Here is a 46,119-nt window from a genome sequence, read left to right as displayed (position 1 = left end):
AAAGATTTTCTGTTAATTCGCGTCGCATAAATACACCATTCAAAAAATTAAAATTCTGGCGTCTAAAAATTTTATTGCGCATAGAATAGCTAATACAGGAGCAAATAGATCGGAAATATTGAAGAAGGGACGTTCGTTAATGTTAAGTTGCTAACGTCCCCGTTCTCCAATTTTATTTGAATAAATAGATAGGCTGACCCATTAAAAGGGGAAGTTTTCTATTATATTTCTATCTTTTAAAATTTTCTACCTTTTAAAATTGATCAATTCAACTACTTTACAGATACCTTTTAGCTTATTGATTTGAAAGTGGAAATCTGGTGCCCGGGGCCGGACTCGAACCGGCACGGGTTATTAACCCGAGGGATTTTAAGTCCCTTGCGTCTACCAATTCCACCACCCGGGCTCAGAATGAGCGTGGCAATAAATCTGGTATTTATAAACAGATAACAGATACAGGCTGAGGCCGGACTCGAACCGGCGTACGCGGCTTTGCAGGCCGCTGCATGGCCACTCTGCCACCCAGCCATATCAGTTTACATACCAACATACCAGGGCACGCTGCCCATGTTAGCTTACTCTTAATCTCGACTCAACTACTATTGTTCTGCCAAACTGATGAGGTACTCGGCAATATTGAAACTCTTTGATAAGAGGCGCCCGATTGAAAGGAGTTCAAGCGCTTAGAGTGGCACGTGAATGGTGTTCATTTTCTGTTATCGTACAAAAAGCTTAAAATAATCTATTTAGCTTACTGTTATTTAATTCAGGATGCTTCTCCTTAAGCATATTTGATGATTAGATTAAATTAACTGAATTATCTAATTCTTTTTTAATGCCTCAGCCGCTATTATTTTTTGTTTTTTAGGGTAACCCGCGTTAAAAAATTTAGCTATATTAGGATGGATCTAAGTTTCTTTTTCTCTTCTCAATATTTTTAAATATGCTTTAAATAAGACTACTGTAACATAACTTATCAGTTTTTTTCTAAAAAAATTTTTTGAAAAATGAGCTAATAGCAATTGTCAATTCTTAAATATAATAATGTCCATCAACTAGGTTGAAAATTCTAGAAAGTTTAAATTCTGATAAGCGTCAGTAAATAAACATTTCATTAATATGTCAAAATATGTTTTTATCGGCCGGGAGCCAATTATTTTTATTTTTTTGAAAGCAAGGGGCGCAGAGTTAGAAAATATTTTTTTAATTGATTGATTGTCAAAAGCCTCCTTACGAGTTGCAATGAATTCTAAAAGCTAGAATAGCTAGATATAGAATTTATATTCATAGCTATCAATAATTGTGACATTTGAATTAGGAGCTGATTTTTTATGAATTCTAAATAATAAACCGGAAAGTGAAAGTGAATTTCATGTAGTTCTTTTATTAAAATTGCATATTTTTTTCTAAGAGAGAAGAAATATGTTTGTTAGCCATTTTAAGTAAATTATTGTCTGAAATAAAAGATCACTCTATAGCATAAACACAATCGAGTAAATTGCGTAGTGGACGGTCTTCTTTATTAGAATAGCTCTCTTTGATTAATTTTTGGAAAAAGCTTAATAAATAAAAGACCAGTTTATATCACGGATACAACTATTCTCATCAATCTCAAAATATTTTTGACCAAGGCTATCGTTAGGAGCTGAGTCCGATGCAGAGCGTCACAGTTGAATATTTGTACTTAATCACTCTAGAATAAAAATAAATAATATTTGCATAAGTAATGAGCCGGTAATGTTAACAATTAACGCCTCTATGGCAAATTGTTTACCTATTAAGAAGGTATATCAAGTTCGATACCCAATAACGTGCAACGCCGCCGGCTCCGCATCCTAAAAAAATGAGTAGCATATTTATTCAAAACTTCAATGACAGAATCTTTCTTTTAATTAGAAGAAGTCAAAACTTAAAGGAGTTTTTTATAGGTTTTGCAAATTGATTCAACAACGAACAGCGCTGCGTGTGGTAGGGCATAGAATTTTTATAGCATTTTTCGTTACCTTTTCTAATACTTCAATGAGATCAAAATCAATATTAAGCGGCGGTAGCCAATAGAGCGTATTCCCGATGGGGCGCAGCAATACCCCTTGTTTTATAGCCTCTTGATACACTTCGTAGCCTAAACGGGGGCGACCTGCTTCCGGAATTAAATCAGCAGCAACAATAGCACCAATGCCCCTTACATTTTTTAATTGGCCCGTTTCTTGTGCAACTTGAGTCATCTTTTTTAACATGAACTTGCCTAATTTATGAGCTCGTGCACATATTTTTTCTTCAGAAAAAACTTTTAATGTAGCTAATGCCACAGCGGCGGCTAATGCATTTCCAGAATAAGTATGAGAATGCAAAAAATCTTTTCCTGTTTGATAATCGTCATAGAAAAGCTGATAGATTTCATCTGAGGTTAGCACGACGCTAAAAGGCAAGAAACCAGAGGTTAATCCTTTTGAAAGACAGACAAAATCAGGAATAATTCCGGCATGTTCGCACGCGAGCATTTTCCCCGTGCGGCCTATACCTGTCATGATTTCATCGGCAATAAAATAAATGTGATTATTTTTAGCCCACTGAAACAATCGTGCTAGAAAATCTTGACTATAAATTTTCATACCGCTGGCACCTTGGACAATCGGTTCTACCAAAATAGCGGCTGCTGTTTCTGCGTGGGGTTTGAGCAAACGTTCAACCCCCTCCCAGTGTCCTGAACAGTCGTTCCATTCTGGGGCTTGCGTATTCAGCACGTAAGGAATTGATTCGATAAAATAAGGTTTAAATAGCATCGTCGAATAAGGCGCTCGATAAAGTCCAACGTCACTGACACTTAAAGCACCGACAGTTTCACCATGATAGCTATTTTTTAAAGCAATAAATTTCTTTCGCTTTTTATGGCCTTGAATAATTCTTGAATGTAAACTCATTTTCATTGCAATTTCGACCGCACAAGAGCCATCGCCTGCGTAAAATACTTTATTTAAACCGGGTAAAAGAGCGGCCAATTGTTGGGAGAGCGCTACAATAATTTCGTTAGTGGTATTAGCAAAAATAATATGTTCAAACTTTTCTAATTGCTGTTTTAAAGTTTCTTTTAATTTAGGGTGGTTATGGCCCAATGATTTACACCACCAACTGGAGATCGCGTCAATTATCTTTTGGCCATTGCTGAGTTCAATATAGCTACCATAGGCTCTTTTAATAATAAGTGGCTTAAACTGCTCGTAATCTTTCATTTGGGAGCAGGGGTGCCAAACATGTTGACTGTCTAATCTCTGTATATCGTTTTCTAACATTTGGTTAACCTTTTTGAATTTTTAAGTTGACTCAGTGAAAAGAGTAACATAAACTTTTTTTAGTGCAAATTGGGCGGTTATTTCTATTTAAGGGTTAAAACGCAACCAATTATTACTATAACTGCTAAAGACTAAAAAACTTAAAGCCCGTTATCCCCGCCTGCGCGGGGATAACGAAGTCAAACTTTGATCACGAAGCCTAAAATTGAAATGGCTGTGATTGCTGGGAAATGATATGAGCTCAATTGCTGCGGTTAATCAAGTCGAGTTTTTTATATTCTATTAATTAATTTGGGGAGAAGGACAAGTGAAGGGAAATAATTGGAATCAAGCATCCGTTGCTAAATTATTTGAATTACCTTTTTTTGAATTGCTTTATAAAGCTTATGAAACACACCGATCGCATTTTGATGTGCGGGATATGGAGCTGTGTACGCTTTCCAGTATTAAAACAGGAACGTGCCCTGAAGATTGCGCCTATTGTCCTCAAAGCGGTCATTATAAAACTGATGTTGAAAGGGAAAAATTAATTAAACTTGAAGCTGTCTTAGAGCAAGCTAAAGCAGCAAAGGAAAATGGCGCCCGGCGTTTTTGTATGGGGGCTGCGTGGCGAAGTCCGCCGAAGCACGAATTACCTAAAGTGTTTGAAATGATCAAATCGGTTAAAGCACTGGGGTTAGAAACATGCGTAACCTTGGGAATGTTAGATCAGGAGCAAGCGCTCCAATTAAAAGAAGCCGGTCTTGATTTTTATAATCATAATCTCGACACTTCGCCTGAATTTTATAAAAAAATCATTACCACACGCACGTATCAAGATCGGATCGAAACGTTGAAAAACGTGAGAAATGCAGGCATTAATGTTTGCTGCGGCGGAATTTTAGGAATGGGTGAGTCTCGAGCAGATCGGATTCAACTGTTATTAGAACTTTATCAATTACCAGAGCCGCCCAACAGTATACCAATCAATCAATTAATTCCCATTAAAGGAACTCCATTGGAAAATATAAAAGCGACTGATCCTTTTGAGTTTGTAAAAACGATAGCGACCGCTCGTCTTCTTTTTCCTACTTCGGTAATACGATTATCCGCTGGGCGTGAAGCAATGAGCGATGAGTTGCAAGCTTGGTGTTTTATGGCTGGCGCGAATTCCATTTTTTACGGTGATAAGCTATTAACCGCCAAAAACCCCGGTCAAAATCGCGATCTCAATTTGTTAAAAAAGTTAGGATTAAAAGTACCCGTTTTAACTGAAGAACATGCTTGCTACTGATATTAAAAATAAGCTTCAATGCCATGCTCAATCTGCTCTTTTACGTAAACGAATTGTTGTTGCAGAACGTAAAGAAGCGCGGGTCAATATAAATGGCAGAGATTGTATCAATTTCTGTAGTAACGATTATTTAGGATTAGCGAATGATCCAGCGGTGAAGGCGGCTTTTATTCGCGGCGTTCAACAATATGGGGCGGGTAGCGGTTCTTCGGCTTTGATTTCGGGTTATTTTAAGCCCCAAAAAATGCTAGAAGAAAAATTTGCTGCATTTTTGAATCGAGATTGCGCTATTTTTTTTAATTCAGGATATTTGGCAAATTTAGGGGTGATAACTTCATTGGCTGATCGAAAGCAAATTATTCTTTCTGATAAATTGTGCCATGCCTCGTTATTGGATGCGATACAACTTTCAAGAGTAAAACATTATCGTTATCCACATCAAAATTTCGAGCGACTCAAATTTTTAATATCTTTCAAAAGAGCTCATTTTTTAGTGACGGAAGGTATTTTTAGTATGGAAGGCGATATCACACCGTTGCCGTCAATAATTGATTTGATTTCAGACCAGGATATTTTGCTTATTGTTGATGATGCTCATGGGATTGGCGTTTTAGGTAAAAATGGTGGTGGCATTTGCGAATATTGGAATCTAACTCAAACGGAGCTCCCTTGTTTAATAACTCCTTTGGGAAAAGCGTTTGGTTGTGCTGGTGCTGTTGTTTCGGGTCGTAGTGAGCTTGTCGAGGCGGTATTGCAATTTTCACGAAGCTATCGTAATACTACTGCTTTACCGCCCGCGCTAGCATTAGCGGTTTCGAAATCGCTTGAAATTATTCAAACAGAGACTTGGCGTCGTGAGAGGCTCACCGCACTTTCTCAAACGTTTATCCAGTATTCTAAAAAGAATGGTCTAAAATTAATATCGGATGGCCCGACGCCAATTAAATGCTTACAAATTTGTGATAATCAAAAAACGCAAATTATTCAAGAGAAACTGATTGATTTTGGTTTTTTTGTCTCCTGCATACGACCGCCGAGCGTACCTGCGGGTGGTGCGAGAATTCGGATTTCTCTTAGTTGTTTTCATACCGAAACTCAAATCGTGCAACTGCTTGATCGACTGGCTTCGTTGTTATGTTAAGGGAACCGATTGTTTTTGTTTCTGGCTGGGGGGTTCATGCTTCTTTGTTAAAAGAAAATCCATACCTTGAAAGAAAAATTACTTTAATTGATTTACCCTGGTTGACAGAATTGACGCTTGAATCTGTGGTAAATTGTTTATTGTCTCAAATTCTCGATAAATCAATTATTTTAGGGTGGTCATTGGGTGGATTAATCGGAATTAAATTAGCTTCCCAATTTCCCGGAAAAGTCAAAAAACTTGCTTTAATTTCAAGTTCACCACGCCTTGTCGCTGACGCTAATTGGCCTGGAATTAATAAAAAGGACGCCGAGCAATTTCTTATTTTAGCTAAAGAAAATTTTAATAATTTGTTTGATTATTTTTTATTTTTGGTTAATTATCCAAATAAAGACTCAGCTTTTAAAAATCAATTAATCAAAAATGCCGTTGATTTTAAAAGAGATAAAAATTATTTGAGAAATTATCTTTCAATTTTATTTGAAACAGATCTTCGTGAAGAATATAGCCGTCTTAAAATTCCTTTATTTCATCTATTCGGAGAAAAGGATGCAATTTATAAAGTGGATTCAAAAGCGCTTGCCAGTTTAAATAAACAATCTAAAATTCATTCACTCCCTAAAGCAGGACATCTTCCTTTTCTGACTCATGCCCGGGAGTTTTATGATCGACTAATGCGGTTCGTTAATGATGATTAATTCGTTAAAAAAGCGTATTCAGCGCTCGTTCAATAAAGCGTTTGACACTTACGATGATTATGCTTCGATTCAACGCGAAATTTGCAAGCAATTACTGACACCATTGAAAGAGATGCGTATTCAAACAAAAATTATTGCAGATTTTGCTTGCGGAACTGGTATCAGTACTAAAGCTGTTGCCAATTCTTTTCCTTATCAAAATCTTTATGCAATTGACTTTTGTGAGAAGCTTTTGATGCAAGCCAAAAGTAAGTTAAAAGAATCTAACGTTGAGTTTATATTAGCGGATTTTGAAACTAATGTGTTCTTTTACAATTCCTTAGATCTTATCTTTTGTAATATGGGGTTTCAATGGGCTTTGGATCTAAAACAAACTTTTTTTAGATTATTTTCGCAGTTAAAGGCGCTTGGTGTGCTTGCTTTTTCAGTTCCATTGCTAGGGACCTTCTGTGAATTAAGGAATGACTGCCGAAATCCCTTTTTAACCGTGCAATCAATTGTTCACTTGTTAAAGGATGTGGGTTTTGAACTGCTTGCTACCGATGAAAAAATTTTTACTGATTCATTTGAATCGCTATTAGATGCTATTCGATCGATTAAATCCATTGGTGCGAACTGTTTGCTTTACCCGAAAAGAAACAAAGGCTTGTCACCGATGCTAATAGAAAAGTATAATACCGATACGACACTCACTTATCACATTGGATTTTTTATTGCGAAAAAGATAATACAATGAAGTTCTTTATTACAGGAACCGATACAGGGGTGGGAAAAACATACGTTAGTACTTTGTTGCTACATCAATTTAATAACAAGGGTTTTTCAACTTTTGGGATCAAGCCTATTGCTTCAGGTTGCTGTAGGATCAGCAATAAGCTTTACAATGATGATGCACTTGCGTTGCAAAAAGCTGCATCCATTAAGACGACTTACGAGCACGTTAATCTGATTGCGTTAGAATCCCCCGTCGCGCCACATATCGCCGCGAAATTGAATAATCAAGTTTTATCAAAAAACGATCTAGCAAGAATGATTAATCAAATTTTTAACCTCCCCGCCGACGTGTTTATTGTGGAAGGGGCAGGTGGATGGTTTGTTCCATTAAATGAAAAAGAATTCCTATCAGACCTAGTAAAATTACTTAAAATACCTGTCGTTTTAGTTATCGGCATTAAATTAGGTTGCTTAAATCATGCTTTTTTAACGGTAAAGGCCATGCTGCGGGAAAAAATACCCTTGGTCGGCTGGGTCGCTAATTGCATCGAGCCGGATGTCCTTTTTATGGCCGAAAATATTCAAACATTAAAAAAGAGAATAAAAGCTCCTTGCTTAGGAGTGATTCCTTATGGCGGTGCTGCTACTGGAAAACTTTTTATTCAGCCGTTGTTAAATTATTTTAGCAAAGTCGTGTCACCAGAAGAGAATATCCGTTGAGAACCATCTGAGAGTTGGACGGTTAAATAACCCTGTGAGTTAATTCCCAAGCTTTTGCCTTGGAGCTCTTGTCGGCCGGATTTTAATTGAATTTGCCTAGTAAGTAGATAGTCTTTGGTTTTCCATGAGGGCAAAAATTCGTTAAAACCTTTATTTTCAAAACAATAAATGCAGCTAACCAATTCATTAATTAATGCAGCACAAAGCTGATTCCGGTCTTGGTCCGTGGCAGTTAAATTTTTAATGGAAGTCCAGGGTTGATTGATTTTATCCTGTTCTTTTTCCATGTCTACATTAAGACCAATTCCAATAATTGCTGGACAAAAGCCATGTGTTTCCGCTTCAATTTCAATTAGAATACCGGCTAATTTTTTATCCTCACAAATTATATCATTTGGCCATTTAACGAAAATGGGTTTTGTCAATGGGCAGCTTTTTTCAATGGCATTACAAACGGCTAACCCGCAAACTAGACTTAAAGCGGCGAGCTCGCTGACATCTTTATTGAATGGATATTTCAAGGATAAATAAATATTTTGCCCAAAAGGCGAGTGCCAGGCGCGTTGGAAACGGCCTTTACCTTGAGTTTGCATTTCAGCTAAACAAATGTTTAGTTGTTGAGGGGGGCGGTTCACCCCTTTTAAATATTCGTTGGTAGAATTAATTTGCTCGAATAAATCAATTCGAACCGGTTCTGCTTGAACTCCATTTTTAATTTTTTTTGGGTCTAGCAATAGCAAGGGCTGCTCTAAACGATACCCCTTGCTTTTATCGGCGGTGATGGGAATCTCATATTTTTTGAGTTTTTGGACGGTTTTCCACACCGCCGTTCGGCCGATATTCAGGGCCTGGCCGATGGCGGTTCCGGGATGGAAGCGCCTGTCATTGAGAACTCCTATGATTTGAGCGAGATGATTTTGAGAATTTTTCATGGTTGGGAAACTAGATCTTTGTAAAATAACCCCTATTCCGCTGCGCTTCATACGGGTTACTTCTATTTTTCTACAGCGCTAAATGGTACACTATAAAGTATTTTTAGTATAGTTGACCCCTTATGATAAGACCTCTAGCTCTGTATGTGGGTTTGCGTTATACCCGGGCAAAATGCCGCAACCACTTTATTTCCTTCATCTCCCTGGTATCGATGTTGGGGATCGCGTTGGGGGTGGCCGTGTTAATTACGGTCTTGTCGGTGATGAATGGCTTTGATTATCAGATTCGCACCCATTTCTTTGCCCTTGCGCCCCAAGTAACAGTCATGACAGGGCAAAATATCGAAAAAACCTGGCCTGAATTACAGAAAACCATTGCTTCCAATCCCGAGATAGTCGCCTCAGCGCCGTTTGTCACGAGGATGGCTTTACTAAGTAACGAAGGAAGCGTTAGTGGAGCCACTGTCTTAGGCGTGGTGCCCTCGCAAGAGAGAAAAGTATCCCAACTTGAGGAGAAATTAGTGGGGGGAAGGTTAAGCAGTTTGAATCCCGGGAGATATAACATCATTCTCGGACTCAAACTGGCCGATCAATTGGGGCTTTCCATCGGCGATAAAGTTAGTCTATTCACCCCGCAAACAACGACAACCCCTCTGGGGATTTTCCCTCAATTTCGCCGTTTCACTATTAGTGGCATTTTCAGCACCAAAAGCGGTTTTGACTTTGATGCCGGGATTGCTTATATCAATATGCAAGATGGCTTTAGGTTGTTTTCGCAAGGTACAAGTGGGCTACATGTTAAAATAAAAAATCTTTATCAGGCACAGTTGGTCACTCAGCAGTTGCGAAAACTACTGCCCGGAGAGTTTCTGGTAACAAATTGGACAGAACAATTTGGTTCTTTTTTTAAAGCTATTACCATGGAAAAAACGATTATGTTTGTCATTTTATTATTGATTATCGGCGTGGCTATTTTTAATTTGGTATCTATGTTGGTGATGGTCGTTAATGCCAAGCGTGCAGATATAGCAATTTTACGCACGTTGGGCGCTACTCCTCGTACGATTATGTCTATATTTGTTATCCAAGGCGCTGTTGTGGGAATTATTGGGACGCTGATGGGGGTTATTGCCGGCGTTATTTTGGCGTTAAATGCAACCGCGATTGTCAATGGTATTCAACAAATTTTTCATGTGCAGTTTTTAAAGAGTTCGATTTACTTTGTGAACTTTTTACCGTCGCGTTTACAATGGTTTGACGTTCTTAATGTTTCCCTTATTGCATTCGCCTTAAGTTTGATTGCAACAATTTATCCGGCGTTTATCGCTTTCCGAACCGAGCCGGCGGAGGCATTGAGATATGAATAGTGAGCCAGTCATTCATTGCGAAAAATTAAGTAAAACCTATGTCGAAGCGAAATTGCGTGTGCCGGTATTGCATGAAGTTGAATTTTCCGTAGCTCCCGGCGAACGTATTGCTATCATCGGCGCCTCTGGTGCTGGCAAATCAACTTTTTTACAATTATTGGGTGGGTTGGATAAGCCTTCCAGTGGAAAAATATGGGTGAATGGAAACGATATCAATCAACTCTCTGAACGAGAAAAAGGCTTATTACGTAATCAACATTTGGGGTTTGTGTATCAATTCCATCATTTGTTGCCAGAATTTAACGCATTAGAAAATGTATGTATACCCTTATTAGTGCGTAGCGGGATCAAACCTAAACAGGCAAGACAAAAAGCATCGGCCTACCTTGAAAAGGTTGGCTTAAGTCACCGCCAAAAACATCGCGTTGCTGAGTTATCTGGTGGAGAAAAGCAGCGCATCGCTTTAGCGCGTGCTTTAGTAACTGAGCCATGTTGTGTTTTGGCAGACGAGCCCACTGGTAACCTCGATCAAAAAACAGCAGAACGGGTAGCTGATTTAACCTTACAATTGAATCGTTCGTTAAATATTAGTTTTGTTATTGTGACGCATAATCGTGAATTTGCTGACAAGATGGACCATGTATTGCTATTAGACCAGGGACGACTTCAGCCAGAGTCAGAGAGAAATCATTGAGGCAAACACGTCGTTATTTCATTGACCGGTGTGAAGGGCGGCGAACGCATTATTTTGGTGTACATCAATTTCCTCACTACTTAACCTGACTCTCTAAGCGAATTTAAAGAGTTGGCGCATTCATTAGGGGGTGATGTTTTGACCATAGTGAAAAGAAAAAGAAATCAACCGGAATCTAAATATTTTGTGGGAAGAAGGAAGGCAGAAGGAGTTCAGCAAACGGTGCATGATTTCAATGCAGATTTAGTTTTATTTAACCACGAATTATCTCCTGCCCAAGAGTGTAATTTGGAAAAATTATTTCAATACTGCGTTTTAGATCGAATAGGATTAATTCTCGATATTTTTGCTCAACGTGTGCATACCTTTGAAGGTAAATTACAAGTTGAACCGGCTCAATTAAAACACCTCAGTACCCGGCTGGCACGAGGGTGGGGCCACTTAGAGCGACAACGGGGTGGGATCGGTTTGCGTGGGCCGAGGGAAACTAAGTTAGAAACAGACCGACGTTTAATTGGCGGTCGCATAAAAATGATTATAAAGGGCTGGACAAAGTTGTCCCTCAGTGTCAACAAGGTCAGCGAGCATAAAACGATCCGCTGTTCGAACCGTTTTTTTAGTAGGCTACACGAATGAAAGGAAATTGACTTTATTCAATGCGATCACTGAAGCCAATGTTTATACAGCAGACCAACTTTTTGCAACCCTATACCCTACTTTTCGCCAACTCGAACTGCCGACACCAAGTAAAATTATTTTAGTCGACACACTGGGATTTATTTGTGGCCTTCTTCATGATTTAATTGCAGCATTTCGCGCAACGTTGGATGTGGTCGACGCCCATTCGCCAGATTTGTTAGTTATGCTTGATGAGGTGCAAAAGGTGTTAGAAACGATCTGCGCAGAAGAAGTACCCTAGTTATTTATTTATAATAAAATTGATTTACTTGAATCGAGAAAACCACGAGTGGATTATGATGAAAAAGGAAAATTCCGTCGTGTGTGGCTATCGGCCTTGACTGGAGAAGGAATCGATTTGTTGAATCAAGCAATTGTCGAATTATTGGCGGACGCTATTATGGCTTGTTACGTAACACTCGAAGCAAAAGAAGGTAAATTGCGTTCGACGTTATATAAAATGGGTGTCATTAAAACCGAAAAAATTGATCCTGAAGGTCAGATGCAATTGGTGCTTGAAATTCAATGAAAAGATTATCAACGTCTCTTTGAATATCATGCTCGACCTGTGGCTTGCCGTGAAGAGAGGTCAAGACGCGCGCGACATCCTTCAAGCTCCCGCGGTCAAGCCGCGGGCTAACAAGATTTAAGGTCTTTATTTAAGTGAAGAAGGAGTAGTAAATGAACGTCGTTATTTTAGGAACACAATGGGGTGATGAAGGTAAAGGCAAAATTGTTGATATGCTGACTGCAGATGTGGCTGCAGTCGTGCGTTTTCAAGGGGGACACAATGCAGGTCATACGTTAATTATCGATGGTAAAAAAACTATATTGCGTTTAATTCCTTCCGGGATTTTGAGAGAAGGTGTTTTGTGTTTGATTGGTAATGGGGTTGTTTTGTCTCCCCCTGCGTTAATGGAAGAAATTGAAGAGCTAAACGCAAAAGGAATACCCGTGACAGAGCGGTTGAGAATTAGCTCGGCTTGTAATTTATTATTGCCTTATCATGTGGCGCTGGATAAAGCGCGTGAAGCCAAGTTAGGCAGCAAAGCGATTGGCACGACGGGTCGAGGTATCGGTCCTGCTTATGAAGATAAAGTAGCGCGACGAGGCATTCGCGCGATGGATTTATTGCATCCCGGTCAGTTATTGGAAAAAATTAAAAAAGCTACGGCTTATCATAATATTCAATTAGAACATTATTATCATCAAACGCCACTGAATTATCAGAGTATTTATAATCAATTAATGGAATTTCGTGAAAAAATAAAACCGATGATCGGTGATGTTTCAGCACTTTTGGGTAATCTGCGAAGGCAAAATAAACATATTATTTTTGAAGGGGCGCAGGGTTCGTTGTTGGATATCGATTTGGGTACTTACCCTTATGTGACTTCTTCAAATACCACTGCAGGCAGTGCCGCGACAGGTAGCGGCTTTGGGCTATTGTATTTCGATCGTGTGCTGGGTATTACGAAGGCTTATGTCACTCGCGTTGGCGCAGGGCCATTTCCTACCGAATTAACCAATGAGGAAGGAAAAAAAATGGCGAAGCGTGGCAATGAATTTGGTTCAGTAACGAATCGTCCCCGCCGATGCGGATGGTTTGACGTAATTAGTATGCGTCGAACGATTCAAATAAATAGCTTAACGGGCATTGTATTAACTAAACTTGACGTATTAGATGAATTTGCCAAGATCCACTTATGCACGGCCTATCGTTTTGATGGAAAGGTAGTTAATGAACCGCCTTTTGATCAATCGTTATTAGAATCGTGCGAACCTGTATATGAAGAAATGTCGGGTTGGCAAACAACCACTTACGGCCTAACCGATTACAGCAAAATGCCAAAAGAAGCGCGCAATTATATTTCACGACTCGAAGAACTCTTGGGAGTCCCGATCACTATTATTTCTACTGGCCCCGATCGTAAGCATACAATCATTCGCCAGGCGGTTTTTCATCAAGTCATTACTGCAAAAGAATAGATAGAGGTTCCCGTATTCCACTTCGCTCCATACGGGCTACTTGGCGATAGCCCTCGTTGTATCCTCAGAAGTTTTAGATTTTCATTAATGGTCTCGCGAACAGCCAATGAGAAATAAACAAGCCAACAAAATAACTAGAAAACGTTTTATCAAATTTCCTCCTTAATAAAGGGTTACCACTAGATACACATAATGATCGACAAGCAGGGCAGTAAATAGAAACATCAAATACCAGATACTGTACTGGAATGTCCGTATAGGTATTTCCTTGCGCTGGCTAGTCAACAAACGAATGGCCCAATAAAGAAAGCCTAAATTTAATAGACAGACACTTGAAAAATAAATCCATCCGGATGTCATGATCACAAAAGGTAAAAAACTAATTGCTGTTAATAATAGTGTATAGAGTAGGATATTAATTTTGGTATAAGTGATCCCATGCGTATTTGGCAACATGGGAATATTGACTTTAGCGTAATCATCAATCCGGTGAATAGCTAGCGCCCAAAAATGGGGGGGGGTCCACAGAAAAATGATAAGTAATAAAATTAAAGCGGGTGGATCGATGTGACCAGTTACGGCCACCCATCCTAAAAGTGGCGGTGCGGCGCCTGCTAAACCGCCGATGACAATATTTTGCGGAGTGGTATGTTTTAAATAAAGCGTATAAAAGCCAGCGTAACCGATCAAGGTAATAAAAGTGAGTAAGGCGGTCAGTAGGTTTACAAAACCGATTAAAATAATCATCGATAAAATACAAAGGATGCCTGCGAAAATAAGGGCGTTTTTTCGGTTGATTTTCCCTTGCACAATGGGGCGCCGATAAGTTCGTCGCATTAATTTATCGAGGTGATGTTCGAGCAAGTGATTAATCGCTGCGGCAGAAGAAGCGGCAAGCACAATTCCTAAGTTACCAAATAAAAAAACGCGCCACGATACAATGCCTGGGCTGGCTAAACACATCCCGACAATGGCCGTTAATAACATTAATAAAACAACGCGGGGTTTGCAGAGCTGAAAATAATCCCACCAGGTTGTGCTTGTCTGTGTTGTCGATATGATTTCAGTTCGCGTTCTCATTTCTGCACCTGAGTGACGTTGTTATGTTTTTGGTAAAGTATCACGGTTGCTGGAAACACCATAATGACGAGTATGATAAAAGGAATAACGGTCCAGAAAATTTCAACGCTGATACGTTCATGAAAATTGGTAGGAACGGCGCCTCTGGATTTACGAAATTTATAGAGAATAGAAATCATCGCTCCAAAGGTAAGAATACTCATAGCGACGCAAATATAAAAAACAATCATGTGTAATTCGAATATGCCGCGAGACAGCGATAACATAGTGTCTATCTCCACTGTATGTCGTCATCCCGTAGTAAGTCAGCGGAAAGTATTCACTTCTAGATTCCCACCTTTAGTGGGATGACATATTTTTGAATTCAGAATTAGGTATTTTCTGCGGTGTCATTAAAACATATCTGAGTAATTTTACAAGGTGAAAAAAACGTAAAACCCGTCGCCCTACGCAGGCGGGGACCCAGCGCACTACGTGCGCAGCGCCCTGAAGGCGCGCTAGATTCCCCCTGCGTGAATGACGAAGCCTAAATTGAAATGGCTGTAACTGGTAGAAAATGATATGTCCTTCGGGGAGAGGGTTAGGAAAAGAGGGAGTTATTGTTAAACCTTTCCTTGCTTACGCAGCTTCCAAAGCCGCTTATCAATGCGCCCTCGCTTGAGCGTCGATAACCGATCAAGAAAAATAATACCATTCAAATGATCCAATTCATGCTGGATGCACTTCGCCATAAACCCAGTCGTTTCATATTCCAGCGGCTTCCCATAACGATCCCGCGCCCGCACTTTGATTTTCGCCGCCCGGGTGACCTTTTCAAACGTACCCCCACCGACAGACATACACCCTTCTTCCTCCGTATGCTCCCCACTGCGTTCAATAATCTCAGCGTTCACCAAGCACAAAGGCTGATCTCTATTGGGAGAAAAGTCTATGACTGTAATGTGCTTGGGATTTTCCATGTCCAACTGAGTAGCCGCTAGCGCGGCGCAATTAGTCGCTGTATAATGCGTTTCAAACATCTCATCAATCATTTTCTGTAAGGCATCGTCAAATTTTTCAACGTGTTGGGCAGCGGCTTTTAAGCGGGGATCAGGGTATTGTAAGATCTTGAACATGTAATGTGCTTAAAATTGGAATCTTAATCTGCCGAGGAGAGGACTCGAACCTCCACGGGGTTCCCCACAAGTACCTGAAACTTGCGTGTCTACCAATTCCACCACCTCGGCATGGCGTAGAAACTCTAGCCTTGGGGGTTAGAAATGTCAAATTCTACCCTACCAATTAAATTTTCTTTAAGATTAAAGAGCTAAACTTTAGCATATAGTTACAGTATTGAGGTTTTTATGTGTTATCACTTTGGCTCAGCACTCACTGAAAAAACTTTCGTGTCTATTTTCTCGCCGAACATTGACTTATCACAGTTAGGGTAGCCTCCTGAAGAGTGGTTGGGCCTGCTTAATCCAGATATGCGGACCTGGAACAGAGGAGTGTTTTGATAAGCATATTGGTAAAAGTTCTACTTTTGCTCATAAAGAACGTTTAATCCATAAATTAAAAATTATTTACCACCGTTTAAACGGTCATCCTTATTTCATTAATACTTTTAGACCATTGTTCTATGATGGTCGCGTTGCATTAGTGAGTAAATTTACAGAGGACATTGAGCAATGCACGCTAAGTTTTGATAGTCAAATAAGTGATATTGTGAGGTCTTTCACGAAGCCTTCTTCTTTCCTTGAGTTAATGACTATCGTGAGGGAAGAACTTGTAAAAGAAGTGTCCCTGAAAATGGGGGAATCAGTCGGGGGGCATTCTAATAATCGTGTCTCTGTGATGACAGCTGAGGATCGATATGGCGTAAGGCTTATTAATCGAACGGATGGTTATCGAGACAGGTTATCAGATAAAGTGATTAAGAGGGAGTTAGAAATCAAATCCCAAAAGGAGTTTACTCCTTTCAGATTACTTTTTTTCTGAGCAAAGCATTGCAGGATTTGTTATCAAAACGAGTCTATACGGGAAAGAAAAAATAAAATCAATACTATGCTTCCGTTACGGAGGTTAATAGCTTTTAAAGAAGTTATTGAAAGATCTTTAACATCCTTAAAGGAAGTTGAGGAAAAAGAAGAAAAGAGAGCGGTCTCTGAGACTGAGATTCGATATTTTATTTATGAACAACGATATCCTTATTACATAATCTGTTTACCTCCTGGGGAAGAAAAAGAAACAAAAACAAAAGAAATACAAAGAAAAATTAGACAAGAAGGTATCGTATTTGAGCTCGATAAACAGAATAACCAATAGATTACGCGTTACCTCAAAAAAATGGAAGTAAATGAAATAAAGATTAGAAAAGAATACATCAATCAATTAAATAGTATTCATGATAAAGATAACAATCCAAAAGAAATGGAAATTGATGATATCCAGAATCGGAGGGTTATGAATGACATGATTGAGTCATCGGGGCTTGCTTATGTTTCTGACGCGCATTGCTATTCCATCGATATTAATTGGCGCTTCATTCAAAAACCACTTTTTAATCTTTTAATTGAACAAGACTATTTTAATAAATCTTACCTTGTTCCACGGAATTTGTTTGATTTTTCTTTCATCAGAAGCCTTTTGCTTAAATCCAGCAAGGAACTTATAGACTCCTAATTATGATTAGCTTGATAAATCTAAAAAAATTCTGATCTAGATTACAGGGATTTTTCTACGGTACTTGGAATCGGTGAATCCAATTACATCAGGGACTTTTGGGTGCAACGCGGCTCACTTTTAAATTACTTGTCAGAAATTCGATCTAATTTTTCCGAATATTTTGATAAGTTAATGAAAAAAAATCGCTTTCTTAAAAATTTTATTGATAGGTTGATAGGCCTTATAAAAAATAAAGTTCAAAATGGAATTCTTATCAGGATTGCTGAATTATTTTAATTCCTAGGGCAATTATTAAAATACATTGGTCGGGTAAACCTAGACCGTTTGTATTAATATATCCAGCGATTTAATTAAGTGGATGAGGGATATAATTTACTTATGTTGGCTACACAAAGTGGATCTGAAAATGCGAACAATATCTTCGACTGGGTAATTGAAAGTCAAGAAATTTCCACTCCAGGATAAATTAAAAACTTAGTATTAACGGATCATTACAAGATTTTACAATTGATGCCTGTTAATTTATTGAGGGTTTTAAATAGGATGTGGGGTTTTCTAACTAATCAATTCTTCTTAAGTAAGGTACGCAGTTGGGCAGTAGAAGAAATCCTCACAAGGACTGACTCCAACACGAATATACTTCTTTCCTTACTGGGTTCTTCTTGTAATGAAGAATTCGCTATGGTTATTTTAAAATTTGTGGTTAATCAACGAGAAGTCTTGAGTAATGATGGAATAGAAAAGCTCTTTTTTCAAAAAAGGAGGTTTATTTAAAAGAAATGCCTTAATGATAGCAATGGATCTTAATGGACCAAGCATTATAGAAGTTATTTTAAAAGCAATGATGAAATTGTCTAATCTTTTATTTGTAAGAGGTTAACCAGAAATTCTTGGATGTCTTTTTCGATGTGCTTGTAGCCAGTAGAATTTAAGTTTTAATAATGAGCTTATTAATTATGTATTTTTTCAGCCTGTATTGAATGAGATTTTATTTGAATTAGAAGAAGGGAATGAAATTCTCTTAAAGTACTTTGAAACGGACAATTTAGCGTTACCACCTTCAGAATGCCACAGAGAGGAAGTTCAAAATTAACTCGATCTATATTTAATAAACTCGCTAATTTAGGCCGTAACATTGATAATATTCAATTAATAGATTCAGTGGTATTTAAAAACGCTATTACGGTATTTTTCTATCCACTCTTTCAAAGGAGGGTCGAATCCTCCCTGGCTTTCTTTTGTAGTAGATGTATTATTAGAGACGTATATAAAAAGAATGAAATCCAGCGAAATGAAAGATGTCATTTACTCAAGCGCCTTTTTCTTAATTTAGGACTATTCCATAAAAGAAAAAATAGCAGCTGCTAACCGGCTGAAAGAGGTTAAACAACGAGAGTTGACGAGTGTTGAATTTTTAAAAGTAATAGCAAAAGATTATTCCGTGCTGAAGAACGGAAAGCTGGCTAAAACCTTCGATGCTTGTTGCTTTTTAGTCGTTGGACGAAGAGAAAGCTTTATCTGGAAAGTCAATCTAACGACCAATCAATTTCTACTCGCCCCATCTCGTGCAATAATTGGTTCGCTTTTGAAAAATGTCGACAACCGAGGAAGCCGCGGGCGGTGGAAAGTGGTGAAGGATGGGGGGCTTTTAATATTCGGTGACGCAGATTAGTGATCAATTGAGATTTTTTTTGGGCATAGAAGCCCCAGAGCAAAAATACAATACCCTCGGGATGATCATTTAAACTTTGGATCACTTTATCAGTAAAACGGTGCCACCCAATGTTAGCGTTGGATTGGGGTTTGCCAGCTTCGACGGTCAAAGCGGCGTTGAGCAGCAACACGCCTTGTTTGGCCCATTTTTCTAGGAAACCGTGGGACGGGATTGGAACACCCAGGTCTGCGTGCAGTTCTTTAAAAATATTTTGTAACGAAGGCGGGGCTGGGACGCCTGGGCGAACGGAAAAAGCTAATCCGTGAGCCTGGTTTGGGGCGTGGTAGGGGTCTTGACCCAAAATAACGACTTTAACTGCTTCGTAAGGCGTTAATTTCAACGCATTAAAAATATCTTTTTGCGGCGGGTAAATAATTTTTCCCGCTTTGCGTTCTTTTTTGACGAAATCAAGGGTCTCTTGAAAATAGGGTTCTTCTTTTTCTTCGCCCAGAACCGTCTGCCAAGTTTGTGTTTCAGCCATTGTTGTCATTGATCACTCTTTCATTGTGATGATTTCTCCAAAGCCTAACTTTTTAAGCTCGTCATGTAAATAATTCGATTCATTTATATTGGATAAAGGTCCAATTTGGACGCGATAGAGAGGTAATTGGTTGTAAATACTTCTTAGAACAAAAATGGGTTTTTTAATGTAAGCACGCAGTTCTCTTTTTAAATTTTCAGCGTGTGTATGTTTGCGAAAAGCACCGAGTTGTATAAATAAGTGCGATGGTGACGTCACCTTTCCCAACGTTATTGATTTTGTGGGCGAATGTGGATGAGTAAAATCAATGGCTTTAACTTCAACGAGGGCCGTTCCTCGATTAATGTAACCGAGTTTTTTAGCGGCGGTGTAGGACAAATCTAAAATACGGTGCGGGACAAAAGGACCGCGATCGTTGATTTTTACGACCACCGATCGGCCATTGCTTAGATTAGTAACGCGAACGAAACAGGGAATGGGTAAAACCGGACTTGCGCCAGTCATCGCTAGCATATTGTAAGGTTCACGGGCGGACGTTAATTGACCATGGAATTTAGTGCCGTACCAAGAAGCAATGCCGCGTCGTTGGTAGCCACGGGCTGTTTTTAAAACGTGATAACGTTTGCCGTTGACGGTATAAGACGAGGGGTTGGCATATTTACTTCGCGGTAAAGGTCGGGGTTTTGGATTGGAAATTTTATCGACATTCACATAAAAATGCGGCGGTCCATCTTTGATATGAGAAGCACATCCTGATAAAAAAATAATTAATGCGGCAGGTAATAGAATTTTTTTCATGGTAGGGTCTATTTTTTTATTTATTAATATTTTTTTAGGCTGAGCCAGAATTCATGGACTTACGAGCAGCGCAGCGTGCATAGAAGTGCGTGAAGCAGCGAAGACAGGAAATCGATGAATTATGGCCAGCATAGTAGAATTGTAAACAGACCTCAGCTAAATTTAAATGAGCTGCAATAGATTAATTGGATAGTTTCAACGCAAGCAAAGAGTAACAGCAAAATTATGAGCAAAATTAAATCAGTTTATGGAATTCATGCGGTAAGCGCCGTACTAGATGTAACGACTCAACGGATTGTTAAGCTGTACGTGCAAGAAAATCGAGACGATCAGCGTTTGGAGTCGTTAGTAGAGAAAGCCAAGGGTCTAGGCGTGAAAGTTATTCCTCTTTCTCGCACTGAGTTAAATACATTAAGTAATGACAAACATCAAGGCATTGTTGCTGAGTGCGAAGAAGTGGAAAATTTAGATGAAAGTGCTCTTTTAAGTTTATTAAAAAAGCGCGAAACGCCGGCTTTGTTATTAATCCTTGATGGTGTTAAAGATCCCCATAATTTAGGGGCCTGTCTTCGCAGTGCCAACGCATTCGGCGTTCGAGCTGTTATTGCGCCCAAAGATCGTGCCGTGGGTATGACACCGGTGGTTCGTAAAGTGGCTTGTGGGGCGGCCGAAATGACACCCTTTATTCGCGTGACTAATTTATCGCGTACCATTGATTGGTTACAAAAAGAAGACGTTTGGATTGTAGGAACGGCGGTCGAGGCAGAAACTCTAATTCAAGAAATTGATTTGACGGGAGATATTGCTATTGTGTTAGGCAGTGAAGGCGGGGGACTGCGTCGATTGACAAAAGAGCGGTGTGATTTTCTAGCGCAAATTCCGCTGTGTGGGAGTGTTGAAAGTTTAAATGTTTCTGTAGCTTGTGGGATTTGTTTGTACGAGGCTCAGCGGCAGCGGGAAGTCCCTTCGCCCTCTTAACTAAGAGAGGGGCATATCATTTACCCACGAGTCACAACAGCCATTTCAATTTTAATCCTTGTCATCCGCGCAGGCGCGCCTGCGCGGGGATGATGGGTTTTAAGTTTTTTTAGCCTTTACCACTTGTTTCTATCTTAAAAAGAAGGAAGGGGTTTTAAGGGTTCTTGTGTTTCGTCCTGTTGTGCTTTGATTAGTTCCGTTTCTTCTTTGTGAATTTGGTTGAATTCATTGTTCAATTTTTTTAATAATTTGGTGATAATATTATCCTCATGAGGTTGCTGTTGGCGGCTGAAGGAGCTGCGAGTGGCTAAGTGAACTTTGGTACGTAAATAGTGTTCAAAATTCATGAGTTTTCTTGAAGGGAAGGGAATATTAAGGTCGATAAATCGATTTTTTAATTCTGGTAGGGGTTCTTTATCTTTTAATTCTTTGATTTCAATTTCAGAAAGCGTGACGCCGTTGCCGGTCAGTGCTATAATAAGAAGTTTATTCCAACTTTCGCGTTTTTCTTGCCATTGCTGACAATGGGATTTGGTAAGTTCGTTGAGTTTTTGTTGTATTTTATTTAATTCAGCAGAGGTAATTTTTTCTAAAATAGCTTTAGGCGGCGCACTCTCACGCGGATTTTTATTGAAAATTTCATCTATAGACGCATTTTTGAAAGAGTGGCGTAGGCGCTTAACTTTTGTCGAAAAAACTTTGGAGAGGGCCTTCCAATGCATCTTCCAGTTGCTAATCAGAAATCAACGTGGACACCGTTTCGTTAACTTTTTTTCTCTCTTTTATATAAGTGGCATTTTCAACAATCTTATCGTATAAGTTCTGCCAATCGCTAATCAGTATTTTAGCATCGGTTGAAATCATAGCGTTTACCTCGAGAATAAAAATTTCCATAGCGTTCCTTCGCTTGTTCGCGAGAAGAGTCAGGGAAAGGGGACAGTTCAGTAATTTCTTTTTTTCAAGTAGATACTTTTTTTGATGAATTCAGCGATCGTTTGAGGCGCATAAAGGTTGAATCGTTGTAAACCCAAAATAAATCCTATTTGTCGTTGCAAGGTTGTTCCATAATGGCTAATAGATTTTTGTAATCAATAGTATCCATTTCGGTCGATTGAGAAACCATTACCTCTAAGGTTCGGCCGATAAAATGAGTAATGCTTTGCGATCTAGAGACAAAGCGGTCGTGTTGATCAGGTGTCATTTCTAAGATTTTTATTTTTTTAAAAGAAAAATAATTTTTCCAGAATTCATAGCAATCGTGCGTATCGCGCGCAGGGTGCATCATCATTTTTAATTGCGCTTTTTGGAGTGAGTCAGGACCAAATAAGGGGTGCGTTGCAACGATGCCTACAGAAGAAGGTAAGTGGGGTTCCATTATTTCTAGTGGATAACACTTTACTGAACAAATATCGATAACGGTGGTTTTTTTAATTAGCTTAGGCGCTATTTTAATGATGGTGTTTTTAAAATGGCATATAGGAACGGCGATGAAAATCGTTGATAATTGTAGCACCGATTTCAGGTGAGAGCATCTCTGAAAGCAGCCTGCCAAAGCGGCCACAACCGATGATATCGACACTCTTTTTAATTCTAGGGTTCATAAATTTTAACGCCTAAAGAAGAGGGTCAAGTTGTTTTTGAGATCGTGAATACTTTCTTTTAAAAGTGGCGGTCGTATACTTCTGCACAGGCTTTATTAGCAATAACAGCCGCCGTTTTGGTAACTCCCCGGCTTTGAGACGACGTGCGGACTCGGCTGTATCATGCTGTATCATTCTCTCCGATAAGGGGGCAGCCCAAAAATTGGCTGCTAAAAATTCACGGCATTGGTTTAAGGCTTGAGGATGTGAATGAACTTCAGTAATTGCCTCGAAGTCTATCCAAGGAAAGGCGATTAAATTTTGACTGATAGAGGGATATGAAACATATCGATAATCGTGCAGCGGTATTTCGCCAACGCTTTAACGCTCTCAATTACGGTGCCACCTTGCGCATTTTCCATTGCAAAAATACCGAAGTTGATTTCTTTATTTTCGATAGCGCGTAAAACATTTCATATGAAATCATATATTTAACCGCAAAATCATCCATATGATCCATATGCTGTTTTTTCGCAAATTCTTGAGCCGCAATTTCAGAAAAACTGCCCTTTGTACCTTGGATGCCGATTGATTTCATTTTTTTAATTCTGGATAACTGTCAATTTGCAGATCCCGACATTTTTTCATAACTGTTTTAAAAATAGTAGCGATTGCTTTCGCGCTTAAGGGCCGCTTGTTATGAGTGGTAATCCTTTCTAGGATTTCAGCTTCCCGTTCAGGTCGGTAGAATTTAGTGAGTTCGCCTTCTTTTGCAACTTTGCTTTTAGTAATTTTTAGCGTGTAGGATGCTCGTAAATTGAGAAAATCGTAAATTTGATAATTGATTTCATCAATTTTTTTTGCAGTTCAAATAAGGCTTTGCTGCCATTCAGCATGATGTTTTCTCTTTTCGCTGTGTTGGCGCCGAATAATAACAGCTTGTGCCAGTTTTTCCAACGCAATTTCGGTATCTTCCCACGAGATACAAGCATCGGTGATGCTCTGCCCATAGGTTAAAGTTTTTCCGGATTCGAGGGTTTGTTTCCCTTAAACTAAATTACTTTCAATCACGGCGCCCAATAAATAAGGGCTGCCTTGGGTAATTTGATCGTATAAGGCGTCAACAACTCGCATTTGATTTTTGTGGTTTTTTCGGCTATTGCCGTGGCTACAGTCAACCATCACCGAGGAGGGTAAATCGTTAGCTTTGAGTTTCAGAATGGCTTCTTCAATGGATTTGGGGTCATAGTTGGTGCTCTGGGAGGAACCGCGCAAAATCACGTGACTGTCAGGGTTTCCTTTTGTACTGATAATAGCAGCGATGCCTTGTTTGGATACCCCTAAAAAATGATGGGCTTGTTGGGCGGCCAACACTTGCATCGATGGTGATTTGTACATTGCCAGTGGTACTGCTTTTGAAGCCAATAGGGATTGAAAGGCCGGAGGCTAGTTCTCGGTGGGTTTGGCTTTCGCTCGTGCGAGCCCCGATGGCGGACCACGAAGTTAAATCAGAAATATACTGGGGTGTGTAATGGTGTCTAGAAATTCGCTTCCGGTAGGAACCCCGATTTGATTAATGTCGAGTAGTAAACGCCGGGCGACCCGCAGCCCTTGATTAATGTGGAAACTTCCATCGAGGTGGAGGTCGTTAATCAAGCCCTTCCATCCAACAGTCGTTCGGGGTTTTTCAAAATAAACGCGCATGATGATGCACACAGTTCCTTAGTGTGTCGATCAATACAGCGTTTGAGCCGATTAGCGTATTCGAGGGCGGCTTTAACGTCGTGAATGGAGCAAAGGGGCCAAGGACTACTAACAAACGGTAATCTTGGCCGTGAATGATGTCTCTGGCAGCTAATCGAGTGAGGTTGACGGTTGAAGCTACAGCGGCTGTGATGGGCAGCTCTTCGATGAAAAGGGCGGGGAGGATCAGGGGGTGGATGGCTCTTATTCTTAAATTGTCAGTTTTCTGCATGGCATTAGCTACTCTAGTTTAAAGTTATTACGGCGGATTTTTTATAAGGGTGAGGACAGGTGAGTTAGCGCTTAAGCGCTAAAGTAGGGAAAATCGAAAATAAGGGAATTTCTATGATTTTGTTTCATATCGAATTTTTTAACATCTCGTTTTAAACTTGTCAAGAAGGGAAATTTCAGGGTCTGTTTACAATCCTTCTACTTTGATATAATTTATTGATTTACTGTGCTCGGCTGTTGACAAATTGTAAGTAGGCCCTGATTTTAGGCAGCAATTTATTAAGAAAATTCTATTCTTTACTGGAAGGGAATATTTTTTCATTTGAGCAAAGGAGTAAGAAAAATGAAAATGAAATTCCTTGAAAAAGGCCTTTTCGGCGTTTTGGCGCTTCCTTTATTAGCATGGTGTACGACGCGGCCCCCTCACACCCACGACCTCTACCTCACTCATCTAGCTAGTTGGCACAATTATAAGTGTGTTGTCCATGATGCTCATGTACCTTCTTATCATACGATAGATTGGGCAGTGACGGAACATCAAGCCCGTCTAAATGGTTTGGCAAAATGTCGTGCTCATAGCCTGCAACCAGCCACTTGCCATGTCGTACACTGTCATGTTGCAAGATAATTTCTAGCGACGTGAGTGCTCTCCTAGGGCTGTCATCTTTTCCTTAAGGTGCTAAGATGATAGCCGAATGGAGGCTAATTTGGAGAAAAGTATGAAAAGGAAACCGCTTGTTTCAGGGTTTCGTTTTGTTTTGGGTATTATAGGCCCTATTATCTTAGGCGGTTGTAAACACTCAACCTTGGTTATAACTCAACCTATTTCTTGAGTGCATCACATTTCACCGGCGCCTCAACCTTAATGGTATACTTGTTACGTTAAAAATCGCGTTCGTGCTGGCCTTTGGAGTTGGACAGCCCACCGCCGTTTCCATGCAAAAGCGCGTGCTTTTAACCGGTGTCATCGCTTCAGTGGAAAACCGGCCACTTGTTATTTCAGCTATTGCCACCGGTGGTAGAGAGAAGTTAATCAAATAGATGCAAGAACCATGCTATACGTTTCTAATTCCTTGTAAATAAGCATTTTCATCATCATTATTATCAGAATTGTCGCTTCATCTCCGTGTCTCGGAGAGGTTTGGGCTCTGCTTGTTTTGAATATTTTCGGACTCAAGAAAATGAAAGGTCTGAGGATTGTTGATTGGGTCAAGCGTATTCCAGTTGAGCTTCTGGTTGAGCACGACCTAATAAATATCCGAGTGTGGTATATATCATTATTTTTCCTGCACTGCTGGTAATTTCTGAAAGAAATACAGTCCACTGACAAGGCTCTTTGAGATAAAAGACCTCAGGGTTGGGTCCAAGGGAAGGACTACTTAGTTGGAAAGTTGTCTCCACAAAAACCTCCAGGACGTTCCCTAAATATTATTATTAAACAAATAATTGCATTGAATCAAGGGTTGGACTGTAAAACTCTAAAAAAGATATTACCTCTCTAAAAAATACGATAATACGTGTTCAGTCTAACATTTTATTATTAAAAAAAACTTAATAATTCAGTGCCTTCGCTCACTAGGTCACCAGGGCGACAAAATACAGATTTTACAACGCCATCCTTCGATGCAGTTATTGTGTGTTCCATTTTCATCGTCTCTAAAATAAGAAGGCGGTCGCCTTTTTTAACGTTTTGTTCCGCTGTTACGAAAATTTCAATGACGGTGCCAGGCATAGAAGCAATAAATTGGTTTTCGATTGTTGAGCTGTCGGTAGAGTGTGTTTTAGGATTGTAGCGAGCGATGGTGAAATGATTTCCTTTATAAAAAATATGCCAGTTATCTGCATCATTAATAACGAACGCTTTGTAATTCTGCTTGTTGTAAGTAAATTCAACTAAATGATTGGTTTGTTGAAATTGAGAAAGAGAAATTTCTTTATTCTTTAGCAGCAGGTTATAGCCCTCGAGAGAAGGAGTTATTTTAATATCGAATGTTTTTTCTGTATCCCAAAAGCGTAAAATTTGGGCGGGACATCTGGATAAGCGCCAACCATCGCGAGCAAACCACGGTGAAAATAGATCGTCGGATTGGGCGGCAAATTCTTTGGCTTGTTTTTTTTGCTGTTGTAATTCAGCTAAAGCTGAAAAAAATAAAACTTCGTTGGGAATTATTTTTTCAAGGTTATTTAATGATGTTTCCTCGATTAGGGTCGTGTAGATATTAGCTTTTTTAAAGTCACGATTTGTACAAATTTGGTGTAAAAAAGAAATATTAGTATTAACGCCCACAATAAAGGTATTTTCCAGTGAGGTTTTCAGCCGTTGCAGAGCGGTGGAGCGATTCTCATCATGGACAATCAATTTCGCCATCAAGGGATCATAGTAAGGATTGATCGTATCGCCTTGAACAACGCCTGTATCTAATCGCACATTTTTATTTTCTTTCGGTGAAGAGAAAAAAACAATTTTACCGCTGGAGGGAGAGAAATTATTAGCGGGGTCTTCAGCATAGAGTCGAGCTTCAAAAGCATGGCCTTTGGCTTTAATTTGTTTTTGTGAAAGGGGAAGTATTTCGCCTTGAGCAATCTTTAGTTGCCATTCGACTAAATCTAATCCGGTAATCATTTCGGTGACGGGATGTTCAACTTGTAAACGAGTATTCATTTCCATGAAATAAAAATTTTCCATTTTATCGACGAGAAATTCGACCGTTCCTGCCCCGACGTAATTAACAGCTTTAGCAGCTTTTAGAGCCGTTTCACCCATTTTTTTTCGAGTCGGGTCACTTAAGCTCGGTGCGGGGGCTTCCTCAATAATTTTTTGGTGACGCCGTTGAATCGAACAATCGCGGTCAAACAAATACACGCCGTTTCCCTTTTGATCGATAAAAATTTGCACTTCTATATGCCGAGCCGGATTGATGTACTTTTCAAGAAAAACCGAATCGTCATCAAAACTGGATTTAGCCTCACGCTTAGCCGATTGCAAAGCGTGTTCGAGTTCGTTGGCAATCGTTACTAAGCGCATTCCTTTTCCACCACCGCCAGCGGAGGCTTTGATAAGAAGAGGAAAACCTATTTTTTTAGCTTGTTTGGTTAGTGTTTTAAGGTCTTGTTGTTTTTCTTGATAGCCAGGTACAACGGGAACGCTTTCTTTTTCCATTAAACGTTTTGCCTCTCGTTTATCTCCCATCGCAGCAATAACAGCGGGAGGCGGGCCGATAAACGTAAGTCCTTTTTGGTGGCAAAGGGCCGCGAATTTTTCATCTTCCGCTAAAAATCCGTAACCAGGATGGATCGCATCCGCGTTTGTTTGCATTGCAATATTGATTATTTTTTCTCGGTTTAAATAACTTTTTGCTGCTGGCGGGGGGCCGATTAAATAACTTTCATCGGCTAAGCGGACGTGCAATGCGTTTTTATCGATTGTTGAATAAAGTGCAATAGTTCTAATATTCCATTTTTTAGCGGTTTTAATAATCCGACAAGTGACTTCGCCCCGATTAGCGATGATTAACTTTCGAAACATTTTAAATTTTTCCTTTCAAAAATTTTTGAATGCCTTCGCGGGCTTCTGAGGAAGTGAGAATATCAGTCATCAGTCCAGCCGTTTGTGAGACAATATTTTCTGTGATCGGGCATAAATCGTTGAGTAATTGTTTAGCTACACATAAAGCGTGCGGACCATTTTTTATAATTAATTGAGCCATACGATGCCCGATTGAAAGTAATTCGGTTTTTTCATCAATGACTTGATGAATAAGACCTATTTTTTCTGCCGCAACTGCGTTAAATACCTCAGCCGTTAAAAAATATCGGCGGGCGGAGCTGTATCCGATAGAACGAATAACATAAGGAGCAATAGTGGCGGGAACTAAACCTAATTTAACTTCAGAAAAGCAAAATTGTGAGTCTTTGGCTGCAATGGCAATATCGCAACAAGCAACCAATCCTACACCGCCGCCCATGACACAACCTTGGATTAAAGCAATTGTCGGTTTGGATAAGCGACTTAATAGCTGTAACAAGTCGGCGAAGGCAAGTGCATCGGCTTCATTTTCTTCACTCGTGAATTCAACCATGCGCTTCATCCAATTTAAATCAGCGCCTGCACAGAAATTGGAACCCTCGGCTTTAATTATTATAACCCGGCTACTTTCTTCTTCGTCGGCTTGCTGCAAAGCACATTTTAATTCGAAAATAACCTGCTCGTTAAAAGTATTGTGTTTATCAGGACGATTCAAAGTGAGCGTAGATACACTGTTTTTGCTATCTTTCTGAATAAAATCAAATTGAGTCATTCATTCATCCTCTCTTCAGTTACATACGCAAAACCCCAAAATGCGTTTCAGAAATTGGCGCATTTAAACTCGCAGAAATACATAATCCCAATACACGCCGAGTATCCAACGGATTAATAACGCCATCGTCCCATAAGCGAGCGCTGGAATAATAGGGATGCGCTTGGGCTTCGTAGTTTGTGCGAATATTATCTCTGAATTGTTTTTCTTCGTTCTTATCCCATTTTTCACCCTGTCGCTCCATTTGATCTCGCTTCACTTGAGCGAGGACATTTGCTGCTTGTTCCCCTCCCATAACGGCAATTCGCGCGTTGGGCCACATAAATAAGAATCGCGGACCATAACCGCGACCGCACATAGCATAATTACCAGCGCCGTAACTGTTACCAATAATAACCGTAAACTTTGGCACTTCGCTGCAGGCCACCGCATGAACCATTTTTGCACCGTGTTTGGTAATACCGGTATTTTCATATTTTTTACCAACCATAAAGCCTGTAACATTTTGAAGAAAAACGAGGGGAATCTTGCGTTGACTACATAATTCAATAAAATGAGCGCCTTTTAGGGCTGATTCTGAAAATAGAATGCCATTATTAGCAATAATCCCCACAGGATAACCGTGAATATGTGCGAAACCACAAACCAGTGTGGTGGCATATAACACTTTAAATTCTTCAAACCGAGAACCATCAACTAAGCGTACAATAATTTCGCGGACATCGTAAGGTTTGTGCGGATCAGCGTTGATAATGCCCAATATTTCTTCAGGATCGTAAGCGGGTTCTTCCGCGGGTTGGATTGAGAGAGAAAAGTGTTTTTTTCGATTTAAATGGCTGACGATCTGTCGCGCTATTTTTAGAGCGTGCTCATCATTTTCAGCAAAATAATCAGCGACCCCAGAACGCTGGCAATGAACATCGGCGCCGCCCAACTCTTCGGCGGTCACGGTTTCACCGACAGCCGCTTTGACTAAGGGAGGGCCGCCAAGAAAAATAGTCGCTTGGTTTTTAACCATGACGGCTTCGTCAGCCATCGCAGGGACGTAGGCGCCGCCAGCGGTACAATATCCCATGACAACTGCAATTTGAGGAATATTTTTAGCGGACAATCGCGCTTGATTATAAAAAATCCGGCCAAAATGATCTCGGTCGGGAAACACTTCATCTTGCTTTGGCAAATAAGCGCCGCCGGAGTCAACTAAATAAACACAGGGCAAATGATTTTCTTCAGCAATGTGTTGAGCGCGCAAATGTTTTTTTACGCTGATGGGATAATAAGTGCCTCCTTTAACGGTTGCGTCATTAGCCACAATCAGGCATTCTTGTCCGGTGATTTGTCCGATACCGGTGACGACACCGCCGGCGGGGGCTTCGTCTTTGTAAAGCTGATAGCCAGCGAGCGAGGATAGCTCCAAAAAGGGAGAACCCGGATCGAGTAGATGATCGATCCGTTCTCGCGCCAATAATTTACCTTGTTCACGTTGACGCTGTCGGTATTTTTCAGGCCCGCCGTTTTTGATTTTAGCGAGCAAATTTTCCAGCGCATTTATTTGAGATGTTATGGCAGCTTTGTTAGCTTCAAATTCTTCGCTAGCCGTTTTTATTTTGGAAACAATTTTTGGCATACTTCTGTCCTCAGTTCTGTCCTCTGAACAGGAATCGCTGTTGCTTCGCCGCCGCCGTGGATGTTGATCCTAATTATGGGCAAGGCCGATTTCTTTTACCGCGGGCATGGTGACAGCAGCAAACGCTTCATTGATTTTAAATAAATCCACTGCTTCTTTTTCCAAGAATTTTTTAATAATCCGAATCCGCGAATAGCGTCGATCGGAGCAGTGGTCAACCAACTAGGATCTTCTGCGTAAGTAAAATGCTCGATGATTTTTGCCGGCGGCTGGATATTTAATTTTTTTGCTTCTAATAGACGAATTAATGTAACGGCAGCAGTGCCATCGGAAATGGAACTGGAATTATCAGCGATTACAGCGCCATCGGCTTTAAGAACAGGTTTTAATTGAGGAATTTTTTCTGGATTGGCTTTCATGGCATTTTCATGATGATCCGCAGTCAAGGTTTCTCGTTGATGACTGATTGTTATCGGTACTATTTCCGAGGGTGAAGCTGCCGTTTTCGTTAGCTTTTTAGCACAAAGCAACGATTCGATTGCAAATTTATCCAATGCTTCGCGGGTAAATTGATATTTATCCACGCATTTTTTGGCAAAGATCCCCATCGCTTTTCCCTTGTCGTACGCATCTTCCAATCCATCAAGCATCATATGATCGTAAATTCGATCGTGTCTCAAACGGTAACCGAACCGCGTTTTCATCACTAAATAGGGCGCACGAGACATATTTTCCATTCCAGCCGCGATAATATGTGGGTAGGAGCCGGCGAGTATTTCATCGTGCGCTAGCATAATTGCCTTCATTCCTGAACCACACATTTTATTGATGATTTTTATTGATGATATAGTGCAAGGGTGCTCACGGGAAAACCTGCTTTGAGTGCGGCTTGTCTCGCCGGAGGCTGACCTTGGCCGGTGGGTAAAACGCAGCCCATGATAACTTCATCAATTTCCACGGCTTGCAAGGCAGCACGCTCAACTACCGCTTTAATAACTGCGGCCCCTAATTCTGGTGCCGGCATCTCTTTAAAATAACCGCCGTAATGATCCATGGGCGTTCGTGCTGCACTTACAATAACAATGGGGTTTTCCATTAATGTTTTCCTTCTCGAAATAATTCCCGCCCAACAACGATTCGACGAATTTCCGAAGTGCCGGCGCCGATCTCGTATAATTTAGCGTCTCGTAAAAAGCGTTCGACAAGGAATTCTGTAATGTATCCATTGCCACCGAGGCATTGAATCGCCTGAAGGGCGACTTGAGTCGCATTTTCCGCAGCAAACATGAGAGCGCTGGCAGCGTCTTTGGAATAAATTTTTCCCGCATCGGCGCTTTGTGCGATGGCGTATAAATACGCGCGGCTTGCGTTAAGAGCGGTGTATATATCAGCTATTTTTGCTTGAATTAATTGAAATTCGCCGATGGGTTTTTTAAATTGTTTGCGCTCATGAACGTAAGGTAAAACCGTATCAAGACAAGCCTGCATTAATCCCAGTGGCCCGCCTCCTAAAACTAAACGTTCGTAATCTAGGCCACTCATGAGTACGGAAATACCTTTATTTAATTCTCCCAAAACATTTTCTTTAGGTACTTCGCAATGATCGAATACCAGCTCGCAGGTATCTGATCCTCGCATACCCAATTTATGAAGCTTTTGAGCGATTCGATAACCGGGGAACTCTTTTTCAATTAAAAAAGCAGTAATGCCGCGTGAACCTGCTCCGGGATCGCTTTTTGCATAGACGATGACAACATCAGCTTCGGGGCCATTAGTTATCCACATTTTTGTGCCATTCAAAATGAATACATCGCCTTTTTCTTCGGCGCGAAGCCGCATACCCACCACATCCGACCCGGCCTCGGTTTCACTCATCGCTAAGGCGCCGACGTGCTCGCCATTGATAAGTTTAGGCAAATAGCGTTTTTTTTGGCTCTCAGTGCCGAAGCGGTTAATTTGGTTAACACATAAGTTAGAGTGAGCGCCGTAGCTTAAACCTACAGAACCGGAAGCACGGCTGATTTCTTCCATAGCGATGACGTGAGCAAGGTATCCCATTTGGGAACCACCGTATTCTTCATTTACAGTAATACCAAGAACCCCTAAATCGCCTAATTTTGGCCATAGATCACGAGGAAATTGATTGTTGGCATCGATGAGAACAGCGCGGGGGGCAATTTCTTCACTGGCAAATTGTTGCACAGCTTTGCGCAACATCTCAATGGTTTCTTCAAACTGGAAGGATGGGCCGTGAATCATGTTATGATTACCTTTAGTTACAATCCTCTCTTTGTGAAAGAGAATTATTTAAAAGATGTTTATTTTAACCATTGAGCATGGAAGATAACAATGATAACAACGACTAAGGCTCCCTTAATATCAAGCTGGGTTCATAGCTTTGAAGATTATCAGGCGATGTTCGATTTAACAGATACAGAGTTTGATCGTAAAATTTTAGATTACCCTGCTACTGTATCGAGCTTTAATGCTGAAATGCTTAAAGCAGGGTACGATAAGGTTATTAGCGCTGATCCTCATTACGATTTAGAGCCGATGGACATGTTAAAGCATGTGGATAATGTCATCCAACGTTTAGCGACGCAACTCCATCACTACGCGAATCGTATTCATACGGAAGGAGAAAAAACATTAGAAGACATTCTGGCCCTTTCGAATCAGTACGCCCAAATTTTTGTGACGGATTATTCGCAAGGGCTAATTGAAAATCCTTATCAAGTCGCTCATTTACCGCATTTGCCTTTTGCCGATTTTCAGTTTGAGTTAGATTTGTGTGCAGACTTGGTATTTCGGAATGAAACGGACTTACCGCAATTAGCGATTATGGAATTGTGTCGTATTACGCATGAGGTACGCATTTTTCCGTTGTTGGATGAGCAGGGTAAGGTATTGGACACATTAGACCCGCTCATCCTTACTTTACAAGAGAAAAATTATGGCATTGAAGTGCGCAAAGTCCCCTATAAATTACAAAGAGGGAGTAACGCCATGTTACGGTTATGGGCGAGAGAGTGCGTTTTATGATTTATCGGTATTTGCGTCCTTGGTTATTTAAATTAGAACCAGAAACGGCACACGCACTGACCTTAAATTATTTGAAATGGTTTTATTGCTACCGGTTGATTAATCGACGTTTGCGACGTTTTCCTCGAAAGCTAACCCTTGTATTTGGGATTGAATTTCCAAATCCGGTGGGATTGGCTGCCGGGTTGGATAAAAATGGCGAATACATGGATGAGCTATTAGGATTAGGCTTTGGTTTTATTGAGGTTGGAGCTGTTACACCTAAGCCACAACCGGGTAATTCCAAACCGCGAATCTTTCGCTTACCTCAAGCCCGAGCTCTAATTAACCGAATGGGTTTTAATAACTTGGGGGTGGATTATTTAGTGGAGCAATTAAAAAGGAGAAAAGTTAAAGGAATTGTCGGTGTTAATATCAGTAAAAATTTGACAACGCCTTTGGAGAAAGCACATGAAGATTATCAAAATTGTTTTGAAAAATTATACAGTTATGTTGATTATGTTACAATAAATATATCTTCTCCTAACACACCCAAATTACGCCAATTGCAATCCGAACGTTATCTAGTTAATTTGTTGACTCGATTGAAAGAGGATCAGCGTCGCTTGGAAGATCAATATCATAAACGTATGCCGCTGCTTTTAAAGATCGCACCGGATTTAACTCCTGAAGAAATTCAAACGATTGCCACGCTAGCATTACAGCATCGAATAGAGGGTATTGTGGCTACAAATACTTCAAACTCTCACCAAAGTGTTGAAAAATTACCGAATGCAAATGAAGAGGGGGGGCTTAGTGGTAAGCCGCTTTTTCCAATGACTTTGCAGGTGGTTAAACTGTTGCATTCTTTTCTTGGCGATGAGATTCCTATCGTTGCTGTTGGGGGTATTTTTTCAGGTGAAAATGCACAGACTCTAATAAACGCGGGAGCCCGCTTAGTTCAGCTTTACACGGGTTTGATTTATGAAGGGCCTGAAGTTATAAAGGATATCTTGGAGTTTTTGACCCTCTCTCGCCAGACGAGAGAGGGTATAAATTAGGCGTCTGATAGCGCCACTAACATCAGGGGTAACAGCAGGCTCTACATCTTTCATTTTCTGTATTAACATTTTGATTGTCAATTGCCTTTGGCGTGAAAAATTCTAAGGCGTGCTGTCCGCCATGTTGTAAGAATTCTCCTGCGCCGGTCAGCGTTTCTATGCTAACAAGTATTACCCATGGCTATTTTAAGTCCCATAGCTGTTTTATCCCAATAGTAAAAAGTGCTTAATAACGCTGGGGACGCATGGATTAAACCCGCGCCGGAAGCGGCGAAACATAGTAAGGCTAATTTTCCTTTTGTATTTTTTTGCCAGACTTCTTTAAGCGTTTGAGGGAGCGAACGGACGTGATCGAGATGAGCAACGGCGCGATGGATTGAGAGTCCTAAAATACTTAAAATTTCTTTCCACCCTTTAGTTTTATTTGAAAGTAAAAAACTTTCAGGAAGATGCGTCCCGCTTAAACCCAGAAAAGTAAAAAATAATACAGCTTTGTTTTGGATAAAGCCTTTGCGTTCACCTGTGTGGGTAACTCTTGCCGTAAATTTTTCGACTTCCTCCTGACTCCAAATATTTATTATCCTGTGAGAGACCGGTATGAGCGCATAGCGGCCCCACAGGAAAATCGTGGGTAGAAAAGTTAACTTTGTAGAGGTATTAAAAAAATCTATTAATGATTTACTTTGCTACCACAATTCATAACAAGCAAAACCGAAGAAGGGTAAAGGGTAAAGGGTAAATAGTTGCGCTTCCTTTAACAATAGTTGATATTGTGGAGGTTCGGTTTAGCAAGGCATTAGTTGTTTGTGAGTGATTTTTTGAACTGTAATTGTTAGGTGAATCAATTCCTGGTGAGGGTAAAAGAGGTTCATGGGCTGGATCGTGGTGATCATGGGTATGCTCGAGGTGGTTTTTATTTTAAAAAATTCTGAAAATAGTACGATTATTGCTAGTATTAAAAATTTTACATCCAACGTTTCCTCGGCTGCTGCGTTATAAAAGGTTAAACCGGATATGAGCGCCATGGATAAGCTGAGAAAAAGAGAAATTTTTTATTCATATTATTCATAAGACTTATTCATAAGACAACTCCTGATAATTAATCAACGCGAATGATAATCATTTTTATTTGTGAGAGCAATTTAATTTTGATATAAAAAAGATAAAGTTAGAAAAATTAATTTACCTTTAAGAAATGTCATGAAAAAATATCTGTTCCCTAATTTTTTATTTTTTGTTTTTGTAGCGAGTCCACAGGCTTCAGTTTTGCAACGGGGAAGTTATTATGAGGTTTGTTTCACGCCGTATCAAAATTGCACTGGGAAAATTGTGAAAATGCTTAGTCAGGCGAGGCAAAGTATTTATGTACAAGGTTATTCATTTAGCTCCGATCCTATTGCGAATGCATTAGTTCGAGCAAAGAAACGCGGAGTTAAGGTATTGGTGATTTTAGATAAAAGTCAGTTTGCAGGAAAATATTATTCTTCGACGAGGTATTTAATCCGCAATGGAATACCTGTATGGGAGGATTTTCAATTGGATATTGCCCACAACAAGATAATGATTGTTGATAAAGCCGTCGTCGAAACAGGGTCGTTTAATTACACGGTGTCTGCCCAACATTATAATGCCGAAAATGTGTTAATTATTCATAGTAAAACATTGGCTCACCGATACCTTGTTAATTGGTATCGCCGCCAAAAAGCCTCTAAATATATCAAAAAATATTAGGGCCTGCTTATAATGCACTATACTGGCTAGAATTCATTGATTTTTAGTAGCAGCGCAGCGTACATAGAAGTACGTTGCAGGAAAGCGATAATTGGCTGGCAGATGCGTCCTAGACCAATAAACTAGATTGAGGATGACTGGAAGAGGACAGTAAGAACGGGAACATTGCTAATCCAACAGTGCTAATAATGCCAAAAATACTGAGGCTGCTGCCTACAAAGTATAACTTTGGGAAGCGGCGTATAAAAACAAACGCGAAAAATGTGCCAGCAAATCCTAACAAAGGCGCCAACTATAAAATTAGGATAGTTAATAAAGTTAGTGAGTCACGCTCCTTTTTGCACTTCGACCGCTTTCATTAATGGATTTGAAAATTCTGCAGGGTTAATTCCCGAGGTGACTACATAACCTTTAACGCCATAGATAACCCACACACTGCTGATAGCAAATCAAGGAATAACTAAAAGCGGCATGATCCACGCCGTAATCAATGCGCGGTGCTGTAATTCTTTTTTCGTTTTGATGCTAAAAAAGTAGCTTTCTTGCATCATCATCATGGCGAGGGCTAATATAAGCCACAGAGAAGCGCGAAAGGGTTAAGCAATGCCCTCAAAGTGCTCGTATAAACTGAGCGTAATTCGGTCGTAAAATAAAAAGGTACCCCTTGGATTACCATTGCCCACGGTAATCCCAAATAGAACGCCAGGCTTTATTTTGAATTTTGCTTCCGTATTTAAAACCTATTGGGCGGCAAAATAAGCGTCAGTAAAATTAAGTAGTATAGCGAAATAAAAACTGGAAAAAGCAACGGCGCCCAGAAAAGGCGGCGGGGCTAATAAAACCCCGCCGCCTAAAATAAACCAAACTTGGTTGCCCTCCCAGACGGGTCTCATGATATTGAGAATAATCTGGCGTTCAGTATCGGTTCGTCCTAAAAAAGGTAATAGACTGGCAGTGCCAAGATCGAATCCATCCATGATTACAAAATCGCTTATCAGAAAACCGATAATCCTCCACCAAATGATACGTAAAGTGGCGTATTTAATCATGCTGTAGACTCCAATTTTTTATTGAAGCCTGAATATTGAGCGGCAACTCCATTTACTATAATAATAAGGAAAGAGCGTGGTTATTAATTGGGTTGCGCGTGTTGAGAAATCTTTAATTATTTCTTTTAATGGCCCCAAATTTTGTTTTTGTGGATTGATTCCTTTAAAACTTTGGGCTTTAGGGTTTTTTTGTTCTTTTGCCAAATAGTTCGGGTTTGAAAAAACGCCTTGATCGAGATTAATCAGAAAAGTTAGTTTGGGAAAATAAATGACTTTTCATTTTTGCAATTGTTCGATCATTTCTGGTTGTACTTCTTTTGCTGGAGAAGGATTCGAAGACATAATATCGTAAGAAATGATCTAAGACATAATAAAATCCTTTAATCGCGAGATTAGCATGGCTTGCCAAATCTCATCCCCCATTGTAAATTTGATTCAACATTCTCTCAATTCCTACTCAGGAGAAAAACTATGTCCATTGAAGTCGGTCAGAAGGCACCTATTTTTACACTGCTTACGGATGAAGGCGAAATGTTATCACTGGATCATTTAAAAGGTAAAAAGGTTATTTTGTATTTTTATCCTAAAGACGATACGCCAGGGTGTACCAAAGAAGCGTGTGGGTTTCGCGATCTCTGGTCCCAATTATCGAAGACCGGAGCTGTTGTTTTAGGTGTTTCAAAAGACAGTGTTAAAGCTCATCAAACATTCAAACAGAAATATAATTTGCCATTTACTCTGCTATCCGATAAAGACAATACTGTTTGCGAACAATACGGTGTGATGGTTGATAAAAATCGATTTGGAAGGAAGTACAAAGGTATTGAACGCACGACTTTTCTTATTGATGAAGAAGGGGTGATTTCGGCTGTTTGGCCTAAAGTTAAGGTGGACGGTCACGTCGCTGAAGTTGTAGGAAGACTGTAATGAAAAGGATTTTGATTAGCGGCGCTAATCGTGGCATTGGGCTTGAGTTTTTGAAACAGTATCTTGCAGCATGTGGGCAGGTTGACGGTTGATAGAAGGATAAAAAGCTTTTAATTCACTTTTTGAATTGGCAGCAGAAAAAAAGCAACCGCTTACGCTGCACGAGTTGGATGTATTAGATGAAAAAGCAACACAAGCATTGGACTAGCGCTTGAAAAATGAGGGGATCAATATTCTGTTTAATAATGCTGGCGTTAGTGCTAAAAATTTACGTGAATTCGAATCTATTCATGACATTGAGAGAGCTTTTGAGGTATTAAAATAAATACTATTGCGCCATTATTGATGGCGCAGGTGCTGCTAGAATCAGTCGAAAAATCAGAAAAAATTAAGCATTAATATGAGTATCGCGATGGGTAGTATTATTGAGAATGTCAACGAATTATTATGTTTACCGTGATAGTAAAAGCGCGTTGAATGCGATAACAAAATCCTTGGCCATCGATTTAAAGCGAAGAGGTATTACGTACGGGTAAGTTCCATAAATCCAACTTGGCTGAGAACGGATATGGGCGGTGAGCAAGCACCGTTGGACGTGATTAGTTCCGTGAGGGGAATTAGGGAAGTCATTGAGCGGGTTGGTATGAAATCGACTGCGCATTCTTAAGATACGACGATTGAAGCGAATTGAAAGTTATCGCTGCGAATAGAAAAACTTTATTGTCATCGAATGATGGAAGATTTAAATAAGCAACAAAATAACAAACCGCCTGAAACAACTAAAGCTGCAAAAGTTAATCGACTGGCATTGCAAATTGTTGGAGGAGATGTTCCTTATGTGGGAGGTATTTTTTCAACTATTACGAATACCTGATCTGAAAAAGATAGTTACAAACGCATTTAGTTGATAGCCCTTTGAGGACCCTCGAAAAATTAACACCCACCGGTATTTTTATAACCTATTGATTTCATGGTGGCCAGAGGCAGAATCGAACTGCCGACACGAGGATTTTCAGTCCTCTGCTCTACCGACTGAGCTATCTGGCCGCCCAGGGGGCTTATAGTGCTTGAGGTTGGGGGTTAAGTCAATATCATTTCTCGGTTCCAAGTTTATGCTCGGTCCAGGTTTTGAATCCACCTTTCATTTCCATGACGGGGAGCTTTGGTTCGGCAAACTTTACCGCGGCTTGGGCGGCGAGGTGGTAGGCTTGTGAATAGCAATAAATAATATTCCTCTTTTCTTTGTCTCATTTTTCAGCGGTTTTTCCCATTCGTTAGAAGGTAAATTAATAGCGCCGGGGACGTGGCCTTTTTTATACTCCTCGGGGGCGTGGACATCCACTACTTGAATCTTTGTGCATTCTTTTTAAGCATCCCGGAGCCTTCTACAGGCCCCGTGGTAAAAGCCATTTTTCTCTCAAAAAATTCTTTTGCCTTTTGCGGATCTTGGGTTAAAGATGGATTCATAATAATCCTCATTGAACTTAAACTAAAAGATAAGAATATTTTGGTACATTTTTCTGTTTCCAGCAAATAGAGACATAACTATGGTATTGGTTCTTCCTATTTACTCGCTAAACTCCTTCAAAATAAACTTTAAGGAGTTGTGATGTTAAGAGGTCTTTGTTTCTTTTGTCTCTGTTTTTGTATGATGATCCTCAGCTATGGCCAGGGAAAATACTTCCTTTTCGGTCCTGATGAAGATGAGAATATCAATGGTGTTTGTGTATACCTTTATGATGGGGTATTGGCAAGGGAGACTTATTGTTTAAATTTTGATAACGTTTCTTGCGTGCCGCTGGAACAAGCTCCAAATTGTCCGAAGGGTGATATCTTCAAAGATCACGGGACCTGCGTAGCAGTTGCTTTTCAAAGTGAGCCCAAGTCCATTAGTAGATGAGCAATTTTGCTGTCAGCACGTTCCCGTGTTCTAAAAAGACAGTGGTGCAGAGACTTATCATCCGATGTAAATTATTCCTTTTCAGAGGTGTAGCCGGCTGGCTTTTCGCTTCCGGTGCCAAAAAGGAAGTTTATCATTTCCTGTTCGAGGAATTGACGGGCTTTGGGGTCAATGAGGCTTAGGCGATACTCGTTAATAAGCATGGTTTGGTGTGACAACCAGGCTTGCCAGGCCTGTTCAGAAATATGGTTATAAATACGCTCACCCAATTCGCCGGGGTAGGGGGAATAGTTAAGAGCATCGGCTTCTTTACCTAATTTTTGACAAATAATACGTCGAGTCATAACACAGCAGTCTGTTGGATTAATTGTTTCAATAGACGGGCTACTGGAGCCGCAATACCGCCCGGTAGTGCTGAATGTTCTTTATACCAAATCTGGGGAGGACATTCCATCACTCGAGGCTGTCTTATTTTGATTTGTAATAAAACGGGTTTGATTTCGAATTCGAAGTGGCTGAACTGATGGAAAATAGAATTCCATCGTTCGCAGATAAGAGCTTCAAAACCGAGTTTGGTTTGGCACCATTTTTCAATATCCTCTTCAGTGGGGCACTCCGGAAAGCTCCATAATCCTCCCCAAATCCCGCTGGGGGGGCGCTTTTCAAGTAAAATTTCTCCCCGGGAGCTTCGAAGCAATAATAAATAAGCCGCTTTTTGCGTCCGTGCAGTTTTAGCTTTTTTAATAGGAAAATTCATTTGTTGTGAGAGACGATGAGCTTTGCAACTCGATTTTAACGGACACAACGAACACTTGGGCTTCGTTCGTGTACAAATCATCGAGCCGATATCCATCATGGCTTGATTGTAATCCCAACAGCGGTTTCGTGGGGTATATTTTTCAGCTAAGTTCCATAAAATATTAATTCCAACCTGTTGATTAATTGGAATGTCAAGAGCATTGTAACGTGCAAGAACCCGCTTGAGGTTACCATCTAAAATAACAGCGTACTGATGCATCCCTAAGGATAAAACAGCGCCGGCGGTTGAGCGGCCAATGCCTGGTAGGCTTGATAAGGTTTTTAGGGTTGAAGGAAAGTGGCCATGATAAGTCATATGAATAATTTGAGCCGCACGATGTAAGTTGTGTGCACGGGCGTAATACCCCAAGCCTGACCAATGGGCGAGAACTTCATCAAGCGGGGCTAACGCAAGAGCTCCTATGCTGGGAAATCGTTTAATAAACCGCTCAAAATAAGGGATGACTGTTGAAACCTGCGTTTGCTGCAACATGATTTCAGACACCCATACGCGATAGGGGGTCAGTTTTTTTTGCCAAGGAAGGTCATGACGGCCGTAGCGGTCAAACCAGCGTAACACCCCTTGTGCAAATTGTTTAGGATCCATTCTAATTAGCGAAAGTAATTGTTTAAATTTAATTTTTTAATTCCGCCGGTGCATTGCTTTACTTTTTTCTCAAGTTCATTAGTTAATATTTTACTAGCCAGGGTTGAAAAATCGGGTCGAATAGTCGGTGAATTAACCGTCCCATGGATGAGAATAGGCACTTCAAACTGAGGAGGGGCGCCCGATTTTGTGTACGCTGTGGTTAGCGTGTAATTGATGCGGTTGTCCATCAAATTTATCGTGCCAAGTCCCTTCGCGGTAATTGGGGCCGCATTCATTTTGAGATCGTTGTTATTTAGAATCCCATTTTTAACCATATAAGTTCCTGTCAAATTTGAAAAGGCCGTTGTCTTAGAATTTTTTAATTGAGACACTGATCGATGAGTTAATAACGCGTTGGCTTGTGCAAGGAACCCATTAATATTAATACCCCAAATAGTCCCATTCTGAACGGCAAATTTACCGCTTCCATTTAAATGACTTAAAAACTCCTCTTTAGAGTTACCTGAAGTGGTTAATACCGTATCAAAAGAGAATTGACCTGCTAAAGGAGACTTTCCTCGTAACGCGGTAAGCAGTTGTTTTAAATCGGTGTTTACGGTTCCTAATTTAATGGATAGCCTATGAGGCGTTTGTAGTTGATTAATTTCTATTTTTCCATTTAGCTGCATATTCGCTAATTTTAAATTGAGCGGAGAGATAGAGATATTTTGTTGATTGAGATTCACGGTTAAGTTGGTAACAATATTGACAGGCACTGGTGGTAAGCTAGGTCGCAGGAGAGTACCGTTAAACTTTATGTTAGAGAGACTGTAATTAGACTGTTGAAAATTTAAATCAGCATCAGCAGTAAGAGTAGTATTGAATGTGTTTTTGGATTGATTCGAAGCTAAGGTAAATTGCATTGACACAGGGAAATTAACAGCATTTCCAATATGGCCAGTTGTTAAATTTATCCCTTTTAAAGAAGTTATCGAGGACGATTTTTGATCAATTAAATTAATAGTTGTATTACTAATATTAATACCAGCGATTTTTAATTCGCTAACCGGAGGCACCATCTTTCTATTAGCATCGGTTGTATTTTTAGAATTGTTTTTGGTAATAGCTGAATGATTCCATTGCGCCCAATTGTCTTTCCCGCTTTTGTGTTTAATCAAATTAATGGTGGCTTTATCCAGCGTAATTTTATCCAATTCAACGCGGCCCATTAAGAGAGGCCAGAAGTGTACTTTAATTTTAATTTCTCCAATGCTCGCTAAATTTGTGCCTTGAAAGTCGACGGGATTGCTCAATTCAACTTGCTTGAGGTCAACACCTAAACACGGGATGAAAAACCATCCAAGGTTTCCTTTCAACATTAAATGGCGGCCCGTTTGGTTATATACGTAGTGGTCAATACGGTCTTTATAGTCGTTGGAGTTTAGAAGCTTGGTCAAGGCTATAACTGAGATAGCGGATACCAGAAATAAGGCTACAACCACGGTGACTAGAATCTTGATAAAAGTACGCATAAAAGGGCCCTTCAGTGAATCGATTAAGCGGGTGATGGGAGTCGAACCCACGTTCTAAGCTTGGGAAGCTTATGTTCTACCATTGAACTACACCCGCAAAAATTCATAGAATGCTACCTAATTCAGAGTGGAGAATCTAGTTAGAATGAATGAGAAGTTGATTAAAAAGCAATCAATTAGAAGTTTTGTGCGCAGGGAAGGGCGATTAACAACCTCACAAAAACGAGCGTTAGAAACTTTATGGATGAAGTATGGGATAATATTTACTGAAAAGAAAATTGTTTTTGAAGAAATTTTTAGAAATTCTTTCAATGTTATCTTAGAAATTGGTTTTGGTAATGGGTCGTCATTGCTTGCAATGGCGAAATCGCATCCAAATCTTAATTATTTGGGCGTTGAGATTTACCGTCCCGGCATTGCTTCGCTTCTGTTGGGTTTGAAAAAAGAGGGTATTACCAACCTTCGTATTTGCCAGGAAGATGTTGTTTCGGTATTAAAATACAGTATCCCAGAGGATTCATTAGCTGGCATTCATATTTTCTTTCCCGATCCTTGGCCAAAAAAGCGTCATCATAAACGCCGTTTGATTCAAGCTGATTTTGTGGCTTTGATGGTGCAGAAATTAAAGCCGGGTGGGAAATTGTATTTAGCAACTGATTGGGAAAATTATGCTTTGCAAATGATAAATGTGTTGAGTCACTTCGATAGTTTGAAAAATAAAGCGGGCCCAGGGCAGTTTTTGTTTCAGAATGAGGATCGTATGACGACCAAATTTGAAAGACGGGGGAAGCGCCTGGGTTACCGGATTTGGGATTTAGGCTTTGTGCGATTATCACCTGAATCCCGCGGCCGAGGCGCAGGATGACGACGGGGCGGCCGAGGGATAGCAATAGGAGCTTAAAATTTTTAAAAATAAAGATCGAACTGTGCCGTTACCACGTTGTCGCTTTTACCCAGACCAACAACGATCTTGGCTGGGGTTGGATTGGTTCCTGTGGAAATCGCATTGCGCGTATAATTCACGTCGTGACGATATTCCAATGCAAAGTTAGTGTCCTTCCAAATATTAACATTGTAGAAAAAACTGTAACGATCCTGCGCTAGAGCTACGGCCAATGCTTGGGTGGTGTGACCGTAAGCGATGCCGATGGAGCTGGGCTTTGAGCTGGTTTTGATCATGTAATTTGCTTCAGCATGAAAGGCGGTTGGACGAGCGCCTCGGTTTGCAAAATTGACATCATGGATATCAAATCTCTTCAGAGCATCAACGTATTCTGCAATAAATACTACTGGTTTGATAGCTAATGATCCATAAACACCCAGCGCCGGTACTCGGTGTCGCAATGTTTCATTATCTAAAAATGCCATTGCCTGCATTCCTTGCGAATCTGCTAAGTTAGAGATAAAGCTAGCGCCTATTTCACCACTAACGCGATCGCCATCACTAAACTCATACCCGACATCAGTTCCCCATTGATTATTGTGATTAGTGCGGTAAAAATTATTTGTGAGGCCTGGATAACCATACAACTCCGCGTGTAACGCATTGTTGCCGGTTTGTTGATAGCCTAACGTTATCGCCCGGGCACGTGTTCGACCCAGCGCTTGAGTCACTGGGGTAGTGATCATCATGCTGCTATAGCGACCAAAGGGAACATACACTTGGCCGACGCTGAGATAAAATGGAAATTGGCTTAAATTTCCAATCATGATGAAAGCCCGATTCATAAAAACACGGGAAGCATCTGAAAGCTCATCGGGATCATAATCGAGAGCCATATAACCCGATATCCAAGGATTGGCTTGGACATAAGTATCAAACTCAGCACCACTAAAATTAATATTGGCATTTCTTGAACCTGCGTAAGTACTTCCATATGAAGTTTGGCCTTCTAACTTTCCGCTAAAAACCACGCGGGGCATTTCGGGAAGGGGCACCCCTAATGCACGACATTCTTCTTCCAATTGGTGCTGTAATAAAAGCAAACGAACATCTTCACGGACGGTAGGAATGTTAATAACTAAATCAGAGGCATCAAAAGCGGGTGTTTTATGCAAGTAAGGACCAATGCTTAAGGGCGACAAGCGGTATTTACAGGATTTCTTCGAACATTTTCGATCGGGTGCTTTTTTCTTTTGTCGCTCTTTCTTCTGTTGAGTACGCAACTCATTAATTTGAGCCTGAAGGTAATCGACACGTTTGGTGATTTGTTGCTTCGTGGTAGTGGGGGTACTAGCTAAAATCGTGCTTAACGCGCCAGAAACGCATAGGGTCAACGCGGAAATGATCAGTTTGGACATCATGGTTCTTTCTCCTCTTAGGATTTCGGGTGGAGTAACAACCCTGTCACAAGTCACTTCATATTTTTGTGTCCCACCATGGCTAAATTGTGCACTACTTGCACTACTACACTACTTAGTTATTTGTTACGTATATATCATACTGATTAGCGATAGAGCAAGCCTAAAGTTTAATCCGGGTGCGATTAGAAGTGTAGGTTTTCTATACCACCTTGCGGGCCCAGTGGCTAAGTAACCTAATGAAAAGTGCCCCTCCTTAAAGAGGGCGTTATAATGCGCCAACATAGAGTTTCTATTTTTAAAAAAAGGAGCAGGGCCATGAAAGATATTAAAATACTTGGTGTTGGTATTTATTGCAAAAGGGGTTTTTCAACTGTGTGGGATTGATGAGTGGGGTAAGGTGATCCACACGAGAGGGGTTAGGCGCTCAATATGTGTCCACTGTGGCAAGGCCTTAAGGTGGCTTGTGTGGTTGATAGAAGCGTGTGGAGGCGCGAACCATTGGTATCGGGTTCATGGG

Annotated in this window: 38 protein-coding genes, 5 tRNA genes and 15 pseudogenes; 24 read left to right on the top strand and 34 right to left on the bottom strand. The window is 40.3% G+C overall.

Annotated features, from left to right (window positions below; translation table 11 throughout):
* Window positions 1-318: 318 nt before the first annotated feature.
* From OWO34_RS04700 to bioA, 4 genes and pseudogenes are all read right to left on the bottom strand, one after another.
* Window positions 319-406, bottom strand: a tRNA-Leu gene (locus OWO34_RS04700).
* 51 nt (window positions 407-457) lie between these two features.
* Window positions 458-528 (bottom strand) — tRNA-Cys (locus OWO34_RS04695).
* A 1,163-nt stretch (window positions 529-1,691) separates the two neighbouring features.
* Window positions 1,692-1,860 (bottom strand): annotated as a pseudogene (locus tag OWO34_RS04690) (fluoride efflux transporter CrcB); the annotation flags it as partial.
* Window positions 1,861-1,943: 83 nt separating this feature from the next.
* Window positions 1,944-3,290, bottom strand: coding sequence for an adenosylmethionine--8-amino-7-oxononanoate transaminase (gene bioA, locus OWO34_RS04685; RefSeq protein WP_267256716.1), 1,347 nt, complete (start codon window positions 3,288-3,290; stop codon window positions 1,944-1,946).
* Between the two features lie 307 nt (window positions 3,291-3,597).
* On the opposite strand from bioA, the gene bioB reads away from it, so the two are divergent.
* Genes bioB through bioD form a run of 5 tightly spaced genes read left to right on the top strand, consistent with a single transcriptional unit; the run spans window position 3,598 to window position 7,836 of the window.
* Window positions 3,598-4,563: a biotin synthase BioB gene (gene bioB, locus OWO34_RS04680; protein WP_267256715.1), complete on the top strand. Its 966-nt coding sequence runs from the start codon at window positions 3,598-3,600 to the stop codon at window positions 4,561-4,563.
* Window positions 4,550-5,704, top strand: coding sequence for an aminotransferase class I/II-fold pyridoxal phosphate-dependent enzyme (locus tag OWO34_RS04675; protein ID WP_267256714.1), 1,155 nt, complete (start codon window positions 4,550-4,552; stop codon window positions 5,702-5,704). The genes bioB and OWO34_RS04675 overlap by 14 nt, the downstream gene beginning before the upstream one ends.
* On the top strand, window positions 5,698-6,402 hold the full coding sequence (locus OWO34_RS04670) for an alpha/beta fold hydrolase (protein ID WP_267256713.1): 705 nt from the start codon (window positions 5,698-5,700) through the stop codon (window positions 6,400-6,402). The genes OWO34_RS04675 and OWO34_RS04670 overlap by 7 nt, the downstream gene beginning before the upstream one ends.
* Window positions 6,392-7,138, top strand: a complete 747-nt coding sequence (bioC, locus tag OWO34_RS04665; protein WP_267256712.1) for a malonyl-ACP O-methyltransferase BioC — start codon at window positions 6,392-6,394, stop codon at window positions 7,136-7,138. The genes OWO34_RS04670 and bioC overlap by 11 nt, the downstream gene beginning before the upstream one ends.
* Window positions 7,135-7,836 (top strand): dethiobiotin synthase, encoded by a 702-nt coding sequence (gene bioD / locus OWO34_RS04660; protein WP_267256711.1) that lies wholly within the window; start codon window positions 7,135-7,137, stop codon window positions 7,834-7,836. The genes bioC and bioD overlap by 4 nt, the downstream gene beginning before the upstream one ends.
* On the opposite strand, the gene OWO34_RS04655 is transcribed toward bioD, so the two are convergent.
* Window positions 7,794-8,768, bottom strand: a complete 975-nt coding sequence (locus OWO34_RS04655) for a biotin--[acetyl-CoA-carboxylase] ligase (protein WP_267256710.1) — start codon at window positions 8,766-8,768, stop codon at window positions 7,794-7,796. The two genes, bioD and OWO34_RS04655, sit on opposite strands and share 43 nt — an antisense overlap.
* Before the next feature lie 122 nt (window positions 8,769-8,890).
* On the opposite strand from OWO34_RS04655, the gene OWO34_RS04650 reads away from it, so the two are divergent.
* The 4 genes and pseudogenes from OWO34_RS04650 to OWO34_RS04635 all read left to right on the top strand — a co-directional run bounded on the left by OWO34_RS04650 (window position 8,891) and on the right by OWO34_RS04635 (window position 13,496).
* Window positions 8,891-10,135, top strand: coding sequence for a lipoprotein-releasing ABC transporter permease subunit (locus OWO34_RS04650; RefSeq protein WP_267256709.1), 1,245 nt, complete (start codon window positions 8,891-8,893; stop codon window positions 10,133-10,135).
* Window positions 10,128-10,829 (top strand): ABC transporter ATP-binding protein, encoded by a 702-nt coding sequence (locus OWO34_RS04645; protein ID WP_267256708.1) that lies wholly within the window; start codon window positions 10,128-10,130, stop codon window positions 10,827-10,829. Before OWO34_RS04650 ends, OWO34_RS04645 begins: the two co-directional genes overlap by 8 nt.
* Window positions 10,826-12,157: pseudogene (gene hflX, locus OWO34_RS04640) on the top strand (ribosome rescue GTPase HflX). Before OWO34_RS04645 ends, hflX begins: the two are co-directional and overlap by 4 nt.
* 31 nt (window positions 12,158-12,188) lie before the next feature.
* Window positions 12,189-13,496, top strand: a complete 1,308-nt coding sequence (locus OWO34_RS04635) for an adenylosuccinate synthase (RefSeq protein WP_267256707.1) — start codon at window positions 12,189-12,191, stop codon at window positions 13,494-13,496.
* A 162-nt stretch (window positions 13,497-13,658) separates the two neighbouring features.
* Here the strand turns inward: OWO34_RS04635 and cyoE are convergent, their stop codons facing one another.
* The 4 genes from cyoE to OWO34_RS04610 all read right to left on the bottom strand — a co-directional run bounded on the left by cyoE (window position 13,659) and on the right by OWO34_RS04610 (window position 15,802).
* A complete protein-coding gene (gene cyoE / locus OWO34_RS04625; RefSeq protein ID WP_267256706.1) occupies window positions 13,659-14,576 on the bottom strand; it encodes a heme o synthase in 918 nt (305 codons plus the stop codon).
* Complete coding sequence (locus OWO34_RS04620) at window positions 14,573-14,857, bottom strand: cytochrome c oxidase subunit II transmembrane domain-containing protein (RefSeq protein ID WP_267256705.1); 285 nt, start codon at window positions 14,855-14,857, stop codon at window positions 14,573-14,575. Before OWO34_RS04620 ends, cyoE begins: the two co-directional genes overlap by 4 nt.
* A gap of 321 nt (window positions 14,858-15,178) precedes the next feature.
* Window positions 15,179-15,691, bottom strand: a complete 513-nt coding sequence (gene def / locus OWO34_RS04615; protein ID WP_267256704.1) for a peptide deformylase — start codon at window positions 15,689-15,691, stop codon at window positions 15,179-15,181.
* Between the two features lie 29 nt (window positions 15,692-15,720).
* Window positions 15,721-15,802: transfer RNA gene (locus tag OWO34_RS04610), tRNA-Leu, on the bottom strand.
* A 412-nt stretch (window positions 15,803-16,214) separates the two neighbouring features.
* Between OWO34_RS04610 and OWO34_RS04605 the strand changes: the two genes are divergently transcribed.
* The 3 genes from OWO34_RS04605 (at window position 16,215) to OWO34_RS04595 (ending at window position 17,237) form a co-directional block, all read left to right on the top strand.
* Entirely contained in the window at window positions 16,215-16,553 is a 339-nt protein-coding gene (locus tag OWO34_RS04605; protein ID WP_267256703.1) for a hypothetical protein, read from the top strand.
* 66 nt (window positions 16,554-16,619) lie between these two features.
* A complete protein-coding gene (locus OWO34_RS04600; RefSeq protein ID WP_267256702.1) occupies window positions 16,620-16,880 on the top strand; it encodes a hypothetical protein in 261 nt (86 codons plus the stop codon).
* A gap of 21 nt (window positions 16,881-16,901) precedes the next feature.
* Entirely contained in the window at window positions 16,902-17,237 is a 336-nt protein-coding gene (locus OWO34_RS04595; RefSeq protein WP_267256701.1) for a hypothetical protein, read from the top strand.
* A 1,529-nt stretch (window positions 17,238-18,766) separates the two neighbouring features.
* Here the strand turns inward: OWO34_RS04595 and ung are convergent.
* Together ung and OWO34_RS04585 are read right to left on the bottom strand one after the other, a co-directional pair.
* The gene (gene ung, locus OWO34_RS04590; RefSeq protein ID WP_267256700.1) at window positions 18,767-19,444 is read right to left on the bottom strand and encodes a uracil-DNA glycosylase; all 678 of its coding nucleotides are present in this window, start codon (window positions 19,442-19,444) and stop codon (window positions 18,767-18,769) included.
* 3 nt (window positions 19,445-19,447) lie between these two features.
* A complete protein-coding gene (locus OWO34_RS04585; protein ID WP_267256718.1) occupies window positions 19,448-20,245 on the bottom strand; it encodes a septal ring lytic transglycosylase RlpA family protein in 798 nt (265 codons plus the stop codon).
* A gap of 154 nt (window positions 20,246-20,399) precedes the next feature.
* Here OWO34_RS04585 and rlmB point away from each other — a divergent pair.
* Window positions 20,400-21,211 (top strand): annotated as a pseudogene (rlmB, locus tag OWO34_RS04580) (23S rRNA (guanosine(2251)-2'-O)-methyltransferase RlmB).
* A gap of 134 nt (window positions 21,212-21,345) precedes the next feature.
* Here the strand turns inward: rlmB and OWO34_RS04575 are convergent.
* The 7 genes and pseudogenes from OWO34_RS04575 to OWO34_RS04555 form a co-directional block, all read right to left on the bottom strand.
* Window positions 21,346-22,075: pseudogene (locus OWO34_RS04575) on the bottom strand (hypothetical protein).
* Window positions 22,056-22,812: pseudogene (locus OWO34_RS04570) on the bottom strand (prephenate dehydrogenase/arogenate dehydrogenase family protein). The pseudogenes OWO34_RS04575 and OWO34_RS04570 overlap by 20 nt, the downstream one beginning before the upstream one ends.
* A gap of 12 nt (window positions 22,813-22,824) precedes the next feature.
* Window positions 22,825-23,076, bottom strand: coding sequence for a prephenate dehydratase domain-containing protein (locus OWO34_RS04565; protein WP_267256717.1), 252 nt, complete (start codon window positions 23,074-23,076; stop codon window positions 22,825-22,827).
* A 29-nt stretch (window positions 23,077-23,105) separates the two neighbouring features.
* Complete coding sequence (locus OWO34_RS09520) at window positions 23,106-23,213, bottom strand: hypothetical protein (RefSeq protein ID WP_323808267.1); 108 nt, start codon at window positions 23,211-23,213, stop codon at window positions 23,106-23,108.
* Window positions 23,186-23,389 carry a type 2 periplasmic-binding domain-containing protein gene (locus OWO34_RS04560; protein WP_267256699.1) on the bottom strand — a complete coding sequence of 68 codons (204 nt, stop codon included), beginning with the start codon at window positions 23,387-23,389 and terminating at the stop codon, window positions 23,186-23,188. The genes OWO34_RS09520 and OWO34_RS04560 overlap by 28 nt, the downstream gene beginning before the upstream one ends.
* The gene (locus tag OWO34_RS09770; RefSeq protein WP_407647518.1) at window positions 23,386-23,625 is read right to left on the bottom strand and encodes a chorismate mutase; all 240 of its coding nucleotides are present in this window, start codon (window positions 23,623-23,625) and stop codon (window positions 23,386-23,388) included. The genes OWO34_RS04560 and OWO34_RS09770 overlap by 4 nt, the downstream gene beginning before the upstream one ends.
* Before the next feature lie 33 nt (window positions 23,626-23,658).
* Window positions 23,659-24,766, bottom strand: a pseudogene (locus OWO34_RS04555) (3-deoxy-7-phosphoheptulonate synthase).
* Between the two features lie 342 nt (window positions 24,767-25,108).
* Here OWO34_RS04555 and OWO34_RS04550 point away from each other — a divergent pair.
* Window positions 25,109-25,393: a hypothetical protein gene (locus tag OWO34_RS04550; RefSeq protein ID WP_267256698.1), complete on the top strand. Its 285-nt coding sequence runs from the start codon at window positions 25,109-25,111 to the stop codon at window positions 25,391-25,393.
* A 91-nt stretch (window positions 25,394-25,484) separates the two neighbouring features.
* A pseudogene (locus tag OWO34_RS04545) lies at window positions 25,485-25,787 on the top strand (hypothetical protein).
* Window positions 25,788-25,974: 187 nt separating this feature from the next.
* Here OWO34_RS04545 and OWO34_RS09515 read toward each other — a convergent pair.
* The 6 genes and pseudogenes from OWO34_RS09515 to OWO34_RS04515 form a co-directional block, all read right to left on the bottom strand.
* On the bottom strand, window positions 25,975-26,166 hold the full coding sequence (locus tag OWO34_RS09515) for a hypothetical protein (protein ID WP_323808266.1): 192 nt from the start codon (window positions 26,164-26,166) through the stop codon (window positions 25,975-25,977).
* A gap of 139 nt (window positions 26,167-26,305) precedes the next feature.
* On the bottom strand, window positions 26,306-28,291 hold the full coding sequence (locus OWO34_RS04535; RefSeq protein ID WP_267256697.1) for an acetyl/propionyl/methylcrotonyl-CoA carboxylase subunit alpha: 1,986 nt from the start codon (window positions 28,289-28,291) through the stop codon (window positions 26,306-26,308).
* Window position 28,292: 1 nt separating this feature from the next.
* Window positions 28,293-29,063 (bottom strand): enoyl-CoA hydratase-related protein, encoded by a 771-nt coding sequence (locus OWO34_RS04530; protein ID WP_267256696.1) that lies wholly within the window; start codon window positions 29,061-29,063, stop codon window positions 28,293-28,295.
* Window positions 29,064-29,082: 19 nt separating this feature from the next.
* Window positions 29,083-30,690, bottom strand: a complete 1,608-nt coding sequence (locus OWO34_RS04525) for a carboxyl transferase domain-containing protein (RefSeq protein WP_267256695.1) — start codon at window positions 30,688-30,690, stop codon at window positions 29,083-29,085.
* A gap of 26 nt (window positions 30,691-30,716) precedes the next feature.
* Window positions 30,717-31,786: pseudogene (locus tag OWO34_RS04520) on the bottom strand (acetyl-CoA C-acyltransferase); the annotation flags it as partial.
* Window positions 31,786-32,949: an isovaleryl-CoA dehydrogenase gene (locus OWO34_RS04515; RefSeq protein ID WP_267256694.1), complete on the bottom strand. Its 1,164-nt coding sequence runs from the start codon at window positions 32,947-32,949 to the stop codon at window positions 31,786-31,788. The gene OWO34_RS04515 and the pseudogene OWO34_RS04520, both read right to left, overlap by 1 nt.
* Before the next feature lie 90 nt (window positions 32,950-33,039).
* On the opposite strand from OWO34_RS04515, the gene OWO34_RS04510 reads away from it, so the two are divergent.
* A complete protein-coding gene (locus OWO34_RS04510; protein ID WP_267256693.1) occupies window positions 33,040-33,732 on the top strand; it encodes a hypothetical protein in 693 nt (230 codons plus the stop codon).
* Window positions 33,729-34,772, top strand: a complete 1,044-nt coding sequence (locus tag OWO34_RS04505) for a quinone-dependent dihydroorotate dehydrogenase (RefSeq protein WP_267256692.1) — start codon at window positions 33,729-33,731, stop codon at window positions 34,770-34,772. The genes OWO34_RS04510 and OWO34_RS04505 overlap by 4 nt, the downstream gene beginning before the upstream one ends.
* Window positions 34,773-34,778: 6 nt before the next feature.
* Here the strand turns inward: OWO34_RS04505 and OWO34_RS04500 are convergent.
* Window positions 34,779-35,797 (bottom strand): annotated as a pseudogene (locus OWO34_RS04500) (hypothetical protein); the annotation flags it as partial.
* A 175-nt stretch (window positions 35,798-35,972) separates the two neighbouring features.
* Between OWO34_RS04500 and OWO34_RS04495 the strand changes: the two are divergent.
* Window positions 35,973-36,503, top strand: coding sequence for a phospholipase D family nuclease (locus OWO34_RS04495; RefSeq protein ID WP_267256691.1), 531 nt, complete (start codon window positions 35,973-35,975; stop codon window positions 36,501-36,503).
* Between the two features lie 112 nt (window positions 36,504-36,615).
* On the opposite strand, the pseudogene cydB reads toward OWO34_RS04495, so the two are convergent.
* Both cydB and OWO34_RS04485 read right to left on the bottom strand, forming a co-directional pair.
* Window positions 36,616-37,552, bottom strand: a pseudogene (cydB, locus tag OWO34_RS04490) (cytochrome d ubiquinol oxidase subunit II); the annotation flags it as partial.
* 27 nt (window positions 37,553-37,579) lie between these two features.
* Window positions 37,580-37,894: pseudogene (locus OWO34_RS04485) on the bottom strand (Kdo hydroxylase family protein); the annotation flags it as partial.
* Between the two features lie 129 nt (window positions 37,895-38,023).
* Between OWO34_RS04485 and bcp the strand changes: the two are divergent.
* The 3 genes and pseudogenes from bcp to OWO34_RS04470 all read left to right on the top strand — a co-directional run bounded on the left by bcp (window position 38,024) and on the right by OWO34_RS04470 (window position 39,353).
* Window positions 38,024-38,479, top strand: coding sequence for a thioredoxin-dependent thiol peroxidase (bcp, locus tag OWO34_RS04480; protein WP_267256690.1), 456 nt, complete (start codon window positions 38,024-38,026; stop codon window positions 38,477-38,479).
* Window positions 38,479-39,146, top strand: a pseudogene (locus OWO34_RS04475) (SDR family oxidoreductase). The gene bcp and the pseudogene OWO34_RS04475 overlap by 1 nt, the downstream one beginning before the upstream one ends.
* A 63-nt stretch (window positions 39,147-39,209) precedes the next feature.
* Window positions 39,210-39,353, top strand: a complete 144-nt coding sequence (locus tag OWO34_RS04470) for a hypothetical protein (protein WP_267256689.1) — start codon at window positions 39,210-39,212, stop codon at window positions 39,351-39,353.
* Between the two features lie 97 nt (window positions 39,354-39,450).
* On the opposite strand, the gene OWO34_RS04465 is transcribed toward OWO34_RS04470, so the two are convergent.
* A tRNA-Phe gene (locus OWO34_RS04465) sits at window positions 39,451-39,526 on the bottom strand.
* 44 nt (window positions 39,527-39,570) lie between these two features.
* Window positions 39,571-40,012: pseudogene (locus tag OWO34_RS04460) on the bottom strand (rhodanese-like domain-containing protein).
* A gap of 76 nt (window positions 40,013-40,088) precedes the next feature.
* On the opposite strand from OWO34_RS04460, the pseudogene OWO34_RS04455 reads away from it, so the two are divergent.
* Window positions 40,089-40,413 (top strand): annotated as a pseudogene (locus tag OWO34_RS04455) (hypothetical protein).
* A gap of 37 nt (window positions 40,414-40,450) precedes the next feature.
* Here OWO34_RS04455 and OWO34_RS04450 read toward each other — a convergent pair.
* From OWO34_RS04450 to OWO34_RS04435, 4 genes are all read right to left on the bottom strand, one after another.
* Window positions 40,451-40,723, bottom strand: coding sequence for an oxidative damage protection protein (locus OWO34_RS04450; RefSeq protein WP_005768500.1), 273 nt, complete (start codon window positions 40,721-40,723; stop codon window positions 40,451-40,453).
* Window positions 40,720-41,784, bottom strand: coding sequence for an A/G-specific adenine glycosylase (mutY, locus tag OWO34_RS04445; RefSeq protein ID WP_267256688.1), 1,065 nt, complete (start codon window positions 41,782-41,784; stop codon window positions 40,720-40,722). Before mutY ends, OWO34_RS04450 begins: the two co-directional genes overlap by 4 nt.
* 5 nt (window positions 41,785-41,789) lie before the next feature.
* Window positions 41,790-43,298, bottom strand: a complete 1,509-nt coding sequence (locus OWO34_RS04440; protein ID WP_267256687.1) for an AsmA family protein — start codon at window positions 43,296-43,298, stop codon at window positions 41,790-41,792.
* A 26-nt stretch (window positions 43,299-43,324) separates the two neighbouring features.
* Window positions 43,325-43,395: transfer RNA gene (locus OWO34_RS04435), tRNA-Gly, on the bottom strand.
* Window positions 43,396-43,443: 48 nt separating this feature from the next.
* Between OWO34_RS04435 and trmB the strand changes: the two genes are divergently transcribed.
* The gene (trmB, locus tag OWO34_RS04430) at window positions 43,444-44,163 is read left to right on the top strand and encodes a tRNA (guanosine(46)-N7)-methyltransferase TrmB (protein WP_267256686.1); all 720 of its coding nucleotides are present in this window, start codon (window positions 43,444-43,446) and stop codon (window positions 44,161-44,163) included.
* Window positions 44,164-44,204: 41 nt separating this feature from the next.
* On the opposite strand, the gene OWO34_RS04425 is transcribed toward trmB, so the two are convergent.
* Window positions 44,205-45,602 carry an LbtU family siderophore porin gene (locus OWO34_RS04425; protein WP_456064370.1) on the bottom strand — a complete coding sequence of 466 codons (1,398 nt, stop codon included), beginning with the start codon at window positions 45,600-45,602 and terminating at the stop codon, window positions 44,205-44,207.
* A gap of 315 nt (window positions 45,603-45,917) precedes the next feature.
* Between OWO34_RS04425 and OWO34_RS04420 the strand changes: the two are divergent.
* Window positions 45,918-46,119, top strand: a pseudogene (locus tag OWO34_RS04420) (IS110 family transposase); the annotation flags it as partial.

Source organism: Coxiella endosymbiont of Ornithodoros maritimus (assembly GCF_907164965.1).
Classification (GTDB): Bacteria; Pseudomonadota; Gammaproteobacteria; order Coxiellales; family Coxiellaceae; genus Coxiella.
The sequence above is the reverse complement of the archived record's forward strand: the minus strand, read 5'-3'. Positions and strand labels throughout refer to the sequence as shown.

What these genes read in the sequence shown, in the direction of transcription:
- OWO34_RS04495 (WP_267256691.1), top strand. Translation starts at nt 35,973, where the DNA reads ATGAAAAAATATCTGTTCCCTAATTTTTTATTTTTTGTTTTTGTAGCG.
- bioA (WP_267256716.1), bottom strand. Translation starts at nt 3,290, where the DNA reads ATGTTAGAAAACGATATACAGAGATTAGACAGTCAACATGTTTGGCAC.
- mutY (WP_267256688.1), bottom strand. Translation starts at nt 41,784, where the DNA reads ATGGATCCTAAACAATTTGCACAAGGGGTGTTACGCTGGTTTGACCGC.
- OWO34_RS04530 (WP_267256696.1), bottom strand. Translation starts at nt 29,063, where the DNA reads ATGACTCAATTTGATTTTATTCAGAAAGATAGCAAAAACAGTGTATCT.
- OWO34_RS04515 (WP_267256694.1), bottom strand. Translation starts at nt 32,949, where the DNA reads ATGATTCACGGCCCATCCTTCCAGTTTGAAGAAACCATTGAGATGTTG.
- trmB (WP_267256686.1), top strand. Translation starts at nt 43,444, where the DNA reads ATGAATGAGAAGTTGATTAAAAAGCAATCAATTAGAAGTTTTGTGCGC.
- OWO34_RS04595 (WP_267256701.1), top strand. Translation starts at nt 16,902, where the DNA reads ATGGAAGTAAATGAAATAAAGATTAGAAAAGAATACATCAATCAATTA.
- bcp (WP_267256690.1), top strand. Translation starts at nt 38,024, where the DNA reads ATGTCCATTGAAGTCGGTCAGAAGGCACCTATTTTTACACTGCTTACG.
- def (WP_267256704.1), bottom strand. Translation starts at nt 15,691, where the DNA reads ATGTTCAAGATCTTACAATACCCTGATCCCCGCTTAAAAGCCGCTGCC.
- OWO34_RS04645 (WP_267256708.1), top strand. Translation starts at nt 10,128, where the DNA reads ATGAATAGTGAGCCAGTCATTCATTGCGAAAAATTAAGTAAAACCTAT.
- ung (WP_267256700.1), bottom strand. Translation starts at nt 19,444, where the DNA reads ATGACAACAATGGCTGAAACACAAACTTGGCAGACGGTTCTGGGCGAA.
- OWO34_RS04525 (WP_267256695.1), bottom strand. Translation starts at nt 30,690, where the DNA reads ATGCCAAAAATTGTTTCCAAAATAAAAACGGCTAGCGAAGAATTTGAA.
- OWO34_RS04670 (WP_267256713.1), top strand. Translation starts at nt 5,698, where the DNA reads ATGTTAAGGGAACCGATTGTTTTTGTTTCTGGCTGGGGGGTTCATGCT.
- OWO34_RS04635 (WP_267256707.1), top strand. Translation starts at nt 12,189, where the DNA reads ATGAACGTCGTTATTTTAGGAACACAATGGGGTGATGAAGGTAAAGGC.
- bioD (WP_267256711.1), top strand. Translation starts at nt 7,135, where the DNA reads ATGAAGTTCTTTATTACAGGAACCGATACAGGGGTGGGAAAAACATAC.
- OWO34_RS04560 (WP_267256699.1), bottom strand. Translation starts at nt 23,389, where the DNA reads ATGAAATCAATCGGCATCCAAGGTACAAAGGGCAGTTTTTCTGAAATT.
- OWO34_RS04440 (WP_267256687.1), bottom strand. Translation starts at nt 43,298, where the DNA reads ATGCGTACTTTTATCAAGATTCTAGTCACCGTGGTTGTAGCCTTATTT.
- OWO34_RS04450 (WP_005768500.1), bottom strand. Translation starts at nt 40,723, where the DNA reads ATGACTCGACGTATTATTTGTCAAAAATTAGGTAAAGAAGCCGATGCT.
- OWO34_RS04655 (WP_267256710.1), bottom strand. Translation starts at nt 8,768, where the DNA reads ATGAAAAATTCTCAAAATCATCTCGCTCAAATCATAGGAGTTCTCAAT.
- OWO34_RS04675 (WP_267256714.1), top strand. Translation starts at nt 4,550, where the DNA reads ATGCTTGCTACTGATATTAAAAATAAGCTTCAATGCCATGCTCAATCT.
- OWO34_RS04600 (WP_267256702.1), top strand. Translation starts at nt 16,620, where the DNA reads ATGCTTCCGTTACGGAGGTTAATAGCTTTTAAAGAAGTTATTGAAAGA.
- OWO34_RS04510 (WP_267256693.1), top strand. Translation starts at nt 33,040, where the DNA reads ATGATAACAACGACTAAGGCTCCCTTAATATCAAGCTGGGTTCATAGC.
- OWO34_RS04535 (WP_267256697.1), bottom strand. Translation starts at nt 28,291, where the DNA reads ATGTTTCGAAAGTTAATCATCGCTAATCGGGGCGAAGTCACTTGTCGG.
- OWO34_RS04505 (WP_267256692.1), top strand. Translation starts at nt 33,729, where the DNA reads ATGATTTATCGGTATTTGCGTCCTTGGTTATTTAAATTAGAACCAGAA.
- OWO34_RS09520 (WP_323808267.1), bottom strand. Translation starts at nt 23,213, where the DNA reads ATGGAAAATGCGCAAGGTGGCACCGTAATTGAGAGCGTTAAAGCGTTG.
- OWO34_RS04650 (WP_267256709.1), top strand. Translation starts at nt 8,891, where the DNA reads ATGATAAGACCTCTAGCTCTGTATGTGGGTTTGCGTTATACCCGGGCA.
- bioC (WP_267256712.1), top strand. Translation starts at nt 6,392, where the DNA reads ATGATGATTAATTCGTTAAAAAAGCGTATTCAGCGCTCGTTCAATAAA.
- OWO34_RS04550 (WP_267256698.1), top strand. Translation starts at nt 25,109, where the DNA reads ATGAAAATGAAATTCCTTGAAAAAGGCCTTTTCGGCGTTTTGGCGCTT.
- OWO34_RS04470 (WP_267256689.1), top strand. Translation starts at nt 39,210, where the DNA reads ATGATGGAAGATTTAAATAAGCAACAAAATAACAAACCGCCTGAAACA.
- OWO34_RS04425 (WP_456064370.1), bottom strand. Translation starts at nt 45,602, where the DNA reads ATGATGTCCAAACTGATCATTTCCGCGTTGACCCTATGCGTTTCTGGC.
- cyoE (WP_267256706.1), bottom strand. Translation starts at nt 14,576, where the DNA reads ATGAGAACGCGAACTGAAATCATATCGACAACACAGACAAGCACAACC.